A 54792-nucleotide genomic window follows, 5' to 3' on the forward strand; every position below is an offset into this window, starting at 1 on the left:
GTCGCTGATCTACCCCGGGGACGGCAACGCCCCTGCCCTCGCGCCCGTCTACGACCTGCTCTCGACCATCCCTTATCTTCCTGCGGACGACCTGGCCCTATCGCTCGGCGGCGAGCGCGCCTTCAAAGCACTGACCTCGGCGCGCTGGAAGACTTTCGCCAACCGCGCCAAGCTCCCCGAACCCGCCGTTTTGAAGGCGGTTGCCGAAACCGTTCAGGCGGTCGACGCGCATTGGTGGGATCTGCCCGAACGCGCCGTCGTACCCGGCGCGGTCCTGGAGCGCATCGACGCCCATGTCCGGACGATGACGGCCATTCTGGTCGGGTGACCGGACGACCGAGGTCGGGAATTTCCGGACCAGCCCCAGGTGGGGATCGTGGATCGGCAAGCCATATCGGAAGTGACAATCTGTCCAACCTAATGGCGGGACGGACACTCCATTCAGACGAAATTCATTCAGCCTGCGCAGGTTGCATGAAGATCGAGGCTACGGCGGCTGAATCGCGACGTATCGCGCGAATGAGTAGGAAACAAAGCGCGAAAACTCGTGTGCAAACACTGCACACAGAACTCACCAACCACCTGATTTACAATATAAATCCGTCCAATCCATCATCGGCGCGACGGAAAGCCGCGCGCTGTTGTTTTTGTTGATGAAACTATCCGTCTCAGCCATTTCCAGCACTGGTCGCGCCGCCCGATCCTGTCTTGTTCCCGCCTGCGAATCGCGGGGTCTTGGCAAATCCCAGGGAACCACCGCCCCGGCGCCGCTCCTGGAACGGCATCGCCGTCTATAGCGCAGCGGCACCGGCAGCGCCACCTTGGGGATTCGACCCCCGAAATCATCAAGGGGTGCTTTCCGGGATATTGAAAAGCCGCCCATGGGGCGGCTTCATTGTCGCGACAACCATCGGCCGGTCATAAACGACCGGCCAGGTTTTGTCAGAACCGATACGACGCCCGGATCTGGACCATATCCGCATCAAGGTCGATATTGGTGCCGTCCACATCCGAGAAATCGGCATGGCTGTATTCCAGGCCGGCCGAGAAATTGTCGGTCAAAAGGAAATCGGCGCCAATGCCATAGGTCAGGCCGGTTTCCTTGGCATCCTCGCCCGAAAGACGCGCGGCACCCAGGGTCACATAGGGCTGGAACTTGCCCATGTCGTAGCCGGCACGGGCGCGCAGGCGCCACAGGTCCGCGCTGCCGTCGAAATCGTCATGCTCGACATTGTTGTAGTCCAGTTCGCCGCCCAGGACGAACTGGCCGAAATCGCGCAGATAACCGGCGTGCAGGCCAAGCGCGTCGAAATCGCCCGCATCGACGGTGACGCCGGGAACCGAGGCGTCGAGGCTGCCCTGCCCGTATTGGAGACCGGCATAGAACCCGGTCCAATCGACATCGGCGCGGGTTTGCGCGACGGCCACCGGCTGCTCAACGACCGGAGGAACATATCCCCCGGCAAAGGAGGCGCCCGCAACAAGGCTGGCCGCGGCGGCATAGAATGCAGTTTTCAACTTCATCTCCGTAAGTCATGCGAATGCTCGCCGGCGGCGCATATCGGCAAAGCCGCGACCGGAAAAGCGGCCGGAAAAAGCCGCGAGGGCGATGTGATATTTTTATGACTCGGACATTTGCATATCATGCCTGCGCCGGAGCTTTATAAGCTCAAGCCGACGATCCCGCGCCGATGAAAACACGACATCCTAGCCGCGGCACAGCAGGCCGCCGCCCTGCCCCAGGCAACCGACGGGGCGCTGCCCTGGACCGGGAATCGCTGGGGCGCAAGCCGCACCGCGTTCAAACGGCCGTCGCCTGCACGGATCATGATCCGTCCGGCTTCTTGCGCTTGGTGGCTGATTGGATGGTACCGCCTCCCCGGCTCGAACGGGGGACCTCTAGATCCACAATCTAGCGCTCTAACCAACTGAGCTAAGGCGGCACAGGCGGGTATCTAGCGCCAGCCACCGGGCTGCGCAAGCCCGTCTTGCCGGAAATTCGCATGCGGGTTAAGGAAAATCCCCCGGATCCATGAGGCCAGGCGCCAGGAGAGCCAGCATGAGCATCAACAGCCAAAGCGACATCGCCGCCAATCTTCAGATCGGCCCCACCGACCGCGGCATGGTCAGGATCTATGTCGAGGCCGAGAACGTCGACCTGCCGCTGGACTTCGACCCCGACGAGGCCGAGGAAATCGCCGAGGAACTGCTGGCCGCCGCCGAGGCCGCGCGCAGCATCGGCGGCCCCTCGAAACCCGGCAAGGATGTCAGGAAGCCGCGCCGCTGATCCCCATCGGATCGGTCAGCGCCAGAAGCCGCGCGGTCGAGACGCGGGCGATGTCGCGCAAAAGCCGGCTGCGCCGCGCCCCGGCCAGCCGCGATTCGGGGGCCATGCGCACCAGCTCGGCCCCCCAGCTGTCGGCGCGGATCAGGCCCGAGCCCTGGGGCAGCAGGTCTTCGGGGAAATCGGCATCCACCGCCCAGAAGAAGCGGTCGCAGAACTGCAGATAGCCCTGCCATTTCCGGTCCGAGACGAAATCGGCCCGGCAGCTCTTGCATTCGACGACCCAAATCTCGCCCCTGGGCGTGACCGAGATCACGTCGACCCGCAGCCCGCCCGCCGGGACAAATTCCGGCAGCGCCGCATGGCCCAGCCCGGCCAGCATCCGCGCCACCCCGCGCGCAAGCCGCTGGCCCGGCAGGGCGGGCAGAAGATCGGCGGTCGGATCGGCGGCGCTGTTCATGCGCCCACCATGAACGAAAGGGAAACATTGTGCAAGCCCGCGCCGCCCTTGCAGCCCATGGGCGGCCGTCCTATCTTTGGGGCTGGCGGGTTTCTGCTCTTCTCGTGCGCGGCCATCTTTCTCACTGGCCTATAACTTCACCGAGGGGGCTGGCTCTGTCGGGGCCCTGGTCCCGTTATCCGGTTCCCACCTGGACATCCAGGCTTTCGGGGAAACCTGCGCCGCCACGGTCGCTGCGGTTCCCGCCACCGCTTTTCCCCCTGCTCCCGATGCAAAAAGGGGCGGCCCGAAGGCCGCCCATGGAGAGAGAGGAGAGATCTTTTTCTTCTGCTCGATCAGAAGCCGTAGACCAGCGACACGCCCAGCGTGTTGTCGGTGCGGGTCGCGCGATCCGAAACATACTCGGTCTTATAGGAAATCCGGGTCGCGAAGGCTTCCGTCATCTTGAAGTTCAGACCCAGTTCGTTGGTCGCGGTATCGTTCGCGTCCGAGGTCAGATAGTCGGTGTCGTTGGTGATGAAGAACTGGTCGTTGATCCGGTGATAGAAACGCGACGACAGCAGGTAGCCGACTTCGGTTTCCGTGTTGTAGTCGTAGGTCTCGGCGACCGGGTCGATCACGTCCACGGCCTTGGTGTAGCGCACGCCGACGGCGGCCTGCACGCGCCAGGCGGTGGTGTCGTTGTTGATCACGCGGTAACCCGGACCGACGCCGAAATAGGCGTCACGCTTCAGGCGGCCGTCCAAGTCCGCGAAGCTCTCGTCGGTGGCCAGGCTGACCGGATCGTTGGCCAGCGCATCGGTCGTCAGACGACCCAGAGCGAAGCCGTAGAAGCGATCGTTGATGTCATACATGCCTTCGTAGATGACATAGGTCTTTTCGGTATCCGTGTCGCCGGCATTGTTCTCGCCGTATTCAAGCAGGATACCGACCGATTGCGAGAAGCGGCCCTGGTTCGACGACAGGCGGCCGGCCAGGCTGAAGTCCTGGTTCTCGCTGTTGCCGGTGCGGCCGACGTAGCTCAGCGCGACCGAGCCGAACACGCCTTGGCGGCGCTCGGGATTGCCGAAGCGATAGGCGTCGGACGAGCGGTCGAAATCGTCGCGGACCGCCTCCTCGACGTCCCGCATCTGTTCGTTGACTTCCGTGATGCCGGTGGCATCGGCGCCCGTGGCGATTTCGGATTGCGCGAAAGCGGGGGCCGAGAACGCGGCGGCCAGGGCGGTGGCACCGGCGAGGTAAGCAAGCGTCTTCATTGTGTCAGTCCTTTTCCGAACCGTTTCGTGTCCGTGGCACCGCCCTTGCGGAACCACGAGCATCTCTGCTGGCCCAGAGGTAGAACCGTCGCGCCCGACGATAAAGAGGCCCGGAAAACTGCGCAAAAACTCGCAAAAACGTGAAATTCGGCGGGAACCTGCCCATCGGCGGAAAACGGATCATGCGAAAACGTGATGAAACCTTTTCGCCCGCCGGTTGCACGAAATTTTCGGCGCGGCCTCAGGCGGGTAACAGGGCACCACATTGCTAACGAAAGATGACAATGCTGAAACACCGGGATGACGGCAAGGCGTTGCACAAAAAAAAGGCACCGGATCGGCGCCTTTCCGAGATGAAATTGTTGCGAAAGGTCCACAGTGGCGACGCAAAAATGCAGCGCCTGCCGGGCGGGGCCGCGAAATCAGCGCGGGCGGGTGGCGGCGGGGGCCATGGCGGGCGCGGGGTTGGGGCGAATCCGCTGCCGCAGGCCGCCGCCGCGGCCATCCTTGCGGGCCATCAGCATGATGCGGATGCCGAACTGCACCCCCGAGAACAGGATGGTGTGGAAGACGACCAGCATCAGCACCGCGATCCAGCCGCCGCGCGTGGCCGTCACCAGATGCCGCAGCGTGCCGACATCCAGCGCCAGAAGCAGCGCGGTAAAGGCCAGCGCCAGCGCGAAGCCGATGGCGATGCTGACGATATAAAGCCGGACGAGTTGCGGCATCTTTTTTCCCGGAACAGACAAGCCCGGCCATTCTAGCGCGGATCGCGGCAAAGCCCGAGGGGAAAATCCCGCGCGCCCCGCGTCAGAATGCCTCGGGACGGGCCTCGCGCGCCATGTGGTCCAGCACCGCGTTGACGAATTTCGACTCGCGCCCCTCGGCGAAGAAGGCCTGCGACAGGCGGACATATTCGGCGATGACCACCTTGGGCGGGGTCTTGGGCGTCACCAGCTCGGCGCCCGCGGCCCGGAAGACCGAGCGCAGCACCGGGTCGATGCGGCCGATCGGCCATTTCGCCACCAGCGCCCGGTCGGTCATCTGGTCGATCCGCGACTGCCAGGTGACGGCATCGTCCACGATGCGGGTGAACAGCGCCTGGTCGGCCTCGGCCGAGACCATGTCCTCGTCCTCGTCCTCGCGGCCGATGCGCCAGTTCAGGAACTCGCGCTGCACGCGGTCGGCGGACTGGCCGCCCGCCTCCATCTGGAACAGCGCCTGCACCGCATAAAGCCGCGCGGCCGCGGCGCGGGCCTGCCGCGCCTGCCGGTCGCCGTCGCGGCGCGTCTTGTCGCCCGCCCCGCTCATGCGCTGCCCGGCCCGTCGATCTCGCCGGCCAGCTTGATCACGTCGCGCGGCACCGGGGCGTCGCCCCGCGGCGATTGCCCGGCCCAGCCGCGCTTGAGCGCGATCAGGTGCAGCGCCGCGGCCGCGGCCCCGCCGCCCTTGTTTTGGCCCTGCGGATCGGCGCGCAACTCGGCCTGGGCGGTGTTTTCCACCGTCAGGATGCCGTTGCCGATGCAATGGCCCTGCAGGCCCAGCAGCATCAGCCCGCGCGAGCTGTCGTTGCAGACGGTGTCGTAATGCGTCGTCTCGCCGCGGATCACGCAGCCAAGCGCGACATAGCCGTCGTAAAGGTTGCGGCCGGCCGCCAGGGCGATGGCGCTGGGGATTTCCAGCGCGCCGGGCACCTCGACCAGATCGACGGTGGCGCCGGCGGTCTCGGCCACGCCGCGCGCGCCGGCGATCAGCCCGTCGGCGATCTGGCGGTAATAGGGCGCGACCACGATCAGCAGGCGCGCGCCGCCCTCGATCCGGGGCAGCGGCAATTGGTCATGTTCGATGCTGGCGGCCATTTCGTCACTCTTTGGGAATCGAGCGGGTGGAATGGATCGAAAGCCCGTAGGCGTCAAGCCCGACCACCTTGACCGGCGCCGAATTGGTCAGCACCACCAGCTCGGACAGGCCGAGCGCCGAGAGGATCTGCGCCCCCAGCCCGTATTGGCGCAGCACATGCGAGGAAACCTCGTCCTGGCGCGGCAGGCGCGGCTCGAGGTCGCGAAACAGCACCACGACGCCCCTACCCTCCTGGGCGATGACGCGCATGGCGGCGTCCAGGGTGCCGGCGCTCTCGCGCCCGATGCCCAGGACGTCGTGCAGCGGGTCCAGCACATGCATGCGCACCGGCACCGGGCCGGGCGCGGTCAGGTCGCCCTTGGTCAGCACGATATGCTCGGCCCCCGAGGTCTCGTCGGCGAAGATGCGCATCATCCAGTCGCCGCCATGGATCGAATGCACGGCGCGCTGGCCGCGCTCGGCGATCAGGTTGTCGTGGCGGCGGCGATAGGCGATCAGGTCGCTGATGGTGCCGATCTTCAGCCCGTGCTTCTGCGCGAATGCCACCAGGTCCGGCAGCCGCGCCATGGTGCCGTCCTCGTTCATGATCTCGCAGATCACGCCCGAGGGGTTCAGCCCCGCCAGCCGCGCCACGTCCACCGCCGCCTCGGTATGGCCGGCGCGCACCAGCACGCCGCCCTCGCGGGCGCGCAGCGGAAAGACATGGCCGGGCGTGGCGATGTCGGCCGCGCCCTTGCTGGGGTCGATGGCCACCGCGACGGTATGGGCGCGGTCATGGGCCGAGATGCCGGTGGTCACGCCCTCGCGCGCCTCGATCGACATGGTGAAGGCGGTCTCGTGCCGGCTGGAGTTCTTGGGGCTCATCAGCTGCAGGCCAAGCGCGTCGATGCGCGGGCCGGGCAGCGACAGGCAGATCAGCCCGCGGCCATGGGTGGCCATGAAGTTGATCGCCTCGGGCGTGGCCATCTGGGCGGGGATGACCAGGTCGCCCTCGTTCTCGCGGTCCTCGTGGTCGACCAGGATGAACATGCGGCCGTTGCGGGCCTCGTTGATGATCTCCTCGATGGGAGAGATCGCGTCGGACCAGTCGCGCTCGACCGGCCCCGGCTTTTCATACTGCATCCGCCGCTCCTGCAAAGAATTGCCGGCCGGTGACGAAACCCGCCAGCCCGCCTGCCACCATCATTTCCCGCTCATGCCCGGTCTCGCCGATCATCAGCACCGCATCGCCGGGCAGGCCCCGTGCCCGCAGCCAGCCCTTCATCCCGTCCCGGATCGCCGACCAGCTGGCGCCAAAGGGCGGCAGGCGTTCGGCCGAGACCGCCCCGATCTGCACCGCGATCGCATCGGGCGCAAGCCCCGGCGCGCAGCCCAGATGCGGCGCGGCGGCACTTTCGGCGATGCGCCGGCGCTCGGCCGCGCCGACCGGCTGGCCGTCGCGGAACACCCCCAGCGCATTCGTCGAGTAAAGAAACGCCACCAGGTCGCGCCCGGTCGTCGCCCGCACCCCGGCATAGGTCTTGTAGTCCAGCCCCAGCTGCCTGGCCCGGCGGACCTGCATGCGCACCACCTCGACCGGCAGCCGCGCGCCCAGCAGCTCGCGCCGCGCCACGGTCCAGGCATGGGCGCGAAAGCCACGGCCCGCCTCGGGGGACAGCGCCGGACCGCGGTTATGGCCGATCCCGGCCATCAGCCCGCCTCGGCCAGCCGCGCGACATAGCGCGCCAGCGTGTCGATTTCCAGGTTCACCTCGTCGCCCGGCTGCATCTCGCCCCAGGTGGTCACGGCCTGGGTGTGGGGGATGACGTTCACGCCGAAGCGGTCGCCCTCGACCTCGTTCACCGTCAGCGAGGTGCCGTTCAGCGCCACCGAGCCCTTGGGCGCGATGAAGCGCGCCAGCGCCCTGGGCGCGCGCAGGGTGATGCGGGTGCTGCCGCCTTCGTCGCGCATCTCCTCGATCACCGCGACGCCGTCGACATGGCCCGAGACGATATGCCCGCCCAGCTCGTCGCCGACGCGCAGCGCGCGTTCCAGGTTCAGCCGCTTGCCGGGCGCCCAGCCGTTGGCGCCGATGTTGGTCTTGGAGATGGTCTCGGCCGAGATGTCCACGTCGAACCAGTCCGCCCCCTTCTCGACCACGGTCAGGCAGATGCCGTCGCAGGAGATCGAGGCGCCCAGGTCCACCCCCGCCATCTCGTAATGGCAGGAAATCCGCGCCCGCATGTCGCCGCGCATCTCGACGCGGGATACCTCGCCGATATCGGTGATGATGCCGGTAAACATGGACGCCCCCTTCCTTTGGCTGCCCGAGAACTAGAGCCTCGGCGCGCGATCTTCAAGCAAAGCCGCAGCCGGGGGCCGCGCCGATTAAGGCAAAATGAGGAAAGGCCGTGACAGCGGCGGGATTTTGGTGCAATCAGAGGGAATATGACCTCGGTGGCTGGGCCCCGCCTGTAGCGAAAAGCCCGATTCCTGCACAAACAGACACCAGGCTCATATGCTCAATCCCATGACCGGCCCCCGCCACGTCCGCGATCTGCGCCCCGCCCCGGCGCCTGCGGCACCCCAGCGCCCGCTTGCGCCGCCCGATCCGCCGCCGCCCCAGCGCAAGCTGGTCCCGGTGGCGGCGACCGCCGCATTGCCCGCAGCCAAGCGCGTCTTCCTGATGCTGCAGGGCCCGCACGGCCCGTTCTTCGACCGCGTCGGCCGGCTTTTGCGCGCCACCGGCGCCCAGGTCTGGCGCGTCGGCTTCAACGCCGGCGACGAGTTCTTCTGGTCCGACGCGTCCCGGTTCATCCGCCACGACACCGGGCCCGAGGACTGGCCCGACCACCTGGACCGCATCGTCACCGAAAAGGGCGTGACCGACATCGTGCTTTACGGCGACGTGCGCCCGGTCCATGCCGCCGCGCGCGAGGCGGCGCGGCGCCACGACCTGGTGCTGCATGTCTTCGAGGAAGGCTATCTGCGCCCGTTCTGGATCACCTATGAGCGCGGCGGCTCGAACGGGCATTCGGCGCTGATGCGCATCCCTCTGCGCGAGATGCGCAATGCCCTGCGCAACCGCATCGCCGAGATGCACCGCCCGCCGGCGCGCTGGGGCGACATGCGCCAGCACAAGTTCTATGGCGCGCTCTATCACTTCCTGGTGCTGGTGGCGAACCGCCGCTATCCCGGCTACCGCACCCACCGCCAGATCGGCGTGTTCCAGGAATTCCGGCTGAACCTGCGCCGCTTCCTGCTGACGCCCTTGCACGCCCTGGCCCGCATGCGCGAGGCGGGGGCGGTGCGCCGCGGCGGCTTTCCCTATGTGCTGGTGCTGATGCAGCTGGAACATGATTCCAACTTCGTCGCCCATTCCCCCTATCGCCGCATGGCCGAGTTCACCGACGAAGTGCTGACCGCCTTCGCCCGCTCGGCGCCGCGCCACCACCACATCGTCTTCAAGGCCCATCCGCTCGAGGACGGGCGCGGCGGCATCCGCCACGCCATCCTGGCCAGGGCGCGCGAGCTGGGGATCGAGGACCGGGTCCATTTCGTGCGCGGCGGCAAGCTGGCGCGGCTGCTGAACCAGGCCCATGCGGCGGTGACGGTGAACTCGACCGCCGCGCAGCAGGCGCTGTGGCGCGGGCTGCCGGTCAAGGCCATGGGCCAGGCGGTCTTCGACAAGCCCGGCCTCGTCTCGGACCAGAGCCTGGACGAATTCCTGCACGACCCGCGCCCGCCCCATGCCCTGGCCTATCGCCGCTATCGCGACTTCCTGCTGGAAAGCAGCCAGGTGCCGGGCGGGTTTTACGCCGCGCGGTCCCGCGCCCATGCGCTGCGCATCGTGGTGGACATGATCCTGGCGCCCGAGGATCCCTATCAGGCGCTTTTCGCCGGACGTGGCAAATATCGGCAACAGATGGGCGGCAAGGACGATTGAGCAGGGCAAAAATATGGAAAACCCCTGGTTGCTGGGTTAACGTGCGGAAAAATACGACCTGCGATCCGGGAATCGCACGAGAGGACAGGAGCAACAGTTTGACGCAAGCCATTTTTTCGCCCCTTCGATCCGGTGCGGCGCCGCTCCGCATGCGCCGCAGCCTTGCCGCGCGCCTGACGCGGGTCGCGATTCTGGGGGGAATGCTTCTCGTCTCCGCCTGCGGTTTGCCGCGCTCGGGCCCCACCAAGGGCCAGATCATGTCCGGCGCGGTGGAAAAGGGCGGCAGCACCCATATCGTGCATGTCGACGACCGGGTGAACCGGGCGGCGAACTTTACCCCCGCCTATGGGTTCTCGGCCGATTTCCGCTCGGCCGGGACGGTCGCGGCCGACGACATCCGGCCCGGCGACGTGCTGGGGCTGTCGATCTGGGAAAACGTCGATGACGGGCTGCTGGCCTCGATGGGGACAAGCTCGACCCAGCTGACCGAATTGCAGGTGGACAGCCAGGGCTATATCTTCGTGCCCTATGCCGGCCGGGTGCTGGCCGCCGGCAACAGCCCCGAAGAGCTGCGCCGCATCATCACCCAGAAGCTGGAAACCCAGACCCCAGACCCGCAGGTCATGGTCACGCGCGTCGCCGGCGACGGCGCCACCGTCTCGGTCATGGGCAAGGTGAACGCGCAGGGCGTCTATCCGATCGAGCGCCCGACCCGCAACCTTTCCTCGATGCTGTCGCGCTCGGGCGGCGTCTCGATCGAGCCCGAGATCGCCGTGGTCACGGTCAAGCGCGGCAATTCCAGCGGCAAGGTCTGGCTGCGCGACCTGTATTCCAACGCGCGCAACGACATCGCGCTGCGCCCCGGCGACGTGATCCTGGTCGAAGAGGACGAGCGCAGCTTTACCGCGCTTGGCGCGCTTGGCGGCCAGACCAAGGTGCCCTTGGGCAATGAACAGATCAACGCCATCGAGGCGGTGGCCATGGTCGGCGGCCTCAGCACCGCGCTGGCCGATCCCAAGGGCGTGTTCGTGCTGCGCGACGAGCCGCCGGCGGTGGCCCGCGCCGTGCTGGGCCGCGGCGACATCCAGGGCAGCCAGCGCGTCGCCTATGTGCTGGACCTGACCAGGCCCGACGGCATGTTCCTGGCGCGCGATTTCGTCATCCGCGACGGCGACACCGTCTATGTGACCGAGGCGCCCTTCGTGCAATGGCGCAAGACCCTGCAGTCGATCCTGGGCACCGCGACCGAGGTCGGCTCGGTAGACAGCGCCTTCCGGTAAGGACGTGGAGCAGAACGACGATGCCGCCGGGGATTCCCGGCGGCTTTTCATATGCAGCGGCGGTTTCCTGACCCGGCCTCGCCTACGCCGCATCCTGCAGCTGGCCGGATGGTCGCCCCGCATCGGCCTGCCCGGCCCCGGCGATCACGTCGGCATCTGGGGCGACAGCCCGACCGCCTGGCGCGGCAAGGCGCTGGCCGCCCGCCGCGGCGCCCGGCTGGTGCGGGTCGAGGACGCCTTCCTGCGCTCGGTCCTGCCGGGACGGGCGCGCGGCGCGGTGGCGCGGCGCGGGCCCATCGGCCTGCTGGTCGACCCCGTCGGGCTGCATTTCGACGCCGAGGCGCCCTCGCTGATCGAAACGCTGGTGCATGCGCCCGGCACCCAGGCGCAGCTGCAACGCGCGCGACAGGGGATCGCGCGGCTGATCGCCGCCGACCTGTCGAAATACAACGCGCATCTGCCCCAGGTCGCGCCGCCCGCCGCCGGCTATGTGCTGGTCATCGACCAGACCCGCGGCGACGCCTCGCTGCGCGGGGCGGGCCGGGCGGATTTCCTGGCCATGCTGGAGGCGGCGCGCGACGAAAATCCCGGCCTGCCGCTGGTGCTGCGCAGCCATCCCGAGACCGCGCGCGGCCTGCGCCCCGGCCATTTCACCCCCGCCGACCTGCGCCGCGGCGAGGTCTTTTGCGACGGCGCGGTGTCGCCCTGGGCGCTGCTTGCGGGCGCGGCGCGGGTCTATGCCTTTTCCTCGCAGCTGGGATACGAGGCGATGCTGGCCGGCCACCGGCCGCGCATCTTCGGCCGTCCCTTCTATGCCGGCTGGGGCCTGACGGACGACCAGCACCCGATCCCGCGCCGCAGCCCGGCCAGCATCGAGCAGCTTTTCGCCGCCAGCCACCTGCTGGCGCCGACCTGGTATGATCCCTGCCGCGACCGGCTGACGGATTTCGAGGGCGCGCTGGAGCAGATCGAGGCCGAGGCCCGCGCCTGGCGCCAGGACCATGCCGGCCATCGCGCGCATGGCATCCGGCTGTGGAAACGCCCGTTCATGGCGCGGTTCTTCGGCAGCGGCCGGGGGGTGCGCTTTATCGCGAAACCGGGACCGGGCGTGACCATGGCCTGGGCAGGCCGCGCCGATCAGGTGCCCGGCGCGCTGCGGGTCGAGGACGGATTCCTGCGCTCGCGCGGGCTGGGGGCGGCGCTGGTCCCGCCCCTGTCGCTGGTCGCCGACGACCTGGGCATCTATTACGACCCCGGCCGCGAAAGCCGGTTCGAGCGGCTGATGGCCGAACCCCTGCCCCCCGGCGGGCGGGACCGCGCCCTGCGCCTGGCCCGGCTGCTGGTCGAGGCCGGGATCACCAAATACAACCTGTCCGGCGGGCCGCCCGACCTGCCGCCCGGCCGTCGCATCCTGGTGCCGGGCCAGGTCGAGGACGATGCCTCGATCCGCCTGGGCGCGGGAACCGAGCGCACCAACCTGGCCCTGCTGGAGCGCACGCGGGCCGAGAATCCCGATGCGGTGCTGGTCTACAAGCCGCATCCCGATGTCGAGGCCGGGTTGCGCCCCGGCCTGGTCGCCCCGGCCGATCTGGAACGGCTGGCCGATGTGGTCGCCCGCAACGCGGCCGCCGATGCGCTGATGGGCCGGGTGGACGAGGTCTGGACCATGACCTCGACCCTGGGGTTCGAGGCGCTGTTGCGCGGCCTGCCCGTCACCACGCTGGGCGCGCCCTTCTATGCCGGCTGGGGGCTGACGCGCGACCTGGGGCCGGTGCCGGCGCGGCGGCAGGTGCGGGCGGACCTCGCGCTGCTGGTCCATGCCGCGCTGATCGCCTATCCGCGCTATTTCGACCCGGTGAGCCACCTGCCCTGCCCGCCCGAGGTCGCCGTCGAACGGCTGCGCGATCCGGGATTCGGCGCGGGCGGCCCGGCGCTGCGGCTGCTGTCCAAGGCGCAGGGCCTGCTGGCCGGCCACGCCTGGCTCTGGCGGCGCTAGGCCACGACCGATTGATTAACGCTCCACCGCATCATCGCGCAGCCAGCGATGCAGGACGTCGGGGCCGATCCGGCGCGTCTCGGCCAGCCGGAAGCGCGGCGCATCGGCCAGTCGCTCGAGCCCCAGCGCGCCGATTCCGGCGCGGCCGTCGCCGCCCAGCACCACCCCGGCGCTATAGCCGATCAACTGGTCCACCAGCCCCGCGCGCAACAGGCTGGCCGCCAGCACCCCGCCGCCTTCGCAAAGGACACGGGTCAGGCCACGGACGCCCAGTTCGGCCATGACATCCTCGGGGCGGCCGGCGAGCTGCCACAGCGGGCCATGCTCCGGCCCCTCATCCGGCAGGTCGGGCAAGGGGCGCGACGAGACCACGATCCGCACCGGCTGCCGCACCGGGCCGAAGCCGCGCACGTTCAGCCCCGGCCGGTCGGCGCGCGCCGTCTCGCCGCCGACCATCACCGCGTCATGGCCCAGGCGCAGGGCATGGACATGGCGGCGGGCCTCGGCCCCGGTGATCCACTGGCTTTCGCCCGAGGCGGTGGCGATGCGGCCGTCGAAGCTGGCGCCCAGCTTCAGCGTCAGCATCGGCCGGCCGCGCTGGATGCGGCTGAGGAAACCGCGCTGCACCGCGCGGGCCTCGGCCTCGCAGATGCCTTCGGTCACGTCGATGCCGGCCGCGCGCAGGATGGCATGGCCGCGGCCGGCCACGCGCGGGTCGGGATCGGTCAGGGCGGTGACGACGCGGGCGATGCCGGCGCGGACCAGCGCCTCGGCGCAGGGCGGGGTCTTGCCGTGATGGGCGCAGGGCTCCAGCGTGACATAGGCGGTGGCGCCGCGCGCCGCCTCGCCGGCCTGGGCCAGCGCCATGACCTCGGCATGGGGGCGGCCGCCGGGCTGGGTCCAGCCGCGCCCGACCACCGCGCCGTCGCGCAGCAGGACGCAGCCCACCGCCGGATTGGGCCAGACATTGCCCAGGCCGCGCCGCGCCAGCGCCAGCGCATGGCGCATGTGGCGGCGGTCGGTCACTCCTCGACCGTCTGCGGGCGCAGCTCGGACACGAACTTGTCGAAATCGTCCGCCGCCTGGAAGTTCTTGTAGACGCTGGCGAAGCGGACATAGGAAACGGTGTCGATCCGGGCCAGCGTCTCCATCACGATCTCGCCGATGACCTTCGAGGGGATGTCGGTGTCGCCCATGCTTTCCAGCCGGCGCACGATGCCCGAGATCATCTGGTCGATGCGCTCGGGGTCGATCGGGCGCTTCTGCATGGCGATGCGGATCGAGCGCTCCAGCTTGGCGCGGTCGAAATCCTCGCGCCTTCCGCTGGACTTGACCACGACCAGGTCGCGCAGCTGCACCCGCTCATAGGTGGTGAAGCGGCCGCCGCAGGCCGGGCAGAAGCGGCGTCGGCGGATCGCCACGTTGTCTTCGGCCGGACGCGAATCCTTGACCTGCGTATCGACATTTCCACAGAAAGGACAGCGCATCCCTTGTTCCCCCAAAGCCCCGGACCCCTGCCAGTATAGGCAAGCCCAAACCGCTTGGGTAGTGCGTTGAGCGCCCTACAAGATCGGCGATGCGCGGGCTGGGCGGACTGACGCTGCGGCAATTGCGCAAGCGGGCGGGGATGCGGCGGAAATCCGGCACTGGCGTCTCGACAGGCCGTCCGGTCGCATGCAACATTCGCCCCGTCATCGGCCGCCCAGGAACAGGCCGATCAACGCGGAGGAACCCATGAAGACAACCAACCAGTTCGGCCGGCGCGCCTTTCTGACCCGCGCCACGGTTGGCGGCGCGACCGCAGCGGCCGGGGCTGCGCTTGCCGCGCCCGCCATCGCGCAAGAGATGCCCGAGGTGAAATGGCGGCTGACCTCGGCCTTCCCGAAATCGCTGGACACCATCTATGGCGGCGCCGAGGTTCTGTCGAAGTACCTGTCCGAGGCCACCGGCGGCAAGTTCCAGATCCAGGTCTTTGCCGGCGGCGAGATCGTGCCCGGCCTGCAGGCCCAGGACGCCGTCACCGACGGCACCGTCGAGGCCTGCCATACGGTCGGCTATTACAGCTGGGGCAAGGATCCGACCTTCGCGCTGGGTTCGGCCGTGCCCTTTGCGCTGTCGGCGCGGGCCATGAACGCCTGGCAATACCACGGCGGCGGCATCGACCTTTACAACGAATTCCTGGCCACCCATAACATCTTCGGCCTGCCGGGCGGCAATACCGGCGTGCAGATGGGCGGCTGGTTCCGCAAGGAAATCAACGCCGTGTCCGATCTTCAGGGCCTGAAGATCCGCGTCGGCGGCTTTGCCGGCAAGGTGCTGGAGCGGCTGGGCGCGGTGCCGCAGCAGATCGCCGGCGGCGACATCTATCCGGCGCTGGAAAAGGGCACCATCGACGCCTCGGAATGGGTCGGCCCCTATGACGACCTGAAGCTGGGCTTCTTCAAGGTCGCGCCCTATTATTACTATCCCGGCTGGTGGGAAGGCGGCCCGACCGTGCATTTCTTCTTTGCCAAGGACAAATACGAGGCGCTGCCCGAGAACTACAAGTCGCTTCTGCACACCGCGTGCCGGGCGGTCGATGCCGACATGCTGCAGAAATACGACCACCTGAACCCCACGGCTCTGAAGGAGCTGGTGGCCTCGGGGGCGCAGCTGCGCCCGTTCAGCGCCGAGATCCTGGACGCCTGCTACAAGGCCGCGAACGAGGTCTATGCCGAACTGGAAGCCTCGAACGCGCCGTTCAAGAAGATCTGGGAATCGATCAAGGGGGCGCGGGGCGACTGGTATCTCTACAACCAGACCGCCGAATATACCTATGATACCTTCATGATGATCCAGCAGCGCAACGGCACGCTCTGATCCGTCGCAAGCCTGCAATCGGGCCGCCGCGAGCGATCGCGGCGGCCCTTTTCGTTGCGGGGCGCGGGGGGCGAAGGCGGGCGGGAAACCCGCCCTGCCGATCAGTTCCCCGCCGGCTGTTGCGGGGCGGTCAGGCCCGGCGGCGGGCCTGACAGCGCCCCCAGCCCGTCCTGCGGCGCGGCCGGGGCCGGGGCCGGGGCGGTCGCCCCATCCGCCGGCGCGGCCGGCGCAGCGGGGGTGCCGAAGTTCGGCGCCCCGCCCAGGCCGCCCGGCGCGGGAATGCCGCCCGGCGCAGCGGTTCCGGGCGCGGCCGGCTGGCCGAAAGGATCGCCCAGCCCGCCGAGGCCGCCAAGCCCGCCGCCCGAGGGGATCTCGATCCTGACGTTCGAGGTATCGACCGGCGCGCCCTTGTAGTGCATGACCAGTCCGGGGAAGGTCATGACGATGGCGACCATGACCAGCTGGATGCAGACATAGGGCACCGCGCCCCAATAGATCTGCCCGGTGGTCACCGGCTGCATCATCTGCCCCGTCACCTTGTCGCGATAGGGCGATTTCGGCGCCACCGAGCGCAGGAAGAACAGCGAGAAGCCGAAGGGCGGGTGCATGAAGCTGGTCTGCATGTTCACCCCCAGCAGCACGCCGAACCAGATCAGGTCGATGCCCATCGCCTGCGCCGCCGGCGCCAGCAGCGGCACGATGATGAACGCCAGCTCGAAGAAGTCGAGGAAGAAGGCCAGCAAAAAGACCAGCACCGACACGGCGATCAGGAAGCCGTATTCGCCGCCGGGCAGCGAGGTCAGCAGATGCTCGACCCAGATATGCCCGTTCACGCCGTAGAAGGTCAGCGAGAAGACCCGCGCCCCGATCAGGATGAACATGACGAAGGCCGACAGCCGCGTCGTCGCCAGAAGCGCCTGGCGGATCACGTCATAGCTGAGCCGCCCCTTGACCCCGGCCAGCAGCAGCGCGCCGACCGCACCCATGGCGCCGCCCTCGGTGGGGGTGGCGATGCCCAGGAAGATCGTGCCCAGCACCAGGAAGATCAGCGCCAGCGGCGGGATCAGCACGATGACGACCTGCTGCGCCAGCCGCGACATCAGGTTGATCTTCAACGCCCGGTCCAGCAACGCCAGCACATAGATCACGATCACCGCCAGCGAGGGGGCGAGGATATCGGCATCCTTGCCATGGGTCGGGTAGAGCCAGCGGAAGGCCAGCCAGGCCATGCCCACGGTCAGCGCCAGCGCCACCAGCAGCGAGGTGACGCCCGAGCCCAGCGTCCGCGCCTCTTTCGGCAGGGCCGGCAGGCTGTTCGGCCGGATGAACGACATGACGAAGATATAGAGCATGTAGATCCCGGTCAGCACCAGGCCGGGAATCAGCGCGCCCTTGTACATGTCGCCCACCGAACGGCCGAGCTGGTCGGCCAGCACGATCAGCACCAGCGAGGGCGGGATGATCTGCGCCAGCGTCCCCGAGGCCGCGATGGTGCCCGAGGCGATGCGCCGGTCATAGCCATAGCGCAGCATGATCGGCAACGAGATCAGCCCCATGGCGATGACCGAGGCCGCGACCACGCCGGTCGTCGCCGCCAGCAGTGCGCCGACGATGATCACCGCATAGGCCAGGCCGCCGCGGATCGGGCCGAAAAGCTGGCCCACCGTGTCCAGCAGATCCTCGGCCATGCCGGATTTCTCCAGCACGATGCCCATGAAGGTGAAGAAGGGGATGGCCAGCAATGTCTCGTTCGACATCACCCCCCATAACCGCTCGGGCATGGCGTTCAGCAGGGGCCAGCTGAGGTTGATGTTGCCGCCCGACAGCGGTGCCAGTTCGACGCCGATGACGAAGAACAAAAGCCCGTTCGCCGCCAGCGCGAAAGCCACCGGATAACCGAAGAGCAGGAAGATCACCAGCGAGGCGAACATGATCGGCGCCATGTTCTGCGCGATGAAGATCATCATTTGCGGGACTCCCCGTCCTTCGTCTCGTCCTCGATCGCGGCCGTCATCTCGCGCACCATGATCTCGCCCTCCATGGCGGCGGCCTCATGGGCCGAGACGAAGGGGTTGGGATCCTCGATGATGCCGCGCATGACGGCGATCTTCTTGATGATCTCGGAAATGCCCTGGAAGAACAGCATGACAAAGCCGGCCAGCAGCAGCATCTTGGCCGGCCACAGCACCAGCCCGCCGGCATTGGTCGAGACCTCGCCGCGGTAGTAGGAGCGCATCGCCCAGGGGTAGAGATACCAGATCATCAGCGTGACGAAGGGCATCAGGAAGAACACATGCCCGATCAGGTCGATCCAGTGCTGGCGGCGGCGGCGCCACATGCCATAGATGATGTCGATGCGGATATGCTCGTTCTCCTTCAGCGTATAGGCCGCGGCGCCCAGGAAGGCGGCACCATAGAGATACCATTGCAACTCCAGCCAGGCATTGGACGAGGTGTTCAGCACCTTGCGGATGACCGCATTCCCGGCGCTGACCAGCACGGCGACCAGGATCAGCCAGCTTGCGCCGCGGCCGATGACCGAATTGACGCGGTCGATGCCGCGAGAAAGCCCCAGCAGGGCACCCATATGAAAAACCTCCCCAAAACAATGGCCGCCCCTTGCCGTGGCGGCGGCGGATAATCCCCACCTTTCATGTAGCCGTTTGGTATGAGTGAAGTGCAAAAACCCGTCAAGAAAAAGGCGACGCGACGTAACGGCGCTTAGGCAAGGGCGGCCAGCGCCACCAGCCCGGCCGTCTCGCCCGCCTGTTGCATGGCGCCCAGCACGTCGCCGGTCTGGCCGCCAAGCGCCCGCAGGGCCCGGCGCGCCAGCCAAAGCTGCGCCGCCGCCACCGCCGCGGCCAGCACCAGCCAGCCCGCCGCCGGATGCGGCAGGCCAAGCGCCGGCAGCATCAGCGCCGCGGCTCCCAGCGCCAGGGCGGCGAGCATCGCGCCGCGCGTCGGCCGCCCCGCCGCATGGCCCAGCCCGTCGTGGCGTGCAGGCGGCATCAGCCCCAGCCCCAGCGCCATCCCCGCGCGCGAGGCCGCCGCCAGCCCGGCCACGGCCGCCGCGGCCAGCCAGGGCTGGGCGACCAGCGCCGCGATCGCCGCCACGCGCAGTCCGGTGACCAGGACCAGCGCCAGCACGCCATAGCTGCCGATGCGGGAATCGCGCATGATCTCCAGCCGGCGCTCACGGGTCGCGCCGCCGCTGCCATCGGCGCAATCGGCCAGCCCGTCCTCGTGCAGCGCGCCGGTGGCAAGGATCATGGCGCCGACCGCCAGAAGCGCCGCGACCATCCCCGGCAGCCCGGCAAGGGCCGCCAGCCCCAGCACGGCGGCACCGATGAACCCCACGGCAAGCCCCACCAGCGGAAAGGCCCAGGCCGCCTGCGCCAGCGTCGGCGGCGAGGCGGGCAGAAGCCGCCCCACGGGCAGCCGGGTCAGCCAGACCAGCGCCAGCGCCGCCTGCGCCAGAAGCCTAGCCAATCCCGGCCTCGGCGAATGTGGCCATGCCGTTGTGGCATTCCAGCGCCGCGCGCAGGATCATCAGCGCCACCGCCGCGCCCGAGCCCTCGCCCAGCCGCATGTCCAGCGTCACCACCGGCTTCTTCTGCATCACCGCGACCAGCCGGCGGTGGCCCGGCTCGGCGCTTTCATGGCCGATCAGGCAATGGTCCAGCGCGTTGCGGTCGTTGACCAGCAACACGCCCGCCGCCGCCGAGCAGATGAACCCGTCCAGGATCACCGGGATGCCCAGCTCGCGCGCGCGGATCACCGCACCGCAGATCGCCGCCTGCTCGCGCCCGCCATAGGAGCCCAGGATCGAGGCCGCCGTCGCCGCGCCCTTGTGCCGCTTGAGCCCGGCCTCGACGGCGGCGATCTTGCGGGCCAGCACCTCGTCGTCGGCGCCGGTGCCGGGGCCGACCCAATCCTCGGCCGTGCCGCCGAAGGTCGCCGCCGCCAGCGCCGCCGCGACGGTGGAATTGCCGATCCCCATCTCGCCCAGCAGGATCACGTCGGCCTGCGCGTCCACGGCGTTCTTGCCGGTCTGGATGGCGGCGACCAGGTCGTCGACCTCCATCGCCATACCTTGGGTGAAATCGCCGGTCGGCCGGTCGAGGTCCAGCGCGATCACCTGCAATTCAGCGCCGGAGAGCCGGCAAAGCTGGTTGATCGCCGCGCCGCCCTGGCGGAAATTCTCGACCATCTGGGCGGTGACTTCGACCGGGAAGGGGTTCACGCCCTGCTGGGTGACGCCGTGGTTGCCGGCAAAGACCAGCGCCTGCGCGCGCTCGATCCGCGGGCGCTCGCGCCCCTGCCAGCCGGCCATGAACACCGCCAGTTCCTCGAGCCGGCCCAGAGAGCCGGGGGGCTTGGTCAGCTGGTCCTGGCGGTCGCGGGCGGCGGCGGCGGCGGATTGATCGAACTCTTTCACGGTGTCCCTCTTTGCGGTTTGAGGCGCAGCGGCAGGCCGCTGACGGCCATCCAGACCTCGTCGGCGATCCCGGCCACGGCCTGGTTCATCCAGCCATGCTCGTCCCGAAAGCGGCGGGCAAGCGCGTTTTCGGGCACGATGCCCAGTCCCAGCTCGTTCGTCACCACGACCACCGGGCTTTTCTGCGCATCCAGCGCCCGGCAAAGCGCGCGGACATGCGGGCCGGGCTGGCCCTCGGCCATGACGTTGGACAGCCACAGCGTCAGGCAATCGACCAGCCGCACCCCCTGCCCGTCCGTGCGCGCCAGCGCGCCGGCCAGGTTGCGCGGCTCTTCGATCGTGCGCCAGCCGTCGCTGCCGCGCCGGTCGCGGTGCAAGCCGATGCGCTGCGCCATCTCGTCGTCCCAGGCCTCGGCCGTGGCGATATAGATGCGCCCGCCCTCATGGTCGGCGGCGATGGATTCGGCCAGGGCGGACTTGCCCGAGCGGGCGCCGCCGGTGACCAGGGTGATGCGCGGGTGCTTGCTCATGAAGCTGTTGTTTCACAAGGCCGGGCGCTGCGAAAGCCGGAAAACGCCGCGGCTGTCTTACAGGTTCCGGTTGCCTGCCGGGCGGCGGCCGGCGCAGCATGCAGCCATGAAGATCGACCCGATTCGCGAAACCACCGACGAGGCCCGCGCCCTTGCCCGGCAATTGCTGGAGGGCGCGCGCCATGCCAGCCTGGGCACGCTCGACCCCGATACGGGGGGGCCGCTGGTCACGCGCATCGCGCTGCAGACCGATGCGGATGGCGCGCCGCTTGCGCTGCTTTCGGGGCTTGCCGCGCATACGCGGGCGCTGGCGGCCGATCCGCGCGCCGGGCTGCTGATCGCGGCCGAGACAGCCAGGGGCGACGCCATGACCCATGCCCGCCTGTCGATCCTTGGCCGTGCCGCCCCGGTCGCACCGGACGCGGCGCGCCGCGCCCGCTGGCTGGCACGCGATCCCAAGGCCAAGGTCTATCTGGACCTGCCGGATTTCCGCTTCTGGCGGATCGAGCCGGTCTCGGCCCTGCTGAACGCGGGCTTCGGCCAGGCGTTCCGGCTGCTGCCGCCGGACATGCTGAAACCCCCGGCGGAATGATCCGCCGAGGGCGAAGGCCGGCATCATAAGGGCAGCGTCAGTCCGGGTTGTCCATGCGCAGCCGCAGGCTGACCGAGCCGCGCACCGCCGCGCCCCAGTTCAGCGCAACCTGTTGCCGCGTGGTTCCCAGCGCGGTCTGCACCCAGGGCATCTCGGACACGCGGGCATTGGCGGCATTGGTGATCTGGCTGGTGGCGATGATGGACTGGACGTTGCGCACCCAGCCGTTGAAGGGCAGCGCATGGTCCACCGTCACCAGCCAGCGGTTCGAGGCGCTGGCCTGGTTATGCGCCACGTCGACCGGGTTGGCGACATAGCTGTTCACGCCGTTGAACATGTTGCCCTGGAACTGGATGTTGCGCATGCGCTGATAGTTCATGTCGGCGAATGTGGTGTCCACCTTCTCGATCCGGGCGATCTTGTTGAACAGCGACTTGAACACATTGCCCATCACCGCAAGCCCGTGGATGAAATGGCCGCTGCCATAGGGCTTGACCACCAGCCAGTTGAAGCCCAGCGTCGTGTTCGAGGCCAGGAAGGTGTTGCCGGTGATGGTCAGCCCGCCAAAGGAATATTCCTCGCCGTCGAAATTCGGATAGGGGTCATGCTCGTTCGTCCATTCGATCGAGCAATTGTCGATATAGTTCCCGGTCACGGTCGCCTGCAGGTTGGTCTGGGTCAGCACCAGCCCGCCGAAGCGCACGCCGTTCTGGGCATTGTCGCCCTGGAACCAGTGATTGCCCTCGATCATGTGGCCGCCGCCGTTCATCACCGCGAAATGCGCGAAGCGGATGAAGCGGCTGTGGCGGATCTTGGCGTCGTTGTTGTTGACGTTCAGCGCGACGGTGGTGCGGTTCTGCGCCAGGTCGCCCATCTCGTTGGACAGGAATTCGCAGCGGTCCACCAGCATCCCCTGGCAGGACGAGCCGATCGAGGTGATGCCGCGATCCCTGGGCCGGGTGAAGTAGCAGTCGCGGAAACAGTTCATGTTGCCGGTCTTGGCCAGCATGACGCCGCTGGCATTGCCCTCCAGCAGGAACTCGATGTCGTCGAAGTTGAAGCGGCTCAGATGCTCCATCCCCGAGAAATCGAAGGCATAGCGATAGCGGCTGAAGGTATAGTTGCGCGTGCCCGCCCCGCCGTAAAGCGGCTGCGACAGCGTCAGCGTCCCGGCGGCGACGTTCCGGGCCAGGACATAGACCTCGCGGCCGACGCCGTTGCCGGTGACGCGGGCGCCGACCTCGATATTGGCGATGTTGGCGACGGCCGAAAGCACCTGGGGCTGCGCCGGGTCGTAGGTCGCGGCCGATGTCGCCGCCCGCGTATCCCAGGCCGGGCCGGGCACGATGCTGACCTGGCCATTAGCGATGACGCGGCGGTTGGCAAAGCTGGTCATGCCCGGCACCGCGTCCGAAATGCTGATCGGCTCGGCCAGATGCACGTTGCGGCCGCAAAGGTCCAGCACCGCATGGTCGGTAAAGCCCAGCAGCGCCTGCAGCGCCCGCTTCATCCCCTCGGTCTCGTCGCCGAAGGCCGCGGCATAGGTCGGAAAGTCGAAGCTGCGCGTCAGCGACAGCCGCGCCGTGCGCGGCATGGCCAGCGTGCCGACGAAACGGACCGGCGAGGACAGGCTCAGGTCCGAGCCGATGCGATAGCTGCCCTCGGGCACCAGCACCTGCCGCCCGGCCGCGGCCTGGTCGGCGGCGAGGAAGGCGCCGCGGTCGTCGGTGGTCCCGTCGCCCATGGCGCCGAAATCGCGCACATCGACCCAGTCCAGCATCCCCGGCACGAAGGCGGCGGTCACGTCCTCGATCACGATGCTCTCGATGCGGATCGAGCCGTTGTTGTCCCCGGTCAGGTCCAGCCCGAAATGGCCAAAGGCGGCGCTGCGCCCCCAGGCCATGTCCACGCCCTCGCGCCGGCCGGTGCCGACGATGGCCGAGACCTCGACCACCTGCCCATAGCCCGGCAGCGTGACCGCAGGGCCGGTCTGCGGCACGCCCGCCACGTTGTTGCCGGCGGCATTGCCGGCAAAGGCGGCGATGCGCACCTGCGGCAGGTTGCCGGCAATGGCCTTGACCCTGGCCGCGATGCGCAGATAGCTGCCGGGATTGATCGGCGTGCGCTGCATGTAGCGGATCTGCGTCACCGCCTCTTGCTTGAGGATTTCCAGGCAACTGCCGAAATCCTCGTCCGCCGGCACGATGGCCGCATTCGCCACCCCCGCCCAGGTCGGCGATCCCGCCCTGCCATCCGTCCGGGACCACTGATCCAGGCCCAGCCGGAAGGCGCGCGGCATCAACGACTGGTTGCCGATAATCGCAATGGTCATGCCAATTCTCCCCTAATCCAGAACGTGCGAGGCGGTTGCCCGCGCGGTCCGGTAGGAATCTGGCAATCTCGCGTTAACGGGTCGTTAACCATGCGCGCGCGGCAACAAGGCCGCGCGCAACAAAGAATTCCCGTGCCGGTTCAGGCGGTTGGTTCGGAAACCAGCTCGCCGGCCAGCGCCCGCTCGATCAGGGCGCGGGTTTCGGCCACGCCGTAAAGCGCGATGAAGCCGCCGAAGCGCGGCCCCTGGTCGGCACCCAGCAACACCTGGTAGAGCGCCTGGAACCAGTCCTTCATCGGCTCGAACCCGTGTTCGCGGCCGATGGCAAAGACCATGGTCTGCAGGGCCTCGGCATCGGCGGGCTGGCTCCATGCCGCCAGCCGCCCGGCCAGATCCTCCAGCGCCCGGCGCTCGATTTCCGTGGGGGCGCGGAAGCTGCGGGTCGGCGCCACGAAATCGTTGAAATAGCGCACCGCGAAGGCGGCGGCTTGGTCCAGCGTCGGATGGGTCTCGGGGCTGGCCTCGGGCGCATAGCGGCGGATGAAGCCCCAGAGCCCCTCCTTGTCCTTGGCGCCGGCCACCGAGGCGAGATTCAGCAGCATCTGGAACGGCACCACCATGTCCGAGGCCGGAACCGCGCCGCCATGGATGTGCCAGACCGGGTTGGCCAGCTGCTGCTCGACCGTCTGGTCGGGATAGGCGCGCAGCTGCTGGTGGTATTCGTCCACCGCCTTGGGGATGACGTCGAAATACATCCGCTTCGCCGTCTTGGGCTTCTGGAACATGAAATAGGACAGGCTCTCGGTCGCGGCATAGGTCAGCCATTCGTCGATCGACAGCCCGTTGCCCTTGGACTTGCTGATCTTCTGCCCGTGCTGGTCCAAAAACAGCTCATAGGTGAAATGCTCGGGCGGGCGGCCGCCCAGGATCTTGCAGATGCCGTCATAGATCGGGGTGTTGGTGGAGTGATCCTTGCCATACATCTCGAAATCCACGTCCAGCGCCGCCCAGCGGGCGCCGAAATCCGGCTTCCATTGCAGCTTCACATGGCCGCCGGTGACGGGCAGCGTCAGCTCCTCGCCGTCCTCGTCGTCGAAGGTGACGGTGCCGGCCTTGGCGTCGACATGCTTGATCGGCACGTAAAGCACCTTGCCCGACTTGGGGCTGATCGGCAGGAAGCAGGAATAGGTCTGCTGGCGCTCTTCGCGCAAGGACGCCAGCATGACCTCCATGATGGCGTCATAGCGTTCCGCGGCCAGCAGCAGCGTCGCGTCGAACTGGCCCGACTTGTAGAACTCGGTCGCGCTGATGAATTCGTATTCGAAGCCGAAGGTGTCCAGGAACCGGCGCAGCATGGCGTTGTTGTGCCCGCCGAAGCTGTCGTATTCGCCGAAGGGATCGGGCACCGTGGTCAGGGGCTCTTGCAGGTGCCGGCGCAGCATCTCTTGCTGGGGCACGTTGTCGGGCACCTTGCGCATGCCGTCCATGTCGTCCGAAAAGCAGAACAGCCGCGTCGGGATGTCCGAGATGATCTCGAAGGCGCGGCGGATCATGGTCGTGCGCGCCACCTCGCCGAAGGTGCCGATATGCGGCAGGCCCGAGGGGCCGTAGCCGGTCTCGAACAGGACATAGCCCTTTTCGGGATTCTTCTTCTCGTAGCGTTTCAGCACGCGGCGGGCCTCCTCGAAGGGCCAGGCCTTGGATTTCATCGCGGCGTCACGCAGGGCGGTCATTTTCGGGTCTCCATTGGGTCGAGACTTCCCCGTATTGAAACGGCGCCGGATGGTCAATAATTACCCCCGGAAACGCAAGGAGAAATGCCATGCCCGACAGCCTGCCCTCGTTCTCGCCCTGCGACGCGCTGGTCGCGGTCATGGTGGCGGTCTCGGCCTCGGACCAGAACCCGCGCACCGCCGAGCTGGTCGCCATCGAGCGGGCGGTGAACCATACGCCGGTCTTTGCCGCCTATGACATCGACCGCGTCCGTGCCGTGTCGCAGACGGTGGTGACGCTCTTCGAGGAAGAGGACGGGCTGGACGCGCTTTTCGGCCTGGTGCGCGAGGCGCTGCCGGAAAAGATGTTCGACACCGCCTATGTCCTGGCCTGCGACGTCGCCGCCTCGGACGGCCGCCTGGGCGAGATCGAGGCCGAGATGCTGGCCGAGATCCGCGACCAGCTGGAGATCGACCGCCTGCACGCCGCCGCCATCGAGCTCGCCGCCCGCGCCCGCCATCGCGTGCTTTGAAGCGCCCCGGCGGTTTCGCGGCCGCATGGGTATTTGGAGAACGAAGAAGTCAGAGGCTGGCGACCCAGCCCTCGACCAGCGCCTGCTGGAGGCGTTTGGAGCGCTTGGTCCAGCCGATGACGCCCTCGGGCAGTTCCTGGCCCTGGCTGGCGGCGCGGCGCGGCTCGTCGCCGGTCAGGATGGCGAAGGCCAGCTCGCGCCCGCCGGGGCCCTGGGCGTAGCCGGCAAGGTTCGAGACGAAGTTCAGCGTCCCGGTCTTGGCCTCGATGGCGATGTCGCTGTCCTTGCGCTTGCCGCGCGCGTCCTTCAGCGGGATCGGCTTCAGCAGCCTGCGCAGGCCGCGCGCCCGTCCCGGCCCGGCCATCAGCCCCGCCAGCATCCGCGCATCGGCACGGTTCGCGGGCGAGAGGCCGGAATGGTCGTGGAAGGCGAAATCGCCGCCGACCCCCTGCCCGCGCAGCCAGTCCGCCATCGCCGCGGCCGAGGCCGCCACGTCGCCCGCACGACTGGCGGCCAGCCCGATCGCCTCGGCGGTCAGGTTGGTCGAATATTCCAGCATGCCCTGGACGATCTCGCGCAGGGGCGGGCTGTCGTGGCGGGCGATCCCGGCCCCTTCGGGCAGGATCTCGATCACCTCGGGATCGGGCAGCGCCAGGCCGCGGGCGCGGCACAGCGTCTGGAACACGTCGCCCGCGTAAAGCTCGGGGCGGCGGACGGGCAGCCAGCGGCTGCCGGACTTGCCCAGGCCGCGCCGGGCGATGGTCCAGCTTTCCAGCTTGCCCGCCTCGTAGGTGAAGAGCGGCAGCCCCCGGTCGACCGCCGCGATCGCGGCCGTATAGGCCCTGGGCGACAGCTTGCGGCCCCGCGCCTGCAAGGACAGCCGATAGCCTGCCTCGCCCTGCCGCCAGTCCAGATGCACCCGGTTGAAGTTCAGGATCATCCCCGAGATCGAGGGGTTGTAGGGCAGATGCTCGTCCTGCGCCGGGTCCAGCCGGCCGATGCGCGGCAGCGCCCCGCCCCAGACGGCAAAGGCGGTGGGCGCCGGGCGACCGGCGGCCTTTTCGTCGGCGACCGCGGCCGCGGCCAGTTCGTCCAGCGCATCGGTGTCCAGCAGCGGATCGCCGCCGCCCGCCAGGATCAGCGTGTTGCCGGCGCGGATGACCCTGGTCGTGAAGCAATGCCCCTCGCCCAGCCGGTCCAGCGCGTAAAGCGCCGTCACCGCCTTGAGCGTGCTGGCCGGGGCCATGGGCCGGTCGGCCTGCCGCTGGGCGAGCATCCGGCCCGAGGCCGGGTCGATCACCGCAAAGGCCACCGTCCCGCCAAGCCCGGCCGCGGCGATCAGCGCCTCGGCGTCGAAGCCCGCGGGGCGCGCGGCCGGCCTTTGCTGGGCCGGCGCCATGCGGGGAGCCAGCGCCAGCAGCCCCAGCCCCGCCACGAAGCCACGCCGCGTCCATCCGTTCATGCGCGTCCTTTCGGCCCCAGCGCACGGATGGCGCTGGAACTCAGCTTGTTCAGCGGCAGGTTTATCATCACCCAGGCCGGCGGCCCAGACCGGGCGAGTTCACGCGCCCGCGACTCGGGCAGGCGCGCGCGCCACAGCAGCCGCGCCGCGCGCGAGAACCGCGCCGGCATCCGCCAGCCCGGCCGGGCGATCACGCCGATCGGCACCCGCGCCGCGATGTCGCGCCAACGGTCCCAGCGGTCGAACTGGACCAGGTTGTCCGCCCCCATCAGCCAGACGAAGCGCACGCCGGGGTAAAGCCGCTGCAGCGCGGCGATGGTGTCGCGGGTCATGCGGGTGCCGAGCCGGGCCTCGATGCCGGTGATCTCGACCCTGGGGTCGCGCATGAGGTGCCGCGCGCGGTCGATGCGCTGCGACAGCGGCGCCGGCCCGTGCGGCTTCAGCGGATTGCCGGGGCTGACCAGCCACCAGATCCGGTCGAGGCCGAAGCGGCGCAGCGCCTCCTGGGTGATATGGACATGGCCTTCATGCGCGGGATCGAAGGAACCACCCAGAAGGCCCACGGCCATGCCCGGCCGCGCGATGGGAAAGCCGGCGCGCATCGGCTAGAACAGGCCCTGCACATGGCCGTCGCCGTCCAGCCCCACGCGCAGCGCCGCGGGGTCGCGCGGCAGGCCGGGCATGGTCATGATGTCGCCGCAGATCGCCACCACGAAGCCCGCGCCGGCCGACAGCCGCACCTCGCGCACCGGGATGGTAAAGCCCTCGGGCGCGCCAAGCGCCGAAGGGTTGGCGGAAAAGGAATATTGCGTCTTGGCCATGCAGACCGGCAGATGGCCGTGCCCGGCCCGCTCCCATTCCTCGAGCCGCTCGAGGATATGCGGCAGGAACTCGACCTGGCCGGCGCGATAGACCTGGCGGCAGATGGTCTCGATCTTCTCGGCCAGGGGCATCTCGTCGGGATAGAGCGGCGTGAAATCCGCCCCGCCCTCGGCCAGCGCGACCACGGCGCGGGCCAGATCCTCGGCCCCCCTGCCGCCCTCGGCCCAGTGCCGGCACAGCACGGCCTGAACGCCATGCCCGCGGCAATGATCGGCAAGCGCCGCGATCTCGGCCTCGGTATCGCCGGCGAAATGGTTGATCGCCACCACCACCGGCAGGCCGAAGCGGCGCAGGTTCTCGATATGCCGGCCCAGGTTCGCGCAGCCGGCCCGCAGCGCCGCGACATTCTCGGCCCCCAGGTCGGCGCGGGCCACGCCGCCGTTCATCTTGAGCGCCCGCACCGTCGCCACCAGCACCGCCGCGTCGGGTTGCAGCCCGGCCAGCCGGCACTTGATGTTCAGGAACTTCTCGGCCCCCAGGTCGGCGCCGAAGCCCGCCTCGGTCACGACATAGTCCGACAGCGCCAGCGCCGTGCGCGTCGCCATGACCGAGTTGCAGCCATGCGCGATATTGGCGAAGGGCCCGCCATGGACCAGCGCCGGGTTGTTCTCCAGCGTCTGCACCAGGTTCGGCTGCAAGGCGTCGCGCAGCAGCACCGTCATCGCGCCCTCGGCACCCAGGTCATGCGCAGTCACCGGCCGGCGGTCGAAGGTCTGGCCGATGACGATGCGGCCCAGCCGCGCCTGCAAATCGGCCAGGTCCGAGGCCAGGCACAGGATCGCCATCACCTCGGAGGCGACGGTGATGTCGAAGCCGCATTCGCGCGGCACGCCGTTGGCCGGCCCGCCAAGCGCCACCACCACCTGCCGCAGCACCCGGTCGTTCATGTCCATGACCCGGCGCCATGTCACCCGGCGCGGGTCGATGCGCAGCGCGTTGCCCCAGTGGATATGGTTGTCGATCATCGCCGCCAGCAGGTTGTGCGCGCTGGTCACGGCATGGAAATCGCCGGTGAAATGCAGGTTCATGTCTTCCATCGGCACGATCTGCGCATGGCCGCCGCCCGCCGCCCCGCCCTTCATGCCGAAATTCGGCCCCAGCGAAGCTTCGCGGATGCAGACCGTCGCGCGCTTGCCGATGCGGTTCAGCGCGTCGCCCAGGCCCACGGTGGTCGTGGTCTTGCCTTCGCCCGCCGGGGTCGGGTTGATCGCAGTGACCAGGATCAGCCGGCCCTGCGGCCGCCCGGCCAGCCCGGCGATGGCCTCATGCGCGATCTTGGCCTTGTCGCGGCCATAGGGCAGGAAATCGGCCTCGGCCAGGCCCAGGCGGCCGGCGATCTGCGCGATGGGCAGCTTTTGCGCCTCGCGGGCGATCTGGATGTCCGATTTCATGATCCCTCCTCGGTCTGCGGCCGACAGTTGAGCGGCTGGGGCCCGCCAAGGCAAGCCCCCGCACGCCCTAGCCCAGCCCGAGGCGTGTCCGCAACGGCGGCAGCCAGATTTCCCGCCGCATCCAGGCCGCCGAGATGGCCCAGAAGGCCACCACCAGCCAGATGTCGATGGCCAGCCGGGTCCAGATATTCGCCGCGCCGGGCGGCACGGTCATGTCCAGCGCATCGCCCCAGATCGACAGCATCACGCAGACGATGAAGGAAAACAGCCCGCCGCGGCCGATCTCGGCCAGCGCCTCGCCCGGCACGGTGGCGGCCATCCAGGCAAAGGGCCGCGCCAGGGGCACCGCCACCATCCAGCTTGCTGCAAGAATGGCGGTGAAGCGCATGAAATCCAACGACCATTTGTCGATGCCGCCGGTGATCTGGCGCAGGAACTGGCTGACGGGCTTGGCGGGCGCGCCGATCTTCCAGGCGATCACGATGGTCAGCCCGAAGAGCAGCACCCCCACCGAGATCCAGGTCAGCGGCGCCGAATAGCGCCGCAGGACCGGCATGATCCGCTCGCGGAAGGCACCCATGGCGACGCCGGCAAAGAACAGGAGCTGCCAGCCGAAGGGGTTGAACAGCAGCCCCGGCCCCGGCCGCTGGTTGGGGATCAGCGCGTTCAGCGGCTGGGCAAAGACCCAGACCAGCACCGAAACCGCCATGGCGAGCCAGGGCCAGCGCAACAGGAAGGGCACCGTCACCGGCACGGTGGCGATCAGCAGCACGTAAAGCGCCAGCACGTCGAGCAGGTTCGGCTGCATCCACATCAGCGCCACGGTGGCGACATAGCCGATGGGATGTTCGATGATCCAGCGCGCATATTGAAACCAGACCGCGGTATGGTTCATGTGCAGCTGGAACAGCAGCGCCGAGAACAGCGCCAGCAGGATGGCGCCGGCGATCAGCGCCAGCCAGACCTGCGCCGCGCGGCGCAGGAAGCGGATCTGCGCGGCGCGGCGGCCCTCGCGCGCCTCGACCTTGACCCAGACCATGCCGACCAGGAAGCCCGACAGCAGCACGAACAGCTCGGCCGCGTCGAAGACGGCGAAATTGGTCAGCGTCAGGTTGCGCAGCACCCCGATCGGCATGTGGTCCAGCATGATGCAGACCAGCGCATAACCGCGCAGCATGTCCAAAGCGGCGATGCGTTTCATTGCGGCAACTTCGCGAAGGCTTCGATCAGCGCGCGGTTCTCGATCAGCGCCAGTTGCTCGGCCGGGCCCAGGAAGCGCAGCGCCTGCGCCTGCGAGGCGGCATGGCCGATCTTGGCCTCGGCCGAGATGGCGTCGAGCCGCTCTTCGACCGGGCCGCGCGGCGCGGCGGGCAGCAGCGCCAGGATGCGCGCGCGCAACGCCGCATCGCGCCCCAGCGCCTCCAGCCCCCCGCGCGGCAGGCCGCCGGCAATGCGGAAGTCCAGGACGTTGGCGGCGGTCAGCACCTCGGGGGGCTGGCGCTCTTCGGGGGTGACCAGCAGGCCCTGGCGGCGCGCCCAGCGGCCAAAGACCGGGCTGGCCGACCAGCGCGAGGTCAGGGGCGACAGGATCAGCCCGGCCAGGATCGGCGACAGCCAGACCAGTTGCCAGGGCGACAGGAAGGCCAGCACCACCAGCGTCGCGACCCCCAGGACGACATGCAGCGCATGGCGGCGCAGCACGACGTGCCAGGGCGGCATCTGGCCGGCGCGGACCTGCGCCTCCCAGCCGGAATCGCGGCCGCGCAGGATCTCGATGATCTGCCGGGTCTGGATCAGCATCTGCACCGGCGCGATCAGCGCGGAAAGCACGATCTCGAACATGGCCGAGGCCAGAAGCCGCACGTTGCCGCCCGAATCCTTGGCCAGCGGCCGCAGCCAGGCGCGGAAGATGGCGATGAACTTGGGCACCAGCAGGAAGGACATGGCGGCGATGAACAGCCACAGCATCCGCACCGGGTCGAAGGTCGGCCAGGTCGGGAACAGCTGGTAGGTCTGCGGGAAATAGTCCGGCCGCGACAGCAGCACATTGGCCGACAGCGCCAGCCCGACCAGGATCAGCATCAGCCAGATCGGCGACATCAGGAAGCCCAGGATGCCGATGACGAAATGCGCCCGGCTGATCCAGGCGAAGCTGCGCGAAAAGATCAGCCGCGCATGCTGCAGGTTGCCCTGCGCCCAGCGGCGCTCGCGCACGGCCATGTCCAGCAGCGTGGGCGGGCAGCCCTCGAAGCTCTGGCGCAGGTCGTGGTCCAGCCGCACCTTCCAGCCGGCGCGGCGCAACAGCGCGGCCTCGACGAAATCGTGGCTCAGGATGGTGCCGCCAAAGGGCGGCCTGCCCGGCAGTTCCGGCAACCCGCAGCATTGCGCGAAGGCGCCGACGCGGATGATGGCGTTGTGGCCCCAGAAATTGCCGCTGTCTCCCGACCAGGCGGCGACGCCGCGGGCGACGGCCGGGCCATAGATGCGGCCGGCGAATTGCGTCAGCCGGGCGAAGATGGTCTGGCCGCCGACCAGCATCGGCATGGTCTGGATCAGCCCGACGGCCGGATCGGCGTTCATCCGCGCCGACAGCGCCTTGATCGTCGCCGCACCGACCACGCTGTCGGCGTCCAGCACCACCATCTGGTCATAGCGCCCGCCCCAGCGGCGCACGAAATCGCCGACATTGCCCGCCTTGCGCCCCTTGTTGAAGCTGCGGCGCCGATACCAGACCGGCACCGGCGAGATGTCGCGCAGCCGGCTGATCGCCGCCATCTCCTCGAATACGGCCTGCGGCTCGTAGCTGTCCGACAGCACGAAGATCTCGGCCCGCTCGCCCAGGCCCTCGCGGTAGAGGTCGCGCGCCAGCGCCGCCAGAAGGCCGGCCGTCGCCGCCGCGTTCTCGTGATAGACCGGCATGACCACGGCAAGGCGCGCCTGGTTCGGCCCCTCCGGGTTGCGCAGCCGCCGCGCGAAGATCCCCGAGACCATCGAGGTAAAGGAAAACCCGACCCAGGTGAAGGTCAGCGCGAACAGCACCAGCAGCACCGATTGCAGCCAGGTCATGTTCGTGCCGAAGGTCAGCATCATCTGCCGCCAGCCCAGCCAGGCGATCGCCGCCGCGCCGCCAAAGGCAGTCAGCCGCGCCGCGATCGTGCCCAGGCCCGGCCAGCGGCTGTCCGGCCCCAGGGGCGGGCGGGCACGGAAATCCTGCTCGGGCATGTCCAGCGGCGCCTCGGGCGGCGTCGCCGGGCCTTCGGATTGCGGCAGGTCCAGCGCCTCCCAGCCCTCTTCCGCGGACAGAGGCAGGGGACGGTTCTGGCTGGCCGGATGCCCGCCCGGCTGGCTGTGGGTCGCGCCCATGTCGGTCACTCGCGCGTCCAGCGGGCGATCCAGGTCTCGCTGAGCGGACCGTTCGGACCGTTCAGCACCGCCGAGAGATCGGCCAGCTTGGCGCCTTCGGGCAGGTATTCGAAGGCCAGCCGCATCCGGCCCTGCTCGGGCAGGCGCAGCAGGTAGCTGTGCCCGATCCGCCCGGCCGAGGCGCGCAGCTGCGGCACCGGATCGTCCGAGCCGAACAGCCCCAGGTCGAAATCGACGATATAGGTGCGGCCGTTGGGATTGTTGATCGCCTGGCCCGACATGGTCTCGAGCACGCGGGAAATTGGTGCGCTGTCAGGGACTTCGGCAGCAAATGTCAGAATGTAGTTGAAGTCGTAGCGATTGCCCTTGGCCAATGTGTCGGCCGGCTGCCAGAACGAGACGATATTGTCGTTGAACTCGTTCTCGACCGGGATCTCGATCAGCGTGACCGTGCCCTTGCCCCATTCGTCCTGCGGCGCGATCCAGGCCGAGGGGCGCTTTTCATAGCGCGCCTCGGCATCCTTGTAGGATTCGAAATCGCGCGCGCGCTGCGCCAGGCCGAATCCCAGCGGATCATTGTCCATGAAGGCCGAGACCTGCAAGGTGCTGTGCCCCGACAGCACCCGCCACAGCCGCTGTTCGCTGCCAGTCAGCATCTGCAACCCGTCGCTGTCATGCACCGCGGGGCGATAGTCGTCCACGCGCGAGCGGTCGGTCGGCCCGAACCAATACATCGAGGTCAGGGGCGCGATGCCTGCGTTGCGCATGTCCTGGCGCGGAAACAGCGAGACGCGGGTGTCGAAGACCGTCTCGGCGCCCGGCGTGATGCGGAACTCGAACGCGCCCGAGACCGAGCGGCTGTCGAGCAGCGCATGGACCAGCACGGAACGGTCCTGCGATCCGGGCTTGTGGATCCAGAAGCCGCGAAACAGCGGGAACTCCTCGCCCTCGGCGCTGCCGGTGCCGATGGCCAGGCCGCGCGCCGAGAGGCCGTAAAGCGTGCCGCGCGCCACGGCGCGGAAATAGCTGGCGCCCTGGAAGACCGCGATCTCGTCCATCACGTCGGGACGGTTCAGCGGCGCGCGCAGGCGGAACCCCGACCAGCCCATGTTGCCCAGCGTCTCGTAATCGACGCCGTCGGGGAATTGCACCGGGTCGAAGTCGAACATGTGCGGATCGAACCGGACCGGAATCACCACCCCCTCGTCGACCAGGGCGATGTCCACCGGCTCGTGGAAGATCGCGCCCGGCGGCAGCAGGTCCAGCGCGAAATCGCGGCTGCCGGCCCAGGGGTCGCGGTCGCGGCGGAACCGGATGCCGCGATACTGGTCATAGGTCAGGTTGCCGAAGCTGCCGACCAGCTCGGCATCGCGGTATTCATAGGGATTGGCGGCCAGATCCCTGGCCATCGCGGCGACATCCTCGAAGCCGAAGGGCCTGGGCGCGGCCTCCTCGGCCGGTTCGGCGGCGGCTTCCGGCTGGGCCTCGGGGCTTTCCTGCGCCAGGGCCGCCCCCAGCGAGGCTGACAGCGCGCTGACGGCCGACACGGCCGCACCGGCAGAAAGGACAAATTCACGACGACGCATCGACCGACCCCATGTTTCGGGCAGGAAAGCCCGGAAATTCCGGGGGGATTTCGCATTGCCGCGCGCATCAGGCAAGCCTTTTCGCGCCGAAAGGCAGGGTCTTGCCGAGAGGTTGATCGGAATTGCCGCGCCAAAGGGCCGCGCCGGCCCGAAAGCCCGCGCGGCCCGATGTGCCTGCCGCCTGCCTCAGCGGTTGATTTCCCGCGTGACCTGCCCCTTGGGGCTCAGCTCGACCGCGACCGGCTCGCCCTCGGGGTTCACCGCCTGCGCCAGGACGCGCGTCCCGTCCTGCATGATCTCGCCGATGCGGCTGTAGCCGGCCGAGGTCAGCGCCATGCGCACCTCGCCCCGGTCAAGCTGGTCCGGCGACAGCGCGCCCTGGCGCTGCGGCGCGGGCGCCTCGCCGGCAGGGGCCGGCGCCTCTCCGGCGGGGGCCGGCGGCGGCGGCATGTCGCGGCCCGGCCCGCGGTCCCAGCCGCGCTCGCCCCCGCGATCCCCGCGCGGCCCATGGTCCCAGCCCCGCGGGCCGTCGCCGCGGTGATGGCCGCGACGCATGTCCCGGCGGTCGTGGTCGTGTTTGCCCTGCCAGCCCTTGCCACGATCGCCGCCGCGCTCGGCATCGCCGCGGCCAAAGCGCATCAGCGTGCCGTCCTGGGTAAAGGCGGCGCGCACGCCCTGCTTGCCGTCGCCCTGCCCGGCCAGCATCACGCCGCGCTCACCGGAAAACACCGCCTTCAGCCCGCCCAGCTCGCCGAAGACCGCGCTGTCGCGCACGGGCTGCGGCACCAGCTGATCGACCAGCGCCTGCGGCAACACGCCGTCGCCCTTGGCGCGCAGCCCGCGCAGCTGGCCCTTGTCGTCCAGCATGGCGTCGATCTGCGTGCCGTCGGGCAGCTTGCCCTCCAGCCGGGTGGCGCCACGCGGGCCGCGCTTGCTGGTCACGTCGGTCAGCCCGGCATCCTGCAACACCTGCGGCAGCGCGACCGGCGCCTGGGCCTGGGCCTGGGCCTCGGCCGCGGGCGGGGGCGCGGCGGGCGTCTCTTGCGCCAGCACGGGGGCCGAGAACGCCGCCAGCAGGGCCGAAAGCGCGATCGAGGTCGAGAGTTTTCTGCTCATCTCTGGTTCCTTCCTTATCGGGGCATCCTCAGCGGCCCCGGACGAATCGGGTAATAGCCCCTGTCGCGCCAACCAAAGACCAACGACCCGTTTGGCTTTCATTTGGATTTCGCCCATTACATAGGGCCGATGAACCGCATGCGCATCATATCCCTGTCGCTTCCCGTCGCGCTGGCGCTGGGGCTGAACGCGCTGGCCGAGGATCGCGGCCACGACCGCGGCCCGCCCTGGCCCGAGGATTGGGCGCCCGAGTTCGAAAGCCTCCAGCGCCACGATTCCCGCATCCTGCCGCTCAACCGCGCCGCCGAGATCGTGGCGGAACGGTTCCGCGGCCGGCTGATCGCGGCGCGCATCGTGCCGCCCACCCCCGACGAGCGGGCGCAGGGCGTGATCCTGGTGCATGAGCTGCGCCTGCTGACGCCCAGGCGCGACGTGCTACTGATCCGGCTGGACGCGCATAGCGGCGCTTTCCTGGAGGTCGCAGGCGCGGGCCTGACCGATGCCCGCCGAAAGGGGCCGAAGCCATGAAATGCCTGATCGTCGAGGACGACCCGACCCTGTCCGCGCAGCTGGCAGCCGCCCTGCGCGACGGCGGCTTCACCTGCGACATCGCCGCCGACGGCACCCAGGGCGAGTTCCTGGGCTCGACCGAGACCTACGACCTCGCGATCCTGGACCTGGGCCTGCCCGGCATGCCGGGGATCGAGGTGCTGACCCGCTGGCGCGAGGGCGGCGCGACCATGCCGGTGCTGATCCTGACCGCGCGCGGCGACTGGACCGACAAGGTGGCCGGCTTTCGCGCCGGGGCCGACGACTATGCCGTCAAGCCTTTCCGCCTGGAAGAGGTGGTGATCCGCGCCCAGACCCTGGTGCGCCGCGCCGCCGGCCATGCCCAGGCGGTGATCAAGGCCGGGCCATTGCGGCTCGACACCCAGCTGGGCGTCATCACCCGCAACGGGCTGGCGCTGAAGCTGACGGCGTTCGAAACCCGCATCCTCGCCTATCTGATCCATCACCAGAACCGCGTGGTCAGCCGCAGCGAACTGTCCGACCACCTCTATGATTCCGCCGCCGACCGCGACTTCAAGTCCATCGAGGTGGTGATCGGCCGGCTGCGCAAGAAGGTCGGCGAGGGCCTGATCGAGACCCGGCGCGGCGAGGGCTATGTGCTGAGGACCGCCGCTTGATCCTGCCGCGCGATTCGATCCGCGCCCGGCTGATCGGGCTGGCGGCGCTGCTGACCGGGGTGGCGCTGGTCGCAGGCTACCTCGCCATCGCCGCCATCCTCGAGGATTTCATCACCGGCCGCTTCGACGCCGAGACCGGGGCGGTGGCCGACGCCCTGATCGCCGGCGCCGGGATCGACGCCGAGGGCCGGCTGGTTGCCGGCCCCGCCCCGACCGATCCGCGTTTCCAGATGCCGCTGTCTGGCTGGTTCTGGCAATTGACGCAGGACGGCCAGGTGATGGCGAAATCGCCCTCGCTCTTCGACAACGTGCTGAACCCGCCCGAGGCGGATTTCCAGGGCGGCCCCGGCCTTGGCCCGGCGAACGAACCGCTGCGGGTCGCGCGCCATGTCTTCACCCTGCCCGGTTCCGCCTCGGCCCTGGCCGTCACCGTGACCGCGCCGCGGGCCGAGATCGACGCCGCCATGGCGCGGCTGCGCCGGCCGCTGGCCATCTCGCTGGCCGTGCTGGGCCTGGCCCTGGCAGCGGCCAGCCTGCTGCAGGTCGCGGCGGGGCTGCGCAGCCTGGACCGGCTCGGCCGCGACCTGCGCCGCATCCGCGCCGGCCAGGCCGAGGCGCTGCCCCTGCCCGCCGTGGCCGAACTGCGCCCGGTCGCGGCCGAGATCAACGCGCTGCTGGAACAGAACCGCGCCGTGCTGGCCCGCGCGCGCGAGCATGTCGGCAACCTGGCGCATTCGCTGAAGACGCCGCTGGCGGCGCTGGACAATGCGCTGCCCCCAGACAATCCCGGCCACGCGCTGATCGCGCGCATGGACCGCCAGATCGGCTGGCACCTGCGGCGCGCGCGCAGCTCGGCCGCGCCGCGGCTTCTGGGCCAGCGCACGCCGGTCGCGCCGGTGATCCAGGACATCCTGCTGGTGCTGGGCGGCCCGATCCGCGAGACCGGCCTGCGCGTCGAGGTCCGCGCCGAAGCCGATCCCGCCTTTGCCGGCGAGCGGCAGGATCTCGAGGAGATGATCGGCAACCTGGTCGAGAACGCGGTGAAATGGGCTTCCTCGGCGATCCGCATCACCGCGCGGACCCAGGGCGACCAACTGCACATCCTGATCGAGGACGACGGCCCCGGCATGTCGGATCAGGATCATGCCCTGGCGCTGACCCGCGGCGCCCGGCTGGACGAGGCCGGCCCGCCGGGCACCGGCCTGGGCCTTGCCATCGTCGCCGACCTGGCGGCGCTGCATGGCGGCGCGCTGACGCTGGACCGCGCCGCCCTGGGGGGATTGCGCGCCGGATTGCGGCTGCCGGGGGCTGCCGCGCCGGCAGCGCGGCGCGGCTAGATTCCCCTTGCCTCGCATGGCGCGCCGGCCTATCCCGGCCCGGCCTGGAAGCGTGGCCGAGTGGTTTAAGGCTCTGGTCTTGAAAACCAGCGTGGGGGAGACTCCACCGTGGGTTCGAATCCCACCGCTTCCGCCATTTCCTCAATAAAACAGTAGTTTGTCGAAGAATACTGAGAAAACCGAGGCCGCTCCCCCGGCCCGCCGGTCGAGGCCGAAACGGACTCGCCCTATCGCGGCGCGATGCAGGTGGTGCCGGGCGGGACCGCTGGCTGGCACGCATGATAGGAGCGACAAGAAAGCCGGCCATCCCTGTGTAGCGCGTCAAAAAAAACGCCGCTTTTGCGTCAAAAAAACGCCACCAGACACCAGCCGCTCAAAGCGCATTAAACCCATGTTTCTGTCGCGTTACACCCTGCGTCGGCCGGGGGGCTGTTCATCCCCCTTGGTCGAGGGGGACATCCCCAGCGACCCGATCTTCGGGTTCGATGCCTGTCCTATGCCTTCAAGTTCGAGCCGCGGGAGCCGGCCCCTGCACCCTCCGGCCGCGGGGGTGTTGGCGATGGCAAAGATCGCCGCGAGTGCAGGGCGCAAGCGTCCAGAAACGCCGCGCTGGCCCCGGCCAGCGGGACCGGCCTTCCCGCCCCGATCGCCTTCCCGAACCAGCCCGGCAAGCGCGTCGCAGCTCGGCTTCGGCCTTCAGAACGCGGGCTCCAGCACCCTGCGCAGCATCGAACGCGCCCGGTTCACGCGGCTCTTGATGGTGCCGATGTCGCAGTCGAGGATGCGCGAGGCGTCCAGATAGCTCTCGCCAAGCGCGCCGACCAGCACGATCGCCTCGCGGTAATGCACCGGCATCGCGCGCAACGCCGCCTGCAGCTCGCGGGCCTGCAGGTGCCATTCCTGGTCCGGCTTGACCTGCGGCGCCAGCGAGGCGCAATCCGCCGCCCCGGTGCGCTCGCGCGCGGCTTTCCGGCAATTGGTGAAGAAACGGTTGCGCATGATGGTGAACAGCCAGGCCCGCATGTTGGTGCCCGGCCGGTAGCGGTGGACGTTCTCGATGGCGCGCAGCAGGGTCTCCTGGACCAGGTCCTCGGCATCCGGGACCGACCGGCACAAGGCGCGCGAATAGGCCCGGAGCGCTGGGATATGGCCGAGTATGTCGTCCGACATGACGGTCCTTCGCAATCCTCGAGGTGACGGCGAAAAGTCAATGCGGGCCGGGAAGGATGGTTCCGTGCGAAATCGCCGGATCGGCAGGAACCGGCCGGGCCTAGCGCAGGCCCCCGCCCGCGCTGCCATTGCCGCCGCCACCATTGGCGCCGCCCTTGCCGGCGCGGCGATGCCGGGCCTCGTCGAGCGCCGTCTCGAGCCGCCGCGCCAGTTCGCGCAGCCGCGGCGAGATCGGTTCCCTCTCCGTCTGCGCCAGCAGCTCGGACAGGGCCTTGTCGAGTTCGGGATCGACGATGGGGCTGCTTTCACCGTTGGCCATCAGGATCTCCATGTTCCACGCAACTGATCTATTTTAATCGAATGCCGCCGCTTGGCGAGCCTCCCCCCGCTGCATATTCCGACAGTGTTGCAGAACGGGGCGCGAATTCCCGCTCACATTCGGGCGATGCCCGCCGCCGCCTTGCCTTCCGAGGTGCCCTCGCGGCCGGCCGGTTCGGCAGCGGCCGGCCGCCGTTTCCTGCGGGAACATCCCCACGCCGGGGGCGATCACATGGCGCGGGAGGCCGAGACATCCAGAAACGGGTCCAGAAAAGCAGACCAGCCGCAGGACGCGACCGAGGACGCCGAGACGGCAGGCGGGGGCCAAACCAACTCGGGCCGGGACGCGAAGGACGACGGCTTCGCCAGGCTGCGCGAGCCTCACCGGGCCCTGCGCGCGCTGCTGGGCGAATGCGCCGAGGCCGCCGAGCGGTCCGGGCCGAACCAGCGCGGCCGCAAGGCTGCCGCTGAAGCGGATGTCCGCCGGCCCGGCCCCATCCCTGGCCCCCTCTCTGGCCCCAGCCTCGTAGGCGCGGCCAGCCGGTGGCGCGCCAGCATCGGCGGCAGGACCGGTGCATGGGCCCTCCGTCGAGGAGGTGATGCGCAGCGTGTCGAGACGCGCACCTTCGATACGCTGGGTGGGGGCGAGCGAGGAAATGATCCAGCTGTTGACGACCGAACCGATGCTGGAGCCGATGAAGCCGCCGATCGTTGCGGCGCTGACACCGAGGATCGCGCCGCCGATGCTGCCGCCGATGGCGGCACCGGCGACGCCGAGAACGAGGGTGGCCATGGCAGATGCTCAGCGTTGCGGGAACGGGAAGGCGAAGGCGATGCGCCGCCGCCAGACGGAGGCGAGCGGCTCCTCGATCACACCCAGCCGCTCATAGGCGTGGAGGAAGGCGCCGGGCCCGGTCAGGATCCCGACATGCTTGGCGATGGCGCGGGGCCTCATCCGGAAGAGGACCAGCGCGCCGGGTTCGGCCGTCGCAGGTTCCACCTCGATCATCATGCGCCTTGCGCCATCGGCCAGAACCTCGCGCGGTCCGGTCTCGCCCCAGTCGCGGCTGTAGGGCGGGATCGGGAACGGCTCGGGGCCGACGAGTTCGCGCCAGACCCCGCGGGCGAGGCCGAGACAGTCGCAGCCCACGCCGCGCAGGCTGGCCTGGTCGTGGTAAGGTGTGCCGAGCCAGGATCGCGCCGTCGCGATCACCCTGTTCGGCTCGGCCCCGCGCGGAGCGCGCTCTTCCGGCAGGCTCGTCACAGCACGCTCCCGTCGTGCCCACCATCTTTCGTCGCGTAGCGGAGAACGGCATCCTGACCGGGGATATGCGGAAAGCCCCGGAAACTGGCGACATTGGCGAACTTAGCGCCACAGTTCACCGGCTGGGAAGGTGTCGGCGATGCCTACGGCAACCCCGTTCCCGTCACATCGGGAGGCATCAACGCGCTTCTCGATATCTGGCCGGTGTTCGAGGCCTTCCAGACCCGCTGTCTCGCGCCGCACCTGATGCTGGACGTGAGAGCCTGCAAGGACATGGAAACGGCGGCCGTTCAAGGCCGCCCACTCCCCTTGATGAGACAACGCAACAGGAGACGATAGCCGCCACGCGCCAAGTCGTTCGCCATCGCATGCCGTCCGGCGCGATGAGGCCGATGGCCATCACGCCCGTTTCGTGGATCTGGCAAAGAGCAGGCGACGGGCGCTCAGGCCCGAGCGCGTCGCAATGCCTGCGGCGGCTGGCCTCGGCGAGCAGGAAAGCGCCCGAGCAGACGCTGGCGATGCGCCGGACCGTCACGCTCCTCAGCCCAGGCGACAATCTGCTGCGCTGCCGCCATCGAGCGGATGATCTCGCCGCCCGAGACGAGGATTGTATCGAAGGGGCCGTCGCGCAACGGCTCGGCCGCGAAGCTGAGGCCGAAGGAGCTTTCCACGCGCGCCGTCGCGCGGCAGATGCCCGGTGCCATGACCCTGAGCTGGTAGCTGCCCGGCCGGAAGCGCTCCGCCATCTCGAAGGCTGCGGTCGGGCCGGCCGCGTCGAGCAGTTGAAATGCCGGATGGAGCACAATGGCGATATTGCGCATCATGGCAGTTTTTGCCGGCTTTATGTCATTTCAGCCATGACCGGCCCGCGGTAAGATCAGGTCAACCTGGAACCCGGAGGACCAAAGTGAGAAAAGGCATGGTTGCCATGTGGGGACTCATCGGGGCCGTCATCGTCGTGGCGGGTGGCTTCGGCCTGTGGCTCGCGGCGTTGCCGTCCGATATGGCGGCATCCGCGCCGCCGGTGCCTGCCTCCGAGACGGCGGCGATGCTGGACGCGCTCCAGCCCTCCAGGAAGCGGCGGCCGGTCATCGCCGTCATCGGCCTCAACGATGCGACCGAGACGACGGACTACGTGGTGCCGACAGGAATCCTGCGGCGCGCCGACGTGGCCGATGTGCTGATGCTGGCGGCCGGCCCTGGTCCGGTCCATCTCTATCCCGCGCTCAACGCGGTCGAGCCGGATGCGACGATCGCCGAATTCGACGCTGCGCACCCGGACGGGGCGGACTATGTGATCGTGCCGGCAATGAGCCGCGACGACGATCCCGCCGTGCTGGCATGGCTGCGGCAGCAATCGGACAAGGGCGCCATCGTCATCGCTGTCTGCGCCGGGGCCAAGGTCGTCGGCGCGGCCGGCCTGCTCGACGGCAGGCGCGCCACGACACACTGGTACTACCTGAAGGACCTGCTTCGGCGCAGCCCGACGATCGAGTATGTCGCGGACCGGCGCTTCGTGATCGACGGAAACGTCGCGACGACCACCGGCATCACCGCATCCGTGCCCATGATGCTGACCCTGATCGAGGCCGTCGCCGGCCGCAAAAAGGCAGAGACCGTGGCCCAGGATCTCGGCGTCGACCGCTGGGACGCGCGGCATGCGAGCAGCGCATTCAGGTTTAGCCGCTCGTTCGCCACCACTGTTCTGGGCAACCTGGTCGCCTTCTGGAACCGCGACGCGTTCGGGATCGCCCTGGAACCGGGCATCGACGAGGTTGCGTTGGCTCAGGTCGCCGATGCCTGGTCGCGGACCTACCGGTCGAAGGCCGTCACCTTCGCTGCCTCGACGTCCGCCATCGTGACGGCGAACGGCATTCGCATCCTGCCCGGCCAGGTTGCGGAGGCCTGGCCGCAGGAGCACACCGTCTCGATCTTCCCGGACCGGCGACCCGAAGCTGCCCTCGACCTCAATCTTCAGGCGATCGCCGGGCGATATGGCCAGCGCACGGCCAGGGTGGTGGCCATGCAGCTTGAATATCTTGGGCGGAGACGGTGCCATGAAGGATTCGCGGAACTTGCCGGGTCGCGCATCTGCACGTCCCCTGGCTGACGCTCGGCTTCCATCGCGGCGGCGATGCCGTCCGCAGCTGAAAAGGTAAAGGGGCCAGCGGCCGCAGGTCGATCGCGGTCCTGGCCCGACAGACAGAAGGAATATCGACATGTCGCTCGCCCAAGTCCAGAACTTTGCCATCTCGCTGGACGGTTTCGGCACCGGGGGAGGCCTGAGCCGCGATCGCCCGTTCGGCCATGCGGACGAAAGTCTCCACGAATGGATGTTCGAGACCCGATGGTGGCGGGAGAGAACTGGCCGACAGGGTGGAACCGGCGGCATCGACGACGCGCTCGTTCGCCAGCACGACACCGGCATCGGCGCCGAGATCATGGGCGCCGGCAAATACGGCTTCCCCGGATGGCAGGACGATCCCGACTGGAAAGGTTGGTGGGGTTCCAGCCCGCCGTTCCACACGCCGGTCTTCGTCCTGACCCATCACACCCGCCCGCCGATCGAGATGGAGGGCGGCACGACGTTTCACTTCATCGATGCCTCGCCCGCCGAGGCGCTCGCGATGGCGCGCGAGGCCGCAAAGGGCCAGGGCGTGCGGATCGGCGGCGGCGCGACCGTCGTGCGCGACTTCTTCGCCGCCGGCCTGGTCGACCACGCCCATGTCGCGGTGGTGCCGATCCTGCTCGGCCGCGGCGTCCGGCTGTGGGACGGTCTCGAAGCCCTGGAGCAGAGCTATGAGATCGAGGCGGTCTCGTCGCCGAGCAGGGTGACGCATCTGACATTCACGCGCCGAGGTCTGTAAACCACGGTCCCCCGGTGGCCGACAGCCGGGCGAAACCGGGCATCAGTCCGCGCTGCGCAATGAATCCGTCATCAGCTTGAAGCCGCGCGCACCGGCAGCAACGCCGGCCACTATCCGTTCCGGTCCTTCGTTCATTGGCGCGACGACCTCCAGGCAATGGCAAGCCCCGAAACAAGTACTGCCAGCAATACGGCATGGAAGAGGTAGTCCGCCGGCGAGCGTAATGCCCTGTCTTTCGCTGACGGCCGCCCTCGCCCGGCGCCATGCGGCCTCTGCCGCAAGCAGAACAAAGCCGCGGTCGACCAGGTCGAGCATCGAGATCGGCTCTCCGCTGCGCTCGACCACCAGATGCGGCGCACGTGTGCCGGGCCGGCCCGACAGTTCGGCGACCGGCTCGAAGGGGCGATCCGGCGGCGGACCTTCCGGCACGATCGCACCCGTGTCGTAGCGCTGCCCGAACACGATATCGTAGTCGTCCACGATGGCGACGGCAGGCGGCAGCCGCCCCGCAGGACCCTTGAACCACTGCTGCAAGCAGGCAAGCGCCTGCGCCAGCGTCGCGGCGATCACCGGCCGGCGCTCCGCGTCGTAGCTGTCGAGCAGGCCGGCATCCGCCTCGCCCCGGACGACAATGGCGAGCTTCCCGGCCAGGTTGTGCGCGTCGTGGATGCCCGAATTGCCCCCGAATGCCCCGGTCGGCGGCATGAGGTGCGCGGCGTCGCCGACCAGAAAACAGCAACCCGCGGAAGCGCTTGGCGACGCATGCCGCCATCTCCCAGAACCGCGCGTCGACCAACCCCGCCTTGATGCCGGATCGGCCGGCCGCCTTTTCGACGAGTTCCCGGCAACGGTCGCGGTCGAAATCCTCCGGTCGCTCGCCTTTCTCTGGAAAATACTGCAATGCCACCAGTCAGCGCCCGCCAGGACGCGGCGTGACGGTGGCGTTGAGGTCGGTAACGAAGCAGGAGGTGAAGCGCTCGCCGCCGATCTCGGAAGGCAAGTCGGTGTCCAAGATGACGTTCATCCAGTGCTGCAACACGCCCGGACCGCTTCGGCCGATGCCGAACATCTCGCGGAGCCTGCCGCCGGCACCGTCGGCGGTGATCAGATAGTCGGCGACCGCCGTTTCCTCCTTCCCGGTTTCGCGATTTCGGATGACGGCGCGAACACCGGCGGCGTCCTGCTCGAAAGACAAGCGCTCGCTGCTGAAGCGAATGTCCGCACCCAGCCTCTCTGCGCAATGCTGCAGGATCGGTTCCAGAACGTGCTGGTCGCAAGTCGCAGGCTGCGTGAGGCTGTAGGGGCTGGCACCGGGCCATGGCACCATCGTATATCTGGATCGGCAAGGCTTCTTCCCCGCACAATGCCGCCCCCTGCTGGTCACCGGAGCGTTTGGCGCGGATTTCCGCCTCCAGCCCGAGGCCGCGGAATATCTCCATGCTGCGGGGCGAGATGCCGGCGAATTTGTACTGGATCGACGTGTCGGCATGGCGCTTCACCACCATGCAGCCGATACCCTGATGGGCGAGAAGTGCTGCGGCCGTCAGGCCGTTCAGGCCGCTGCCGACGATCAGGACAGGGATATGCGTGCTCATGGGCTTCTCCCGTGCTTGGCATAAACGGGTTCGCCTCCGGCAGAGCCGGGTCACGTGCTGCCGGCATTTCTTTTGACTAACAAAATCATTTGACCATTCAAAGTATGCCAAGACATTGAAGCAAGGCGAAACCGAAGATGACGACACGCCCTCACGACGCGCCGGACCCTGCCACCGAGGCTTGGCGCTGTTTGATTTTCTGATGCGTTCGGCGCCGCGGCTTCTTGAGCCGCAGCAAAGCCATGAACTGACACCGAACGATTCCCGCGCCCTGTTCTCGCTCGACGCGGATGGCAAGCCGATCGGGGTGTTGGCGCGCGAATGGGGCTGCGACCCTTCGACTGCGACATGGTTGGTGGATCGGCTGGAGCGATCCGGCCTGGCCGACCGCGTTGCGTTGCGTTGCCCAGCGATCGGCGGGTGAAGCTCGTGCGAGCAACCGAAAAGGGAAGCGCGACGAAGGACGATTTGCAAGCGGCCTACTATCGTCCCCCGGCCGAGATCGCAAAGCTATCGCCAAGCGATCTCGATGCGCTCATCCGCATTTGTCGGAAGCTGCAAGATAGGTAAGAGGGTACTTCGGCATCAGGTGCGCGTCGAGGCCGCGCGGATCGAAGTCATGCTCGCAAGCTCCACCCATCCGCGCCTCACAGCTGCCGCCGTGCGGGAACTGGGAGCGCAGCCGGCTCCGGCTCGTAAAGCACGACTATCGGCAGGATCACGTCCGGGCTTTTGCGCAACGCGTCGAGGTGGCCGACGATGCAATCTACATCAGGCAGAAAAAGCGCCCTGTTGCGGACGCTGATAGCCACCAAGGGAGCGAAATGGCGGGAATCGGCGTTCCCGGTTTTATACCGAAGTGGCGGACGGTGAGGGACAGGGCTTCACCAGTCATTTCAATCGCATAGCGTGGAAAACGCCGCGCATACCGCCCTTTTTCTTTCAATGGGTTAGCAGTTTCGGTGGAAAACAGCCCCACCACAGAGGAATGACGCCATGAGCCAGCGATGCGACGGGATCACCCCGCCGGCCTATTACCACGCACCCCTGCGCCGGCCGCAGACGGATGGCTGGTCTGCAATCGCGTGGGACATGGACGATCACTGGATGACGACAGCGGAGTGGCTGGCGTGGCAGAGACGTAAGGGAGGCCCGCGCGTCTGGGACGGCAAGCGATGGCATTATCCGCTACGCCCGCAGGTCATGCTGCGAAGCGTATGGCTGCAATCAACGAGGAAGGTTCGCAAGCTTCCACCCCCCCCCCCGCGACCAGAAGGAGAGGACATGAGCGACAGGATCAGCGGACCCGCCGGCCTTGCCCGGCTGATAGAGCGGGAAAACGAGTGGGCACGGGCACAACGCGCACGTATGGAGGCGCTGATCAAAGAGGCATGGTCGAGGGCGCTAAAGGTAGCAGCCCAGCCCCCGGAGGACGCGCGATGACGCCGGAACGCGAGGTTGAAATACTGAAACGCCGCCTTACCATGTCCACAAAATACTGGATGCGGGCCGCGAAGGCCGCGCTTGATGGCGACATGCGCGAGTTGCGAAACCGCGTCGAGATGATCGAGGCGGGACCGCTGGATATTGTGCTATCCGATCAGGAGGACGCGCGATGAGTGACGAAATTTTCTCCGCCGTCTACGCCCGTCCCAAGCGCCGTCAGGGCATCACGGGCCAGACCATCGACGCGCAGATGCGCGGCACGATATGCCAGATCACGGAGTTGGAGCTGGAAGAACTGCGCGACGAACTCGCCCGCCTCCGCGCCGAGGTGGAGAGGCTGAAAGCGGACGGTCAGCGCATTATGAACGAGGCCGTGAAGATGCTGAACGAGGACGCATCGGACTACAACCGCAAGACCAACGCGATGATCGAGCGCCACGCCGATCAGGTTGCGCAACTGACCGCCGCCCTATCCGACGAGCGGGCGCATGCGGACGCGCTGGCGTCGTTCATCGACGGCGGAAATCGCCAGCTTGCCCTGATCAGCCGCAAGGTAAAGGTCACGGACCCGATGACGTTGACAGTCACCAAGGGGCAGTTGCTGGCGGCAATCGAGGCAAAGGCCGCCCACCGCGCCCGGCGTCAGGGGTGACGCTGCCTTGATGCGGGCCGCGATTTATGGAATACTCAGTTTGCACACGGAGGATTTCCACGGGCTAAGGACCGCGCTGATTTCCACCACGAAAGCCGGTCCTTCGGGGCCGGTTTTTATTTTCCGCACCCTGCCGCTCGCTTGTCCAGCAGCACCAGACCCGTGCGCTTGCTCATCGGGCCACCGTCGATCAGCAGCGCATCAGCATGGGCGCGCGCTGCCTCGGCCGTCCCGGCGCACACGGCGTCACCGCTTTGCGTGGTCGCGCAGGCGGCGGTCAACATCAGCGTCAGAAGCGCTGTCCACGTCATTGCCCGCATGGTCGATCCTTTCCCTTGTCTCGCGATAGGCCGCATCCTCTCGCGCCTGTGCGTCCGCCCTGCCCCGCGACCGTCCGCGCAAGAACGCAGCCACAGCGGCGGCGATGGCCCCGAGGATGGTGAGAAGCCACGCGGTCATGTCGCCGCTACCCGGGTCCCCTCATCGACCGAGGGTTGACCACAGGTAATCCACGGCTGACCGATGTTGGGATATCCAATATCGGGTCTGCGATAGAAGGGGCCGGTTGTGTTCGGCAGGGTGTAGGCATCGACCCGTGCCAGCTTCTCCTTGATCTTTTCCCATTGCTCCGGCGTAGGAGCATCCCCCATGGCGTCAGAAAAGCCTTCCAGCCACGCCTTGAATTCGTTCAATGTCATCTTGTTCTCTCCCGTTAAGTTTTTCCGCCCATGCGCTTCGCCACGCGCGAGGCCGCGAAGGTGCCGGCGATACCAAGGCCGCTCACCAGCCATTCGGCCAGCCGGTCAATTTCGATGCTGAACACCTGCCCTGTCGGATCGATGGAGCCGACCCCTGCCCCGGCCAGCCAGCCGAAGAACGCGTAGAGCGCGATGCGGATGTAAAGGAACATGGTCACTTCCCTCCGAACATGGACTTGAAAAGCGCCAGAAGCGCGGCGATGATGCCCGCTGACGGCGCCGCAGGCTTGGTGGCGTTCGGCGCCGTCACCGGAGCTGTCGCCCGGCTGCGATACCGCTCACGCGCGACAAGCAAGGCTTGCTCCACCTCTGCCACCGTCGCATGCGCCTTGTTCAGCCCGTCGCCCGCATAGTAGCTCTGCCCTGCCTTCACCTGCCGAGACTGGCCTTTCATGTCTCGGGGCACCGGCAGAGAGGCCCATTCCTTCGCCAGCCCCAGCGCCATGTCGTCGGCGTCCATCAGGCCGTCCAGGAACCGCTGCATGCCCCGTCCGCGCAGCAGATGCATGGCAAGCTCGTCCTGCGCGGCCTTGTCGAACTTGCGGCCTTGAGACATGCCGGTCGCCGCGACCGAGGCTTCCAGCGTCTTGCGGATGATCTGGTATTTGCCAGCCGCCGATGACGCAGCCCCGGCGTTGACGACGCGGCGCTGCCAGTCGATCACCTGCGCAATGGTCATGGCCGTCAGCTTGGCCGGGCGCTGTGCTTTGGGGATGCCGCCATAGACGATATCGTAGTCGCCCCGGCTTTCGTATCGGCCGATCAGGTCAAGGACCGGCTGCACTTGGTAGGTGGTGAAGGTCATGTCGTCCTCGCGGGTTGCAGCGCCTTCCAGCGGCGATGGATTTTTTCGCAATGGCTCGGCTCGCCGAAGATCATGTCGAGGATCAGCATGGCCGCCGTGCGCCATGCGGAGGGTCGGGCCTCGTGGATGCGGGCGCAGAGCGGCTTTCCCCGTGGACCGCAGAGGGCGCGGGACAGGATCACGGAGGCACGCCACCAGTGGGTCATGGCCCGCCTCTGTCGATCTTGGCCTCGATCTTCCGCACCGCGTCCAGGATCAGCAGCAGTCGCTCGTCCTGCCGTGCTGATAGCTGCTCCATCTGCCGCAGGCGGGTTTCATGGCCGGAAATGGCGGCCTGCATTTGCAGGATACTGCGGTCGAAACTGTCTGCTCGCTCGCTCAGCCGGCCGCCCCAGACGAAAAGCGCCGCGGCCATGCCGGCTCCGGTCAGAAGGGTGGCGCCGAGGGAGATGATGTTGCCGAGGCTCACGCGGTTGTCGATCTGGGCCATCACACCGGCACCCCCTCAAACCAGGTGTCTGCCGCCGCGCCGGAAATCGTCTTGTCACCCGAGCCGCCAAGGACGACAGCGACGCCGAACGCGTTGGAGCCGTTGGCTCGAACCAGGGCCGTGAGGTCCAGCGTCATGTCCCCGGCCCCGTTGGACTGCATGGACATGCGGCGGTAAACCGCTCCGTCACGGAGAAGAAGCAGGCTGTTGTTCGCACCCGCGACGCTGCCGGTGAACCGGACGGAGGCGGTCACGCGATACCGGCCCGGCGGCGGAGTCCACATTCCGGAGGCCACATCGAAGGACGCCCCGCTGTCAAACTCTTCGCTGGGGAAGCTGATGGCCGTCTGCACCAGTGCGCCGCTGATGGTCTGGGGCGTTCCGCCCTTATGCGCCGAAAACGCCGCCCTCGGTGCCAGGTCCGGGTAATAGAGGCCGCTCGGCCCGCGCCGGAAGGTGACGACCTGGTTGACGTTATCCCCGAAGCCCAGGGCCACCGGCCAGGCGACGACCGGGCTTTGCAAGACGTGGATGCCGGAATCCGTCGCGAAGGTCAGCGCCGCCAGATGGAACACGTCCGCCGCGCCGTCCTTGATGGTCAGCGTGACGGTGTTTCCGATGCCTCCAACATAGTAAAGCACGCCCTCTTGGGGGTTGATGCTCCGGGCCCCGCTGGCCAGCTGCACGGAATAGGAGAACCCGCGCCCAGGATCGCCGTGCATGAACGCTGCCGCGCGGTAAATCGCAGGGATGGCCGCCGCATCGCTGCGCACCGCGAGGTTCTTCACGCCACCGTGCCGAACGGGATGGGACACATTGATGGCGGTGAACGCCTCGGGCGAAGCTCCCGGCGTCGGCAACTCCCAATAGAACTGCTTTCCAAGCGGAACATTGTCGAGGTCGGCGTGGGCGTCGCAATAGATGCGCCATTTCAGGTCCCTGACGCCTGCGGGGGTCAGGTATGTGTGCGGGACCAGGCTGAACCCCTCGACCATGTAGGGCGCGGTCAGGGTCTGGACATAATCGAAGCCGCCGTCGATTGCGTCGCCGTCGAAGACCAGGCAGGTCTTGGCCTTCTCGTCCTTGGTGACGAACCACCATCCGGGCTCGGTCAGCTTCCATTCCGCCGCCGCGTCCAACTGACCGCCGATCACCGCTTGGTTTTCGAACAGATCCTGCCCAACGGCGTTGCTCTGCCCGGCGATGATGATCGCGCGACGCTGCGGCACAGGTCCAGAGCCGGTCGAACCTCGCGCCGAGGCGAAGGCGCTGAAATAGCGATGCCCCAGCGTCCGATAGCTGGCTGCATTGAAATGCAGGCTGTCGCCTTTATCAGTCAGGCCGGCCGATGACACGACATGGGCGTTGGGCGTGGCCGCGGCGACCGCAGCAATGACGGCGTTGATGTCGGTCGTCCCCGCCGGGACGAACGTCCCCATCTCGCCGAGAAGCAGCGGAACCCCGGACAGGGCGGGAATATCGCCCCGCGCACGCACGAAGAAGTCGGCCAGCTGGCTCTGATAGTTGGAATTGTTACGGTCGTCCTCGCCCTGCTGCCAGATCATGGCCTCCAGGACCACATCCGGGTTTGCCGCGAGGAACGTGTTCACGCGCGAAACGAAGTTGTTATACGTGGACCCGCCCGCGATCCAGTTGCCACCGCTGAAACTGGTCGCGCCAGCAGCGGCGGGGATGATGATCAGATCATCGGCCGGGAATTCCGCCCGGAAATCCTGCGAGAACGTGATATCCAGCCCCATCATTCCAGACTGCCCGTTGATATGGCGCAGCGGGACAGAGGGCGGCGCGGCAATCTCGCCGACCGCCTGATAGGTGCCCTTGGGATGCACATCGCCCAGCGGCACATATTCCAGCGCCGAGAACTCCATGGTGTCGGGGCTGACGAGCCGCGAGCGGAAAATGCGCTTCGACTGGATGGTGCTGCCGTAATCGTCCACCACGTCATTGCCGTAGCGGATCGTCGGGAACGCATAGAGGTCGTCGCCATCCACCACCAGTTCGGGCGCCCAGACGAAGCTGGCCGGGACGATCCCGCCTGGGAACGGAACCGTGGCGCTGATGTTCGGCACCGGGCCGAATTTGACCTGGAACCGGCGCCAATTCATCAGGTCGCGCGACCGGAATATCACCGCGTCATGCGACCCTTCGGCATAGTTCGTCACCGACATCCAGAACTCGCCGCGGAAGAACACCAGCGACGGATCGCGCGACAGGACGTTCCGGTTCGTGTTGCCGACGCGGACGAAGCTGTCGTTCAGCCGCGACCAAGTCTTGCCGTCGGGCGAGGTGTAGAAATAGATCGTATTGTCGCCATCGTCGGCAAACCATGCGGCGACATAGGCGTTGATCGGTTCGTCGCGCAGCGCCACGCCGTCCACGCCGATATCGGCCATCGCAGAGCGCCAGCCGGTGGCGCTGGGGTCGATGGTATAGGCAACGGGGCCGACCGAGGCGGTCATCTCGGGAATGAGCCCCGACATGGCGTTCGCCAGGTCCGACCTGGATCGGTAGTTCGGCGGCACGGCTCGGCTGGCCTCCACCGCCGTCTCGGCGGCCCGCTTGGCCTCGTTTGCGTATTTCGGCGCGTCGAGCGCCGCCGACAGTGCGGCCTCGCCGCCGATCTCGGAGGACACGGCAAGCGTCAGCGCCCTGCCCTGCGCCTCGCGAAGATCCTGGATCTGCATGATCGTCAGGTCGAGGTCGCTCTCGACCTGTTCCGTCCTGACCCGGCCCTGCGCGTTGTAATCGCTGCGCTGGAGGTTCGGCACGGCGCGCAGCAGATAGATCTGGTCGCCGGCCTGGATGCCGGTCGAGATGACGACCGTTCCGTCCGCTGTTCCGATCCCGGTGTGCCCGATGCCCGAGGTCAGGTCGGTTTCCTCCCCGTCCCGAACGCGGATGACCCGCAGGTGATCCTCGTCGAGCAGCAGGAAGTCGCGGGGAAACGTCCCGCTCGCCCCGGTGACGTTGAAGGGGCCTGCCTTGTTCTTCGCGCTCTCTACCGTCATCTTCGCCTGCCTGCATGGGGTCAGGCGAAGGGTAGGAACCAGAAGGCGGGCGATATATGTTGGCGGGGGTCAGTCGATCAGAGGATTGCGGCCCATCAGAGCCTCGATCAGCGACCGCTCGTCGCTATCCTCCAGCAACTCCTCGATGGGGCGCATCGCTGCGGTCGAAGGCAACCCGGTCGCCAGGCCAACCGCATCCGCCACCGCGCGGCGCAGGGCCTTGTCGTTTTCACCTTGGGCGGCCTGCTGAACCAGACGCGCCGGAATTTCGGTGATCGAGCCATAGACCCCGCCACCGGTCGCCGCCGGATTCGACATCACCGACCAGGCATCGCGAACAAGGGGGATGCCGCCGACAACAGCGCCCACCGTCTCACCCAAGACCCAGGTGAAGATCTTCTCGCGCTCCAGCTCGTCGTCATCGTCACCGGCCGCCATGGCGGCATAGAGCAGCCCCATCATGGCTGTCTCGGCCACATAGATCAGCATCAGGTTCGTCGCCATGTCGGCGGTCGCGCCAAACCGCTGCGCTACCGTCTCGCCCGCGCGGATGTCCCGGACCCCCTGCCGGGCCGTGAGGTATCCGCGGTTGAATTTGGCGATCATGTAGCCTTGCAGGGTGGTGAACAGCTTGATCCATTCGATCTGGCGCGCGTTCTCTGACACGGTGCCGCGCGAGATTGCCGACCTGTCCGGCATGGCGCCACTATCCTGCGCACGCGCTACCATGCGATCGGCAAAGGCGATGGCTCTGCCCTCGTCTCCATCGAACTTGCGCAGGCCGTTGCGATAGCCGGCAAGCCAGGTCGGAACGTCCACAGCATAGAATTGCACCTTGGTCAGCGGCGCAAAGCCCGCGCGGGCAAGAACCTCTGCCCCTTTCGCCACCCGGCCGCGCAACGGGCTGGTGATCATGGCGTCATTGGCAAAGTCGTTGATGTCCTTGTCAAAGGTGGTTTGGCGCCGGCGCATGAACTCTGACTTCGCCATGACCTCGCGCGAGGTTTCGGCGGGATGCTTCAGGTAATCCGCGAAGGCCCGCGCCATCTTGCGCTTGCCGACGGTCGCGGCCGATTGCGCCACCCCGGTGAGCTGGAGCGCCGCCGTTTTCATGTTCAGCGCCAGCCGCGACAGCGTGAAATTGTTCTTCACGATGCGGGCGAACATGTTCAGCGGATCGGTATGGACGATTGGACCCTGCGCCACGTCCTTGAGCCAGAGGTTCATCATGTCGAGGTCGTTCTTGCGCCCCGCATCCATGAAAGCCTGCGCGACCCGCGGATGGTTCAGAACGCGATAGGAATTGTCCACCGCCTCGGACAGCGCGATGTCGCGGATCACATCGCGCAGGTGAGTGAACGCCACATCCATGTCGAGGTTGAGCGTTCGGCCGTTGCCGGTCTTTTTGCGATCAATGGTGTGACCGTGCTTCGTCTGCGCCTTGGCGAACCGGCCAGCCGACATGAACTTGTCAAGTTCGGTTCGGGCGTCTAGGGCTGCCGCATGGCCATACCCGGCATCATACTTGATCGGGTAATAGCCGCCCTTGTAGGTGCCGAACTTCGTCGCGACCTGCCGGGCCTCGACCCGGCCGGGCTTCACCCCGGTGCGGCGCTGCGTCACGGCCTCGATCTGCGGCCAGTAGCTGCCGATCAGATCCCACATCGATTGCACGAAATCCCAATCGCGCTGGTCCAACGTGTCCAGAACGGCATCGAGGTCAGCGCGCGTCATGCGCTGGTCCGCGTGCGCATCCGGCGCCAGCAGGCGAGCAAGATTGTCCTCGTTCCCCGTGTTTAGAGCGACCGCGATGGCCTTCCACTTCGACCACATGAAGCGCGTGCCGTTGATATGGCGCTCGACCTTCATGTCGCGGATGTCCTTGGCCGAGTAAACCTTGAACAGATCGGACAGCCTTTCCGACAACTCGCGGTTCATCTCGTCCACGCGCACATAGCCGGCGTCGATATCCTCCTTGATGGCCTGATAGGCGGTGCCGAACTCGTCGCCTCCATCC

Annotated in this window: 55 protein-coding genes, 2 tRNA genes and 4 pseudogenes (2 of these 61 running past the window's edge); 18 read left to right on the forward strand and 43 right to left on the reverse strand. The window is 68.0% G+C overall.

Features of this window, described 5'->3' with window-relative positions:
• Positions 1 to 328: the end of a type II toxin-antitoxin system HipA family toxin gene (locus tag E3U25_RS14645; RefSeq protein WP_036744171.1), read on the forward strand. It extends 914 nt beyond the left edge of the window; only the last 328 of its 1242 coding nucleotides appear in the window; its start codon lies beyond the left edge, outside the window; it ends in the stop codon at positions 326 to 328.
• 614 nt (positions 329 to 942) lie between these two features.
• On the opposite strand, the gene E3U25_RS14650 is transcribed toward E3U25_RS14645, so the two are convergent.
• Both E3U25_RS14650 and E3U25_RS14655 read right to left on the reverse strand, forming a co-directional pair.
• Entirely contained in the window at positions 943 to 1518 is a 576-nt protein-coding gene (locus E3U25_RS14650; protein WP_255469756.1) for an outer membrane protein, read from the reverse strand.
• A 348-nt stretch (positions 1519 to 1866) separates the two neighbouring features.
• A tRNA-His gene (locus E3U25_RS14655) sits at positions 1867 to 1943 on the reverse strand.
• 116 nt (positions 1944 to 2059) lie between these two features.
• On the opposite strand from E3U25_RS14655, the gene E3U25_RS14660 reads away from it, so the two are divergent.
• Positions 2060 to 2287 carry a DUF6324 family protein gene (locus tag E3U25_RS14660; RefSeq protein WP_024844535.1) on the forward strand — a complete coding sequence of 76 codons (228 nt, stop codon included), beginning with the start codon at positions 2060 to 2062 and terminating at the stop codon, positions 2285 to 2287.
• Here the strand turns inward: E3U25_RS14660 and E3U25_RS14665 are convergent.
• The 8 genes from E3U25_RS14665 to E3U25_RS14700 form a co-directional block, all read right to left on the reverse strand.
• Positions 2268 to 2744 (reverse strand): MmcB family DNA repair protein, encoded by a 477-nt coding sequence (locus E3U25_RS14665; RefSeq protein WP_036759385.1) that lies wholly within the window; start codon positions 2742 to 2744, stop codon positions 2268 to 2270. The genes E3U25_RS14660 and E3U25_RS14665 overlap by 20 nt on opposite strands.
• 335 nt (positions 2745 to 3079) lie before the next feature.
• On the reverse strand, positions 3080 to 4000 hold the full coding sequence (locus tag E3U25_RS14670) for a DUF481 domain-containing protein (protein ID WP_036759386.1): 921 nt from the start codon (positions 3998 to 4000) through the stop codon (positions 3080 to 3082).
• Positions 4001 to 4422: 422 nt separating this feature from the next.
• Positions 4423 to 4728, reverse strand: coding sequence for a hypothetical protein (locus E3U25_RS14675; protein WP_072462862.1), 306 nt, complete (start codon positions 4726 to 4728; stop codon positions 4423 to 4425).
• Between the two features lie 82 nt (positions 4729 to 4810).
• Positions 4811 to 5311, reverse strand: a complete 501-nt coding sequence (gene nusB / locus E3U25_RS14680) for a transcription antitermination factor NusB (RefSeq protein WP_036751013.1) — start codon at positions 5309 to 5311, stop codon at positions 4811 to 4813.
• Entirely contained in the window at positions 5308 to 5859 is a 552-nt protein-coding gene (locus E3U25_RS14685; protein ID WP_036751016.1) for a 6,7-dimethyl-8-ribityllumazine synthase, read from the reverse strand. The genes nusB and E3U25_RS14685 overlap by 4 nt, the downstream gene beginning before the upstream one ends.
• Before the next feature lie 4 nt (positions 5860 to 5863).
• A complete protein-coding gene (gene ribB / locus E3U25_RS14690; RefSeq protein ID WP_036751019.1) occupies positions 5864 to 6982 on the reverse strand; it encodes a 3,4-dihydroxy-2-butanone-4-phosphate synthase in 1119 nt (372 codons plus the stop codon).
• Positions 6972 to 7550 carry a hypothetical protein gene (locus E3U25_RS14695; protein ID WP_036751022.1) on the reverse strand — a complete coding sequence of 193 codons (579 nt, stop codon included), beginning with the start codon at positions 7548 to 7550 and terminating at the stop codon, positions 6972 to 6974. Before E3U25_RS14695 ends, ribB begins: the two co-directional genes overlap by 11 nt.
• The gene (locus E3U25_RS14700) at positions 7550 to 8143 is read right to left on the reverse strand and encodes a riboflavin synthase (RefSeq protein ID WP_116222353.1); all 594 of its coding nucleotides are present in this window, start codon (positions 8141 to 8143) and stop codon (positions 7550 to 7552) included. The genes E3U25_RS14695 and E3U25_RS14700 overlap by 1 nt, the downstream gene beginning before the upstream one ends.
• Positions 8144 to 8369: 226 nt before the next feature.
• Here E3U25_RS14700 and E3U25_RS14705 point away from each other — a divergent pair, with 226 nt between their 5' ends.
• The 3 genes from E3U25_RS14705 to E3U25_RS14715 all read left to right on the forward strand — a co-directional run bounded on the left by E3U25_RS14705 (position 8370) and on the right by E3U25_RS14715 (position 13061).
• A complete protein-coding gene (locus tag E3U25_RS14705) occupies positions 8370 to 9785 on the forward strand; it encodes a capsule biosynthesis protein (RefSeq protein WP_116222464.1) in 1416 nt (471 codons plus the stop codon).
• A gap of 149 nt (positions 9786 to 9934) precedes the next feature.
• Complete coding sequence (locus E3U25_RS14710) at positions 9935 to 11065, forward strand: polysaccharide biosynthesis/export family protein (RefSeq protein ID WP_181180881.1); 1131 nt, start codon at positions 9935 to 9937, stop codon at positions 11063 to 11065.
• A 4-nt stretch (positions 11066 to 11069) separates the two neighbouring features.
• Entirely contained in the window at positions 11070 to 13061 is a 1992-nt protein-coding gene (locus E3U25_RS14715; protein WP_116222352.1) for a capsular polysaccharide biosynthesis protein, read from the forward strand.
• A 15-nt stretch (positions 13062 to 13076) separates the two neighbouring features.
• Here the strand turns inward: E3U25_RS14715 and ribD are convergent, their stop codons facing one another.
• On the reverse strand, positions 13077 to 14069 hold the full coding sequence (gene ribD / locus E3U25_RS14720) for a bifunctional diaminohydroxyphosphoribosylaminopyrimidine deaminase/5-amino-6-(5-phosphoribosylamino)uracil reductase RibD (protein WP_116222463.1): 993 nt from the start codon (positions 14067 to 14069) through the stop codon (positions 13077 to 13079).
• A 14-nt stretch (positions 14070 to 14083) separates the two neighbouring features.
• Positions 14084 to 14548: a transcriptional regulator NrdR gene (gene nrdR, locus E3U25_RS14725; RefSeq protein WP_036751029.1), complete on the reverse strand. Its 465-nt coding sequence runs from the start codon at positions 14546 to 14548 to the stop codon at positions 14084 to 14086.
• A gap of 247 nt (positions 14549 to 14795) precedes the next feature.
• On the opposite strand from nrdR, the gene E3U25_RS14730 reads away from it, so the two are divergent.
• Positions 14796 to 15920 (forward strand): TRAP transporter substrate-binding protein, encoded by a 1125-nt coding sequence (locus E3U25_RS14730; RefSeq protein WP_036751032.1) that lies wholly within the window; start codon positions 14796 to 14798, stop codon positions 15918 to 15920.
• 101 nt (positions 15921 to 16021) lie between these two features.
• Here E3U25_RS14730 and E3U25_RS14735 read toward each other — a convergent pair whose 3' ends face one another.
• The 5 genes from E3U25_RS14735 to cobU form a co-directional block, all read right to left on the reverse strand.
• Entirely contained in the window at positions 16022 to 17887 is a 1866-nt protein-coding gene (locus E3U25_RS14735; RefSeq protein ID WP_116222351.1) for a TRAP transporter large permease, read from the reverse strand.
• Positions 17884 to 18507 carry a TRAP transporter small permease subunit gene (locus E3U25_RS14740; protein WP_036751038.1) on the reverse strand — a complete coding sequence of 208 codons (624 nt, stop codon included), beginning with the start codon at positions 18505 to 18507 and terminating at the stop codon, positions 17884 to 17886. The genes E3U25_RS14735 and E3U25_RS14740 overlap by 4 nt, the downstream gene beginning before the upstream one ends.
• Positions 18508 to 18641: 134 nt before the next feature.
• Entirely contained in the window at positions 18642 to 19409 is a 768-nt protein-coding gene (cobS, locus tag E3U25_RS14745) for an adenosylcobinamide-GDP ribazoletransferase (RefSeq protein ID WP_116222350.1), read from the reverse strand.
• A complete protein-coding gene (cobT, locus tag E3U25_RS14750; protein ID WP_036751042.1) occupies positions 19402 to 20358 on the reverse strand; it encodes a nicotinate-nucleotide--dimethylbenzimidazole phosphoribosyltransferase in 957 nt (318 codons plus the stop codon). Before cobT ends, cobS begins: the two co-directional genes overlap by 8 nt.
• Positions 20355 to 20888: a bifunctional adenosylcobinamide kinase/adenosylcobinamide-phosphate guanylyltransferase gene (gene cobU, locus E3U25_RS14755; RefSeq protein WP_116222349.1), complete on the reverse strand. Its 534-nt coding sequence runs from the start codon at positions 20886 to 20888 to the stop codon at positions 20355 to 20357. The genes cobT and cobU overlap by 4 nt, the downstream gene beginning before the upstream one ends.
• A gap of 106 nt (positions 20889 to 20994) precedes the next feature.
• Between cobU and E3U25_RS14760 the strand changes: the two genes are divergently transcribed.
• Positions 20995 to 21480 carry a HugZ family pyridoxamine 5'-phosphate oxidase gene (locus E3U25_RS14760; RefSeq protein WP_116222462.1) on the forward strand — a complete coding sequence of 162 codons (486 nt, stop codon included), beginning with the start codon at positions 20995 to 20997 and terminating at the stop codon, positions 21478 to 21480.
• A gap of 37 nt (positions 21481 to 21517) precedes the next feature.
• Here the strand turns inward: E3U25_RS14760 and E3U25_RS14765 are convergent, their stop codons facing one another.
• Positions 21518 to 23812 (reverse strand): glycosyl hydrolase family 28-related protein, encoded by a 2295-nt coding sequence (locus E3U25_RS14765; RefSeq protein ID WP_116222348.1) that lies wholly within the window; start codon positions 23810 to 23812, stop codon positions 21518 to 21520.
• A 140-nt stretch (positions 23813 to 23952) separates the two neighbouring features.
• Positions 23953 to 25545 (reverse strand): lysine--tRNA ligase, encoded by a 1593-nt coding sequence (locus tag E3U25_RS14770; RefSeq protein ID WP_116222347.1) that lies wholly within the window; start codon positions 25543 to 25545, stop codon positions 23953 to 23955.
• Positions 25546 to 25634: 89 nt separating this feature from the next.
• Between E3U25_RS14770 and E3U25_RS14775 the strand changes: the two genes are divergently transcribed.
• Positions 25635 to 26057, forward strand: a complete 423-nt coding sequence (locus E3U25_RS14775; RefSeq protein WP_036751052.1) for a tellurite resistance TerB family protein — start codon at positions 25635 to 25637, stop codon at positions 26055 to 26057.
• Between the two features lie 49 nt (positions 26058 to 26106).
• On the opposite strand, the gene E3U25_RS14780 is transcribed toward E3U25_RS14775, so the two are convergent.
• The 7 genes from E3U25_RS14780 to E3U25_RS14810 form a co-directional block, all read right to left on the reverse strand.
• Positions 26107 to 27519: a D-alanyl-D-alanine carboxypeptidase gene (locus tag E3U25_RS14780; protein WP_116222346.1), complete on the reverse strand. Its 1413-nt coding sequence runs from the start codon at positions 27517 to 27519 to the stop codon at positions 26107 to 26109.
• Positions 27516 to 28121 (reverse strand): nicotinate-nucleotide adenylyltransferase, encoded by a 606-nt coding sequence (locus E3U25_RS14785; RefSeq protein ID WP_072462850.1) that lies wholly within the window; start codon positions 28119 to 28121, stop codon positions 27516 to 27518. Before E3U25_RS14785 ends, E3U25_RS14780 begins: the two co-directional genes overlap by 4 nt.
• Before the next feature lie 3 nt (positions 28122 to 28124).
• Entirely contained in the window at positions 28125 to 29792 is a 1668-nt protein-coding gene (locus E3U25_RS14790; RefSeq protein WP_114536241.1) for a formate--tetrahydrofolate ligase, read from the reverse strand.
• Positions 29793 to 29859: 67 nt separating this feature from the next.
• Positions 29860 to 30993, reverse strand: coding sequence for an OpgC domain-containing protein (locus tag E3U25_RS14795; RefSeq protein ID WP_116222345.1), 1134 nt, complete (start codon positions 30991 to 30993; stop codon positions 29860 to 29862).
• Positions 30990 to 33155, reverse strand: coding sequence for a glucans biosynthesis glucosyltransferase MdoH (mdoH, locus tag E3U25_RS14800; protein WP_244295248.1), 2166 nt, complete (start codon positions 33153 to 33155; stop codon positions 30990 to 30992). Before mdoH ends, E3U25_RS14795 begins: the two co-directional genes overlap by 4 nt.
• Positions 33156 to 33160: 5 nt before the next feature.
• Entirely contained in the window at positions 33161 to 34741 is a 1581-nt protein-coding gene (locus E3U25_RS14805; protein ID WP_036751065.1) for a glucan biosynthesis protein G, read from the reverse strand.
• A gap of 186 nt (positions 34742 to 34927) precedes the next feature.
• Positions 34928 to 35857: a hypothetical protein gene (locus tag E3U25_RS14810; protein WP_116222343.1), complete on the reverse strand. Its 930-nt coding sequence runs from the start codon at positions 35855 to 35857 to the stop codon at positions 34928 to 34930.
• Between the two features lie 138 nt (positions 35858 to 35995).
• Between E3U25_RS14810 and E3U25_RS14815 the strand changes: the two genes are divergently transcribed.
• The 4 genes from E3U25_RS14815 to E3U25_RS14830 all read left to right on the forward strand — a co-directional run bounded on the left by E3U25_RS14815 (position 35996) and on the right by E3U25_RS14830 (position 38517).
• Positions 35996 to 36385 carry a hypothetical protein gene (locus E3U25_RS14815; protein WP_244295221.1) on the forward strand — a complete coding sequence of 130 codons (390 nt, stop codon included), beginning with the start codon at positions 35996 to 35998 and terminating at the stop codon, positions 36383 to 36385.
• Positions 36382 to 37044 (forward strand): response regulator transcription factor, encoded by a 663-nt coding sequence (locus E3U25_RS14820; protein WP_036751072.1) that lies wholly within the window; start codon positions 36382 to 36384, stop codon positions 37042 to 37044. Before E3U25_RS14815 ends, E3U25_RS14820 begins: the two co-directional genes overlap by 4 nt.
• A complete protein-coding gene (locus E3U25_RS14825; protein WP_116222341.1) occupies positions 37041 to 38381 on the forward strand; it encodes an ATP-binding protein in 1341 nt (446 codons plus the stop codon). Before E3U25_RS14820 ends, E3U25_RS14825 begins: the two co-directional genes overlap by 4 nt.
• 46 nt (positions 38382 to 38427) lie before the next feature.
• Positions 38428 to 38517, forward strand: a tRNA-Ser gene (locus tag E3U25_RS14830).
• A 560-nt stretch (positions 38518 to 39077) separates the two neighbouring features.
• Here E3U25_RS14830 and E3U25_RS14835 read toward each other — a convergent pair.
• The 5 genes and pseudogenes from E3U25_RS14835 to E3U25_RS14855 form a co-directional block, all read right to left on the reverse strand.
• Positions 39078 to 39551 carry a sigma-70 family RNA polymerase sigma factor gene (locus E3U25_RS14835; protein WP_116222340.1) on the reverse strand — a complete coding sequence of 158 codons (474 nt, stop codon included), beginning with the start codon at positions 39549 to 39551 and terminating at the stop codon, positions 39078 to 39080.
• Between the two features lie 100 nt (positions 39552 to 39651).
• Complete coding sequence (locus E3U25_RS14840; protein WP_166435553.1) at positions 39652 to 39870, reverse strand: hypothetical protein; 219 nt, start codon at positions 39868 to 39870, stop codon at positions 39652 to 39654.
• Positions 39871 to 40449: 579 nt separating this feature from the next.
• Positions 40450 to 40662: pseudogene (locus E3U25_RS14845) on the reverse strand (hypothetical protein); the annotation flags it as partial.
• Between the two features lie 9 nt (positions 40663 to 40671).
• Positions 40672 to 41124, reverse strand: a complete 453-nt coding sequence (locus tag E3U25_RS14850) for an NlpC/P60 family protein (RefSeq protein WP_116222461.1) — start codon at positions 41122 to 41124, stop codon at positions 40672 to 40674.
• 5 nt (positions 41125 to 41129) lie between these two features.
• Positions 41130 to 41246 (reverse strand): annotated as a pseudogene (locus E3U25_RS14855) (phage BR0599 family protein); the annotation flags it as partial.
• A gap of 10 nt (positions 41247 to 41256) precedes the next feature.
• Between E3U25_RS14855 and E3U25_RS14860 the strand changes: the two are divergent.
• A pseudogene (locus E3U25_RS14860) lies at positions 41257 to 41472 on the forward strand (hypothetical protein); the annotation flags it as partial.
• Positions 41473 to 41576: 104 nt separating this feature from the next.
• Here E3U25_RS14860 and E3U25_RS14865 read toward each other — a convergent pair.
• Entirely contained in the window at positions 41577 to 41957 is a 381-nt protein-coding gene (locus tag E3U25_RS14865) for a type 1 glutamine amidotransferase family protein (protein ID WP_116222339.1), read from the reverse strand.
• A gap of 104 nt (positions 41958 to 42061) precedes the next feature.
• Here E3U25_RS14865 and E3U25_RS14870 point away from each other — a divergent pair, with 104 nt between their 5' ends.
• Positions 42062 to 43243, forward strand: a complete 1182-nt coding sequence (locus tag E3U25_RS14870) for a DJ-1/PfpI family protein (protein WP_208861614.1) — start codon at positions 42062 to 42064, stop codon at positions 43241 to 43243.
• 109 nt (positions 43244 to 43352) lie between these two features.
• The gene (locus tag E3U25_RS14875; protein WP_116222337.1) at positions 43353 to 44000 is read left to right on the forward strand and encodes a dihydrofolate reductase family protein; all 648 of its coding nucleotides are present in this window, start codon (positions 43353 to 43355) and stop codon (positions 43998 to 44000) included.
• A 42-nt stretch (positions 44001 to 44042) separates the two neighbouring features.
• Here E3U25_RS14875 and E3U25_RS14880 read toward each other — a convergent pair whose 3' ends face one another.
• The 3 genes and pseudogenes from E3U25_RS14880 to E3U25_RS25075 all read right to left on the reverse strand — a co-directional run.
• The gene (locus E3U25_RS14880; protein ID WP_342593590.1) at positions 44043 to 44924 is read right to left on the reverse strand and encodes an FAD-dependent monooxygenase; all 882 of its coding nucleotides are present in this window, start codon (positions 44922 to 44924) and stop codon (positions 44043 to 44045) included.
• Entirely contained in the window at positions 44911 to 45327 is a 417-nt protein-coding gene (locus tag E3U25_RS14885; RefSeq protein WP_166435552.1) for an FAD-dependent monooxygenase, read from the reverse strand. Before E3U25_RS14885 ends, E3U25_RS14880 begins: the two co-directional genes overlap by 14 nt.
• Positions 45328 to 45370: 43 nt before the next feature.
• Positions 45371 to 45595: pseudogene (locus E3U25_RS25075) on the reverse strand (FAD-dependent monooxygenase); the annotation flags it as partial.
• Between the two features lie 181 nt (positions 45596 to 45776).
• Here E3U25_RS25075 and E3U25_RS14890 point away from each other — a divergent pair.
• The 3 genes from E3U25_RS14890 to E3U25_RS14900 all read left to right on the forward strand — a co-directional run bounded on the left by E3U25_RS14890 (position 45777) and on the right by E3U25_RS14900 (position 47693).
• A complete protein-coding gene (locus E3U25_RS14890; protein ID WP_208861613.1) occupies positions 45777 to 46019 on the forward strand; it encodes a helix-turn-helix domain-containing protein in 243 nt (80 codons plus the stop codon).
• Between the two features lie 1015 nt (positions 46020 to 47034).
• Positions 47035 to 47214: a hypothetical protein gene (locus tag E3U25_RS14895; RefSeq protein WP_147304530.1), complete on the forward strand. Its 180-nt coding sequence runs from the start codon at positions 47035 to 47037 to the stop codon at positions 47212 to 47214.
• The gene (locus E3U25_RS14900; protein WP_116222334.1) at positions 47211 to 47693 is read left to right on the forward strand and encodes a hypothetical protein; all 483 of its coding nucleotides are present in this window, start codon (positions 47211 to 47213) and stop codon (positions 47691 to 47693) included. The genes E3U25_RS14895 and E3U25_RS14900 overlap by 4 nt, the downstream gene beginning before the upstream one ends.
• A 116-nt stretch (positions 47694 to 47809) precedes the next feature.
• Here E3U25_RS14900 and E3U25_RS14905 read toward each other — a convergent pair whose 3' ends face one another.
• From E3U25_RS14905 to E3U25_RS14940, 8 genes are all read right to left on the reverse strand, one after another.
• Positions 47810 to 48013 (reverse strand): hypothetical protein, encoded by a 204-nt coding sequence (locus E3U25_RS14905; RefSeq protein ID WP_166435550.1) that lies wholly within the window; start codon positions 48011 to 48013, stop codon positions 47810 to 47812.
• A 135-nt stretch (positions 48014 to 48148) separates the two neighbouring features.
• Positions 48149 to 48391 carry a hypothetical protein gene (locus tag E3U25_RS14910; protein WP_147304529.1) on the reverse strand — a complete coding sequence of 81 codons (243 nt, stop codon included), beginning with the start codon at positions 48389 to 48391 and terminating at the stop codon, positions 48149 to 48151.
• 14 nt (positions 48392 to 48405) lie between these two features.
• Entirely contained in the window at positions 48406 to 48603 is a 198-nt protein-coding gene (locus E3U25_RS14915) for a hypothetical protein (protein ID WP_116222333.1), read from the reverse strand.
• 2 nt (positions 48604 to 48605) lie between these two features.
• Positions 48606 to 49256: a lysozyme family protein gene (locus tag E3U25_RS14920; protein WP_116222332.1), complete on the reverse strand. Its 651-nt coding sequence runs from the start codon at positions 49254 to 49256 to the stop codon at positions 48606 to 48608.
• Positions 49253 to 49462 carry a hypothetical protein gene (locus E3U25_RS14925; protein WP_147304528.1) on the reverse strand — a complete coding sequence of 70 codons (210 nt, stop codon included), beginning with the start codon at positions 49460 to 49462 and terminating at the stop codon, positions 49253 to 49255. Before E3U25_RS14925 ends, E3U25_RS14920 begins: the two co-directional genes overlap by 4 nt.
• Positions 49459 to 49746, reverse strand: coding sequence for a hypothetical protein (locus E3U25_RS14930; RefSeq protein WP_116222331.1), 288 nt, complete (start codon positions 49744 to 49746; stop codon positions 49459 to 49461). The genes E3U25_RS14925 and E3U25_RS14930 overlap by 4 nt, the downstream gene beginning before the upstream one ends.
• The gene (locus tag E3U25_RS14935; RefSeq protein ID WP_116222330.1) at positions 49746 to 52775 is read right to left on the reverse strand and encodes a sialate O-acetylesterase; all 3030 of its coding nucleotides are present in this window, start codon (positions 52773 to 52775) and stop codon (positions 49746 to 49748) included. The genes E3U25_RS14930 and E3U25_RS14935 overlap by 1 nt, the downstream gene beginning before the upstream one ends.
• 69 nt (positions 52776 to 52844) lie before the next feature.
• Positions 52845 to 54792, reverse strand: the final stretch of a protein-coding gene (locus tag E3U25_RS14940; RefSeq protein WP_116222329.1) for a hypothetical protein. The gene runs 5204 nt beyond the window's last position; the window shows 1948 of its 7152 coding nt (coding positions 5205-7152); its start codon lies off the right edge, out of view; its stop codon occupies positions 52845 to 52847.

Source organism: Paracoccus versutus (genome assembly GCF_029909795.1).
GTDB classification, from domain to species: Bacteria; Pseudomonadota; Alphaproteobacteria; order Rhodobacterales; family Rhodobacteraceae; genus Paracoccus; species Paracoccus versutus.

Excerpts from the sequence above, each read along its gene's own strand:
- E3U25_RS14660 (WP_024844535.1), top strand. The coding sequence starts at position 2,060 with ATGAGCATCAACAGCCAAAGCGACATCGCCGCCAATCTTCAGATCGGC.
- E3U25_RS14665 (WP_036759385.1), bottom strand. The coding sequence starts at position 2,744 with ATGAACAGCGCCGCCGATCCGACCGCCGATCTTCTGCCCGCCCTGCCG.
- E3U25_RS14670 (WP_036759386.1), bottom strand. The coding sequence starts at position 4,000 with ATGAAGACGCTTGCTTACCTCGCCGGTGCCACCGCCCTGGCCGCCGCG.
- E3U25_RS14675 (WP_072462862.1), bottom strand. The coding sequence starts at position 4,728 with ATGCCGCAACTCGTCCGGCTTTATATCGTCAGCATCGCCATCGGCTTC.
- nusB (WP_036751013.1), bottom strand. The coding sequence starts at position 5,311 with ATGAGCGGGGCGGGCGACAAGACGCGCCGCGACGGCGACCGGCAGGCG.
- E3U25_RS14685 (WP_036751016.1), bottom strand. The coding sequence starts at position 5,859 with ATGGCCGCCAGCATCGAACATGACCAATTGCCGCTGCCCCGGATCGAG.
- ribB (WP_036751019.1), bottom strand. The coding sequence starts at position 6,982 with ATGCAGTATGAAAAGCCGGGGCCGGTCGAGCGCGACTGGTCCGACGCG.
- E3U25_RS14695 (WP_036751022.1), bottom strand. The coding sequence starts at position 7,550 with ATGGCCGGGATCGGCCATAACCGCGGTCCGGCGCTGTCCCCCGAGGCG.
- E3U25_RS14700 (WP_116222353.1), bottom strand. The coding sequence starts at position 8,143 with ATGTTTACCGGCATCATCACCGATATCGGCGAGGTATCCCGCGTCGAG.
- E3U25_RS14705 (WP_116222464.1), top strand. The coding sequence starts at position 8,370 with ATGACCGGCCCCCGCCACGTCCGCGATCTGCGCCCCGCCCCGGCGCCT.
- E3U25_RS14710 (WP_181180881.1), top strand. The coding sequence starts at position 9,935 with ATGCGCCGCAGCCTTGCCGCGCGCCTGACGCGGGTCGCGATTCTGGGG.
- ribD (WP_116222463.1), bottom strand. The coding sequence starts at position 14,069 with ATGCGCCATGCGCTGGCGCTGGCGCGGCGCGGCCTGGGCAATGTCTGG.
- nrdR (WP_036751029.1), bottom strand. The coding sequence starts at position 14,548 with ATGCGCTGTCCTTTCTGTGGAAATGTCGATACGCAGGTCAAGGATTCG.
- E3U25_RS14730 (WP_036751032.1), top strand. The coding sequence starts at position 14,796 with ATGAAGACAACCAACCAGTTCGGCCGGCGCGCCTTTCTGACCCGCGCC.
- E3U25_RS14735 (WP_116222351.1), bottom strand. The coding sequence starts at position 17,887 with ATGATGATCTTCATCGCGCAGAACATGGCGCCGATCATGTTCGCCTCG.
- E3U25_RS14740 (WP_036751038.1), bottom strand. The coding sequence starts at position 18,507 with ATGGGTGCCCTGCTGGGGCTTTCTCGCGGCATCGACCGCGTCAATTCG.
- cobU (WP_116222349.1), bottom strand. The coding sequence starts at position 20,888 with ATGAGCAAGCACCCGCGCATCACCCTGGTCACCGGCGGCGCCCGCTCG.
- E3U25_RS14760 (WP_116222462.1), top strand. The coding sequence starts at position 20,995 with ATGAAGATCGACCCGATTCGCGAAACCACCGACGAGGCCCGCGCCCTT.
- E3U25_RS14765 (WP_116222348.1), bottom strand. The coding sequence starts at position 23,812 with ATGACCATTGCGATTATCGGCAACCAGTCGTTGATGCCGCGCGCCTTC.
- E3U25_RS14770 (WP_116222347.1), bottom strand. The coding sequence starts at position 25,545 with ATGACCGCCCTGCGTGACGCCGCGATGAAATCCAAGGCCTGGCCCTTC.
- E3U25_RS14775 (WP_036751052.1), top strand. The coding sequence starts at position 25,635 with ATGCCCGACAGCCTGCCCTCGTTCTCGCCCTGCGACGCGCTGGTCGCG.
- E3U25_RS14780 (WP_116222346.1), bottom strand. The coding sequence starts at position 27,519 with ATGAACGGATGGACGCGGCGTGGCTTCGTGGCGGGGCTGGGGCTGCTG.
- E3U25_RS14785 (WP_072462850.1), bottom strand. The coding sequence starts at position 28,121 with ATGCGCGCCGGCTTTCCCATCGCGCGGCCGGGCATGGCCGTGGGCCTT.
- E3U25_RS14790 (WP_114536241.1), bottom strand. The coding sequence starts at position 29,792 with ATGAAATCGGACATCCAGATCGCCCGCGAGGCGCAAAAGCTGCCCATC.
- E3U25_RS14795 (WP_116222345.1), bottom strand. The coding sequence starts at position 30,993 with ATGAAACGCATCGCCGCTTTGGACATGCTGCGCGGTTATGCGCTGGTC.
- mdoH (WP_244295248.1), bottom strand. The coding sequence starts at position 33,155 with ATGGGCGCGACCCACAGCCAGCCGGGCGGGCATCCGGCCAGCCAGAAC.
- E3U25_RS14805 (WP_036751065.1), bottom strand. The coding sequence starts at position 34,741 with ATGCGTCGTCGTGAATTTGTCCTTTCTGCCGGTGCGGCCGTGTCGGCC.
- E3U25_RS14810 (WP_116222343.1), bottom strand. The coding sequence starts at position 35,857 with ATGAGCAGAAAACTCTCGACCTCGATCGCGCTTTCGGCCCTGCTGGCG.
- E3U25_RS14815 (WP_244295221.1), top strand. The coding sequence starts at position 35,996 with ATGCGCATCATATCCCTGTCGCTTCCCGTCGCGCTGGCGCTGGGGCTG.
- E3U25_RS14820 (WP_036751072.1), top strand. The coding sequence starts at position 36,382 with ATGAAATGCCTGATCGTCGAGGACGACCCGACCCTGTCCGCGCAGCTG.
- E3U25_RS14835 (WP_116222340.1), bottom strand. The coding sequence starts at position 39,551 with ATGTCGGACGACATACTCGGCCATATCCCAGCGCTCCGGGCCTATTCG.
- E3U25_RS14840 (WP_166435553.1), bottom strand. The coding sequence starts at position 39,870 with ATGGCCAACGGTGAAAGCAGCCCCATCGTCGATCCCGAACTCGACAAG.
- E3U25_RS14865 (WP_116222339.1), bottom strand. The coding sequence starts at position 41,957 with ATGATGCGCAATATCGCCATTGTGCTCCATCCGGCATTTCAACTGCTC.
- E3U25_RS14870 (WP_208861614.1), top strand. The coding sequence starts at position 42,062 with ATGTGGGGACTCATCGGGGCCGTCATCGTCGTGGCGGGTGGCTTCGGC.
- E3U25_RS14875 (WP_116222337.1), top strand. The coding sequence starts at position 43,353 with ATGTCGCTCGCCCAAGTCCAGAACTTTGCCATCTCGCTGGACGGTTTC.
- E3U25_RS14885 (WP_166435552.1), bottom strand. The coding sequence starts at position 45,327 with ATGGTGCCATGGCCCGGTGCCAGCCCCTACAGCCTCACGCAGCCTGCG.
- E3U25_RS14895 (WP_147304530.1), top strand. The coding sequence starts at position 47,035 with ATGACGCCGGAACGCGAGGTTGAAATACTGAAACGCCGCCTTACCATG.
- E3U25_RS14900 (WP_116222334.1), top strand. The coding sequence starts at position 47,211 with ATGAGTGACGAAATTTTCTCCGCCGTCTACGCCCGTCCCAAGCGCCGT.
- E3U25_RS14905 (WP_166435550.1), bottom strand. The coding sequence starts at position 48,013 with ATGCGGGCAATGACGTGGACAGCGCTTCTGACGCTGATGTTGACCGCC.
- E3U25_RS14910 (WP_147304529.1), bottom strand. The coding sequence starts at position 48,391 with ATGACATTGAACGAATTCAAGGCGTGGCTGGAAGGCTTTTCTGACGCC.
- E3U25_RS14915 (WP_116222333.1), bottom strand. The coding sequence starts at position 48,603 with ATGTTCCTTTACATCCGCATCGCGCTCTACGCGTTCTTCGGCTGGCTG.
- E3U25_RS14920 (WP_116222332.1), bottom strand. The coding sequence starts at position 49,256 with ATGACCTTCACCACCTACCAAGTGCAGCCGGTCCTTGACCTGATCGGC.
- E3U25_RS14925 (WP_147304528.1), bottom strand. The coding sequence starts at position 49,462 with ATGACCCACTGGTGGCGTGCCTCCGTGATCCTGTCCCGCGCCCTCTGC.
- E3U25_RS14930 (WP_116222331.1), bottom strand. The coding sequence starts at position 49,746 with ATGGCCCAGATCGACAACCGCGTGAGCCTCGGCAACATCATCTCCCTC.
- E3U25_RS14935 (WP_116222330.1), bottom strand. The coding sequence starts at position 52,775 with ATGACGGTAGAGAGCGCGAAGAACAAGGCAGGCCCCTTCAACGTCACC.